This is a genomic window from Pinirhizobacter sp. (genome assembly GCF_036499745.1).
Classification (GTDB): domain Bacteria; phylum Pseudomonadota; class Gammaproteobacteria; order Xanthomonadales; family Rhodanobacteraceae; genus Pinirhizobacter.
Window position 1 is genome coordinate 1 of record NZ_DASYDG010000018.1, and the last position, 57,671, is coordinate 57,671.

The window sequence follows — 57,671 nt, forward strand, 5'->3', positions numbered from 1 at the left end:
GGCTGATCGAGTGACACGCGACGCACTGGTCGCCGGCCTCGGCGCTGCCGTTGATGCTCGTCGGCGGGTTCGGGATCGCGAGCGCGCGGCCGTTCTCGTCGATGCGCTGCATGCGGCCCTGCGAGAGGTCCCAGTAGTAGATCGCGCCGACGACATCGGCGGTCACGATCTTCACGCTGACGGCGGTGCCGCCGGTCGGGCCGTTCGTCGCGTCCCAGTGGTCGACCTCGACAGAGATCGGCTCGCCCTGCGCGCTGGCGAGCAGCGTCTGCCAGTCGGCGTCGGACGGCTGCAGATCCGCGGTGAACGTCGCGGGATCGGCGACGGCGAGGATCGTGTCGAGCGTCGCGGCGCCGGCGGTCCAGCGCACGCGCACGAGGTCGGCCGCCGCCGACGGGCCTTCCCACATGACGTGCGGTGCCTTGACGGACGACGGCATCACCGCGCCGTCGAGCGGGTAGTCGATCGTCTGCTCGCCCGCGCCGCCCGTCGCGATCGGATCCGCGCCGAAGTTGCTGCCGGCGGCGGGGTCCACGCCGCTGCCGAACTGCGTCGTGTGCACGACGACCATCACGGACGTCGAGCCGACGATCGTGCCGACCGTGGCCTCGACGCCGCCCTTGCCGGCGGCCGTGCCGAGCGCGGTGAACGTGCCGTTGGTGATCGTGCCGAGCGTCTCGCCGTCCGCGTCGAGCGAGAACGCGACGTCCCCCGGGTCGATTACCCTCGTCGAGCCGTCGCTGAAGTGGCCGGTCGCGGTGTACGCGACTGTCGCGGGCGTGCCGGCGTACGTGAGCGTCTGGTTCGGCGGGTTCACGTCGATCGAGACGAGGCCCTCATTGACGTCATCGCCCGCACCAGGGCCATGGCTGGGACCGCAAGCAGCGGAGACAGCTGCGACGAAGATCAGGCCAACAAGGGCGGCTCGCATGGGAGCCGACCCTATCAGACGACCCGGGCGTCAGTTCAAGAAACGCTCGTCGGGCTTCTTCGGTTTCGGCTTCGTGGGGCCGGTCACGCCGCCCTGCATCACCGACAGCTTCGCCCGCGCCTTGGCGATCTTGCGGCGCTTCCACGCCAGCATCGGGCTCCACTTGGAGGTCATGAGCGCCGCTGTGGCCATCGCCGCCGCGCTCGCCGCGCCGGTCTCCCACGCCTGCTGCAGCACCGTCGACAGCACCAGGAAGCCGATGAACCCGTACATCAGCTGGCGGCCGGTCAGCGGCAGCACGCCGAAGAACTGCACCGGCTGGCGCGCGTACGTGATGCCAAACGCGACGAGCGAGGCGTCGATGAACGCGTTCAGGCCGGTGATCGGCACGTCCATGCCCGTCACGAAGTGGCCCATCAGCGTGCCGACGACCGTGCCGACGAGGGACGTGATCGCGACGAACCGGACGAACCGCGTGGTGCCCCAGAACCGCTCGAGCGTCGGCACGAACGACCACAGCACCACCATGTGCAGGATGATCCCGAGGAAGTTCGGCTCGAGGAACGGGCTGGTCGCGAGCGTCCACACGTGGCCGCGCTCGAACACCGTGCTCGGCGACGCGCTCACCCACTCGACCATCGTGGTGCGCGCCTCTTCCGGCGCGAGCAACCACACGAGCGACAAGCCGAGCTCGCCGAGCGCGAAGAACATCGCGGCCGGAGTGATCCGGAACTGGCTCGGCCCGAGGCCGAGACGACCGCGCACGCTCATGCGCTCACCTTAGCGCGGTTCTACTTACCTGCGATCGGGATCTCGATCTCGCCGAGGCCATCGACCTCGTTCGGGGCCAGGACCATCGAATCCGCCACCGCGAACGTGCCGACCGTCGTGCCGTTCGCCTCGGCGTTGATCGCGAGCGAGTAGTCGCCGGCCGGGACCACGTTGGTCGTGCCGCCGAACGTCGGGCAGTTGATCGGCTGCGTCGAGGTCGCGCTGCCGCTGCCGCTCTTCGGCGTGAGCACGATGCGGATGTCGCTGACGCCGGCCCCCGCGCAGTCGAGGATGCCGCCGGTCTGGCCGATGAGGTCCCAGCTGAGCGACAGGTAGCCGCCGTCGGTGTAGATGTCGAACGTCTCGCTGGTGTCGATCGCGCTCAGGTCGAGGATGTTCGATGGCGTCGAGCTCGCGTAGATCATGTCGCCGTCCGCGCTCTCGAGGCGCACCGAGATCAGGTACGACGCCGGGTCGAGCTGGATCGTGCCGCTCTTCGCGCTGCAGTCGAACAGCGTGACGAGCGGGGCGCCTTCGGGCGTGCCCTCGAGCGAATCGACCGGCTGCGCGATGACCTGCGCGACCGTGATGCCGTCCGGGCAGGTCTGCTCGGCGCCGGCGACGTTGCGCAGGCTCCACGTCACGGACACCACGGCGTCGCCGCTGTTGAGCCCGTTGCCTCCGTTCTGCACGACGCACGCAGTGAGGACCAGGGGCAGCAGAGCGAGGGACTTCACGGCTGCGTACGATGCCAAATCGCGGGCCCCATAGCTACGACTCGCTACTTCGACACATGCGAACACGCGGGCGAAACGCCCGAGTCACACGCGGACTTGTACAGCGCGGGCAGCGCCTCGGGGGGCACGGGCAGCTCGAGGCCCTTCATCATCAGGATGCCGCACATCGCGGGGCGGCCCATCGAGCACGCCTCGCGCGCCCATGTGATCGCGGTCGCATCGTCGTGGGTGACGCCGTGCCCCAGGCGGTAGTCGCGGGCGATCAGCTCGCACGAGGCGGCGTCGCCGCCCTGGCACCCGCGCTTCGCGAGCTCGGCCGCGCGCGCCTGGTCGACCTCCTTCGCGGCCATCGCGGCGCAGCCCTGCGCATAGCCGCGATCGCACGCCGCCTCGTACTCCTCGGCCCAGTAGCAGCCGGCCGGGCTGCCGAGCGAGCACGCCCGGTGGAGCAGCCCGGTGCCGCGCATCGCGTCCTGCGCGACGCCGCGCTCGCCGTCGCCGGCCTTCAGCGTGGCGCCGAGCTCCAGGCACGCGTCGGCGATGCCCTTGGTGCACTGCGCGTCGGACTGCGCGACGTACTCGGCCGCGGTCAGTTTGCCGGCCTCGAGCGCGGCGCGCGGCAGCACACCGCAACCTTCCGGATCGCCCGCGTCGCAGGCCTGCTTGTCGAGCGCGTAGACGCGCGCGCGGCTGTCGGCGGTCGGAGGACCGTCGGTCGACACCAGGTACGCGACGTTCACGCAGCGCCGCGGCTCGCCGCCGTCGCACTGCGCTTGCCACTTCGCGCGGGCCTTCGCGTGCAGCTCGTCGGCGATCTTGTTGTCGACGGTCACGCCGTGGCCGCCGCGGTACATGCTCTCGAGGTTGAAGCAACCGGTGCCATCGCCGAGAGCGCACGCCTTCTCGTACGCCGCGACGGCCGCCGGGTGATCCCACGGCGCGCCGCGCGCGTCCTGATAGTGCAACCCGAGCAGCGTGCAGCCGAACGCGCTGTTCGCGTCGCAGGCCTGCTTCGCGAGCGGGAACGACCTCGTCAGATCGGGGGCGTTGTAGGCGGCCTCGGCCTGCGCGGCGAGATCGGAGCCCGCCGCGGGTGCCGGCGCAGGATGGCCGCCGCCACACCCCGCCAGCACGACGCCGATCGCTAGTCCCCGCAGATGCACGCTTGCGCGCTCCCATCGCTGCCCGCGCTCCCGCACGACGCGATCCGCAGCAGCAGCTCCACCGCGCCCAGGCTGACCGTGTCGCCGACGTTGACCGCGCGCAGCTCCGGCGCCGGGGCCACGAACGTGCTCGGGTCCGCCGCGTGGCCCTCCTGGCAGACCGGCACCACGCTCAGCAGGGCCTGCCCGGGAGGCACGTTGAACAAGGTCACGCCGTTGCCGTCATCACAGGACCAGCTTGCAGATCCGACGTCGCCATCCACGTCCCAGGACAGCTCGATCCGATCGATCGGGTTGGTCCCCGGCTCGCCCGGTTCGCAGCACACGAACGGATCGCATGGATTGGTGACCGCCACGTCTCCCGGCTCCGGACGCAGCCGCCACGAGAGCTCCACCGCACCGCCGTCCACGGTGCTGCATGCCACGCTCTGACTAAGCGTCGCGACCGAGAGGCATGCCAGGGTGATTTGACCGGGTCGCATGGCGCGTGCTATCGCCGAGGCACTCATTATGCCAGGGGTTTTGTCGAAACATACGGCGTACGCCCTCGCCACGTCGCTGGATATTCCAGAGCTGTTCGACAGGTCCCACTGGATCGTCAAGTGCGTGATGATCCTGCTCGCCCTGATGTTCGTGGTGGGCCTGTACATCATCATCTACAAGGCGCTGTACATCCGCCGCGCGGCCGCCGAGTCGGCGAAATTTACCGACTCGTTCTGGCGCTCGCGCGACATCGAGCAGATCTACAAGCAGGCCCAGGCGCTGCGCAACAGCCCGATCTCGCAGATGTTCGTGGCCGGCTACACCGAGCTCGCGAAGCTCGCGTCCGACGACGCGCTCAAGGACGACCGCGAAGGCAACCTCGCCAACATCGAGCGCGCGCTGCGGCGAGCGCAGACCGTCGAGACCACGAAGCTCGAGTCGATGACGCCATTCCTCGCGACGACGGGCTCGGCCGGCCCGTTCATCGGCCTGTTCGGCACCGTCATGGGCATCCTGTTCGCGTTCCAGGACATGAAGGATCCCGGCAACGGCGGCGCCGCGTCGCTCCAGAAGATCGGCCCGCACATCGCCGAGGCGCTGTTCGCAACGGCGATCGGCCTGATCGCCGCGATCCCCGCCGTGATGGCCTACAACTTCTTCACGCGCCGCATCCGCGTCCTGCGGTCCGAGATGGACATGTTCGAGCAGGACTACCTCAACATCATCAAGCGGCACTTCTTGCGATGAAGCTCGGAGGCGGCGGCGACGAGCTCAACTCGGAGATCAACGTGACTCCGTTCGTGGACATCATGCTGGTGCTCCTGATCATCTTCATGATCACCGCGCCGATCCTTTCCCATAAGGTCAGGATCGATCTTCCGCAGCCGAGCAACAATCCTCCGCCGGATGTCACCCCGCCGGATCCGATCCACCTGCAGATCAAGCAGGATGGCTCGCTCTTCTGGAACGACACCCCCGTCGACGAGGCCGGTTTGAAGGCCCAGATCGCGGTGGTTGCCCAGCAGACGAACCAGCCGGAGCTGCAGATCGACGCCGACGACAACGCCCAGTACGAGGCGGTCGCCAAGGTTCTTTCCGACGCGAAGGGCCAGGGTCTGGTGAAGATCGGTTTCGTCAACACCGGTGGCGGTCAATAACACCGTTTCAATGCACTACCCTTTGGAAAACCCCCGCCTTGCGCGGGGGTTTTTTTATGCGTGAAGCCGTAGGCCTAATGCAGGATCTGCAGGTAGCGGCGCACCACGTTCGCCATGCCCGAATACAGTGACTCGGTGATCAACGCGTGCCCGATCGATACTTCGGCAAGACCGGGGATCGCAGCCTTGAAGGTGCCGACGTTGTCCAGGCTGAGGTCGTGCCCCGCATTCACCGCCAGCCCCGCCTGTTGCGCCTTGCGCGCGGTTTCGGCGCAAAGCTCCAGTGCTTGTTTCGCCTTGCCGGCGGCGAAAGCCTCGGCATAGGGGCCGGTGTAGATTTCCACACGCTGCACGCCGATGCGTGCCGCCTCGGCAAACCCTTCGCCGCCGGCATCGACGAACAGGCTAACCCGGCAGCCCAGTTCGCGGAACTGCGCCACCAGGGGCGCGAGCATGTCGCAATCCCGCGTGAGGTCGAAGCCATGGTCGGACGTGATCTGGCCATCGCCATCGGGCACCAGGGTCACCTGCGTCGGTCGCGTTTCACGTGCCAGTTCCAGCAAGCCGGGATATTCCCCACGCGCGGGAGCAAACGGGTTGCCCTCGATGTTGTATTCACCGCGGCCGCGCAGCAGGGCGGCCAGTAGATGCACATCGGTGGGACGTATGTGCCGCTGGTCCGGACGCGGATGCACGGTCAGGCCGTCGCATCCGGCGTCCAGACATGTATGCGCGGCAGTAGCCAGATCCGGTTCGTTGCCGCCGCGCGAATTGCGCAGCACGGCGATCTTGTTGAGGTTGACGCTAAGGAAGGTCATCGCAGGTCCATGAACAAGAAAGGCGCAGGCCGCGAGGCGTGCGCCAGTGACTGTTACGGAGCATAACGCGCCACGTCCGTGTGGCGCCCTTCCACGACTGGCAACAAAGCATCAGACCGGCATGCGCGCCAGAGGTTCCCCGCCACCGGGTAGCAGCACGCGCCGCGCACGCTGCGCATCGGACCACGCCACGTGCGCATGCAGGCCCGGTCCGATCGCCGGCTCCGCCAGGCTCCATCGCGATGCCGGTGCCAGTTCACCCTCGAAACCGCTGGCCGCCGGGCCGCCGCTCCAGGTAAAACCCACCCGGTGAAGCCCGTACGAAAGGCCCTGGCCATGGGCCTTCAAAACCGCTTCCTTGGCCGTCCACAGGCGCAGGAAGGCGGCTTGCCGATCCTCCGGTGGCTGCGCTGCCAGCCAGGCAGTTTCACCGACGGCGAAGTAGCGCCCGGCAATGTCCAGAAGGCGCGGCCGGGGGCGGTCGCGTTCGATGTCCACACCCAGCTCCGGCAGTTCCCAGGCCACGCCAAGCAGGGCTACCTCGCCGGTGTGCGACCAGCTGAAGGACAACCGGGAGTGCTCACCTTCAAGTGCCGGCTTGCCGAAAGGGCCGTGACCCAGGCGCAAGTCAGCCGGCGACACGCCCAGGTAGGCACCCAGCCAGGGCAGCACGGCATGTCCGGCGTTCTCGTTGCACGACGCCAGGCGCATCGGCCACAGGTGGATCTCGTCGTCGGCAAGATGGGGCAGGCGGGAAGGCACAATCATCCACCGATGGTAACGTCCGGTAACCGCCATGGCGAAGGGCGGGGCAACTTGTGCCTAGAATGGCTGCATGAATCCCGGGGGCACGATGTGATTGCAGGCGGTTACCTGCTGTTGCTGGCATTGGTGTACGTGGGCCTGCTGTTCGCCGTGGCCTACGCAGGCGATCGCCGGCCGCTGTACCCGCGGCAGCCCCGGCTGCGCCCGATCGTCTACAGCCTGGCGCTTGCCGTCTATTGCTCGTCGTGGACGTTCTATGGCGCCGTGGGCACCGCGGCGCGCGATGGCCTGGCCTACCTTCCGATTTACCTTGGCCCACTTTTGTTGCTGGTGATGGGCTTCGGACTGATGCAGCGCCTGGTGCTGGTATCGCGCGAGCGCAACATCACGTCGATCGCCGACTTCATCGCCGCACGCTTCGGCAAGTCGCACGGTCTGGCGGCGCTGGTGGCGATCATCGCGGTGGTGGCGATCATCCCGTACATCGCCCTGCAGTTCAAAGCCGTGGCGATGTCATTCCACGTGCTCACTGCAGGTCACCCGCGTGCGGCGATCCCATTGATGGGCGACAGCGCCATGTGGTGTGCGATCCTGCTGGCCACCTTCGCCATCCTGTTCGGCACGCGAAGCATCGATGCCTCCGAACATCACCACGGCATGATGCTGGCGGTGGCGGTGGAGTCGCTGGTGAAGCTGGTGGCATTCATCGCCATCGGCGTCTATGCATGGATGCATGGCCCCGGCCTGGCTGCTACCTTCGCGCCGGCCGCCAACGAGCTCAGGCAAGGCCTGCCCACGGGGTTCATTGCGCAAACCCTGCTGGCCTTCTGCGCGATGTTCTGCCTCCCCCGGCAGTTCCATATTGGCGTCGTGGAATGCGAAGACCCACAGGACCTGCGCCGCGCGCGTTGGACATTCCCGGCCTACATGGCGCTGATCAGCCTTGCCGTGTTGCCGATCGTCGCCGCAGGTACAAACCTGCCTGCGGTGCGCGGTGGATCGGCCGACGCATGGGTGCTTAACCTGCCACTGGCCCTGGGCAACGACAGCATGGCGTTGCTTGCCTTCGTCGGCGGGTTCTCCGCAGCCACCGGCATGGTGATCGTGGCAGCGGTGGCACTGTCGACGATGATCAGTAACGACCTGGTGATGCCCGCGCTGCTGCGCATCCATCGCCTGGGACTGGAGCATCGCAACGACCTGTCGTACATCGTGCTTCGCGTGCGACGCGTGGCCATCGTGCTGCTGGCCGCCGGCGCCTACGCCTACTACCGCCTGCTCGCCGGTGATGAAAACCTTGCCGCCACGGGACTGCTTGCCTTCGCTGCCGTAGCGCAGTTCGCCCCGGCGATCGTCTCGGGCCTGTACTGGCGCGGTGCAAGCCGGATAGGTGTCTACGTGGGCCTGCTTGCAGGCTTCGCCACCTGGGCTTACACCCTGCTGATGCCGGCGATGATCCGCTCGGGCTGGTTGCCGCAGGCATGGTTGCAGGAAGGGCCGTTGAAGCTGGAGTGGCTGCGGCCCACAGGCCTCTTCCACCTCACTGGCTGGGATCCGGTCACGCATGGCACGTTCTGGTCGTTGCTGATGAACGTGGGCGCGCTGGTGTTCATTTCCCTGCGCGTGCGCCCGGGCATCGAGGAACGCCTGCATGCCGCCTTGTTCGTCGATCCATTGGCCGGCGTGACCACCGGTGCCGGCGACTGGCGCGGTCGCGTGGCTGTGCGCGACCTGTTCGCCATTGCCGGCCGCATCGTGGGCGAACGCAGCACCGAACGCGCCTTCGCCGAGTACGGCATGCGCCGCGGTAAGGAATTGCAGCCCGGTCAATCGGCCGACCGCGCGCTGATCCAGTTCACCGAGCGTCTTCTGGCCGGCGCGGTAGGCGCAGCCAGCGCGCGGCGCATCCTTATCAGCGCGTTGTCGGGCACGGGCCTGGACATCGCCGAGGCGATGGCGCTGATGGATGAAGCGTCCCAGGAATTGCGCTTCAACCGGGAGCTCCTTTCCACCACGCTTGAAAACGTATCGCAGGGCATCAGCGTGGTGGACGTCCATATGCGCCTGGTGGCGTGGAACCGTCGCTACGTGGAGTTGTTCGATTACCCCGAGGGCATGGTGTATGTGGGCCTGCCCGTGAGCGACCTGATCCGATGGAACGCCGAACACGGCGAATGCGGCGCCGGCGAAGTGGAGCAACATGTCGCCAAGCGCATCGGCTACATGAGGGCGGGCTCGCCGCACCTGTTCCAGCGTATACGTCCCGACGGCACGGTGATCGAAATGCGTGGCCGCGCGCTGCCTGGCGGTGGTTATGTCACCACCTATACCGATGTCACCGCGTACAAACACGCCGAGCAGGCGCTGATCGAGGCCAACGAGACCCTCGAGCAACGCGTGGACCTGCGCACGGCCGAACTCTCCGAGGCACTGGCTGACACCGCCAAGGCGCGCCTTGATGCGGAAGCTGCCAATGCCTCGAAGACGCGCTTCCTGGCCGCGGCGAGCCACGATCTGCTGCAACCGCTGAATGCGGCGAGGCTGTTTACCTCCGCACTGCGCCAGTACCCGAAGCTCGACGAGGAGAGCGCGCAGCTGGCCGAACGCATCGATGCCTCGTTCCGCGCCGCGGAAGATCTGCTCGACGCCCTGCTCGATGTGTCGCGCCTTGACGCCGGCAGCTACCGGCCCGACGTCAGCGCGTTCTCGCTGACGGATCTGTTCAATTCCCTGAAACCGCAATTTGCCGTCGTGGCCGAGCAGCGCGGCATCGCCTTCGACGTGGTACCCACCACGTTATCGGTGCGCAGCGACCCGCAGCTCCTTCGCCGGATCGTGCAGAATTTCCTTTCCAATGCATTGCGATACACACGGCGTGGCCGCGTGCTCATGGGTGCGCGACGAAGCGGCGGCGAAGTGCGCATCGAGGTATGGGATACCGGGCCGGGCATCGCGCTGGACCAGCAGGCGCGTATCTTCGGTGAGTTCCAGCGACTGGACCGCCCCTCACCGTGGGGGGAGAAGGGCCTGGGGCTGGGGCTTTCCATCTGCGAGCGAATTTCGAACATCCTCGGGCACCGGCTGGACCTGCACTCCGAAGCCGGTACAGGCAGCTGCTTCAGCGTGACGGTGCCTCGCACCGCGCACGTGGCGCCCAAGCGGGAGCGTCCGATGACCCTGCCCGGCGGCGAACAATTGCCATTGCGTGTGCTTTGCCTGGACAACGACGCGGTCATCCTGGAAGGCATGCGCGCGTTGCTGGGACGCTGGGGGGTTACCTGCCTGACCGCGGAAAATGAAGTGGACGCCGAGGCCATCCTGCGTACTGAGGCGGTCGATCTGATCCTCGCGGACTTCCACCTCGATGACCATGCCGATGGGCTGGATGTACTTGAGCGCTTCGGCAAGGTCATGCCAAACCTTCCGCCGGCCGCGCTGATCACGGCGAACAATAGTCCACAGTTGTTGCAGCGAGCCCGTGCGCTCGGCTATCCGCTGTTGCACAAGCCCGCCAAGCCCGCGGCGCTTCGCGCACTGCTGGTGGCGTTGGCACGACGCAAGTCGACGGCCCGGGACGATGGCGATTGGCGGCAGAATATTGCGTAGAAAAATCAGTGGCGTGACCTCTACGGTTTCGAGCGTTGTCCTTACCTTGGCAGTGGTTAGTACTGCAGCTTCGGATACCAGCCGGTACCGCGTCCGTCCGGCGTGGCGTCCAGGATCGACCAGATCGGCATCGGATCGGGTGCGCCGCGCGGATCCTGTCCCGGGTCCGCGGTGGTCGGTCCCATCTCTTCGCTCCAGAAGTGGCGAACGGTGCCGTCGCGCCGCGTGAACACGTTGAAGCCCGGCATGTCGCTGCCGTCTTCAGCGATGGCGTGGTAGTCGCGGCTGAATGCCTGGTTGAGGTCGGAGTAGAGCTTGAGATCTCGCCAGCCGCGTTCGGCCTTGTAGGCGAGTAACTTCGCCAGCGGCGAGCGCGCCACCACTGCCAGCGCCACGCGCTGCCCGATGTCGTTGGCTTCGCCGTTCCAGGCGCTCAGTAGTGAAGTACACATCGGGCAGGGACGCTCGCGCTGCGGGCCGAACATGTAGCTGTAGATCACCAGGGTCTGCTTGTCGCCGAAGAGGCCGGCGAAATCCACGGGACCTTCTTCGCCTTCGAAACGGTAGTCGCCCTTTACTTCACCGCCGACAGGCAAGCTGCGGCGTTGCGCGGCGACACGCTCGATCTGCCGGCGCAACTCGATTTCCTTGGCCAGCAGGGCGGTGCGAGCCGCGCGGTAGTCGGCGCTTTCGTTGGGGAAGGTCACGCCGTTGCGCTGGGCAAGCTCTGAAGCGGGCGCGAGGGATGCAGCATCGTTCATGGCAGTTCTCCTAAAGGTCAGCTTCAGTCGCGATCAGGCGCACCGAGCGGGAAGAAATGGCGATAGGGACGCGCTTCGTCCACCGCCCGCGCGAATGACGGCCGCGCCAGCAGCCGCTTGCGGTAAGCGATCACATGGGCAAACTTCGTGTCGATGCGATGCGACCAGTCGGCATAGAACAGGAACGGCGCGGCGCCGCAATCGGCAAGGCTGAATGTATCGCCCGCCGCCCACTCGCGCGTGGCCATCGTTTTGTCCAGCCACGCATAGGCCGTTTCCAGCATTTCGCGCGCATCGGCCAGGCCGGCCGCATCCTTCTTGCCCTCGGGGCGGAGGCTGTCGTAGACGATCTTCTGCTGCGGCGTGGAAATATAATTGTCGAAGAAGCGATCCATCGAACGTACTTCGAGCGCGGCGGCGGGATCGCGCGGCAGCAGCGTTACCGGGCCAGGGTGATGGATGCCCAGGTATTCGATGATGGTGCTGGCTTCCGGCACGATGTGGCCATCCTCCACCAGCACGGGAAAGCGCTTCATCGGCCAGAAGCCGACGAATGTCTTGTAGATGTCGGGTTGCTCAGGGGCGAGAAGGCGCCACTGGAACGGGGTGTCGTTCTCGTAAAGGGCTGTCAGCACCTTCTGCGAGTACGACGAGAAGGGGTGGGCATAGAGCTCCAGGGCCATCGCTTGGGTTTCCTCGTTCGACAGGGGTTCTACCCATGATGTCGAACGGGCCGGTGGGAAATCGACATGCACGATGGCATGCATGTCGATGGTTTATTCCCTCCGGGGGAAACCCGGGTTTAGCGGACGCCGCCGCCGGCCAACAGCTGCTCGCCGGTAAGCCACGCAGACTCGTCCGAGGCCAGGAACACGGCGATTCCTGCGATATCTGCAGGCTGGCCCACGCGACCCAGCGGAGTCTTGGATACGGCGTCGAGCTGGAAATCCGAGCCGATAAAGCCGGCGGTGTGGGTGCCCTCGGTTTCCACCATGCCCGGGTTAAGCGCGTTCACACGGATCTGGCGGGGGCCAAGCTCGCGCGACAGCACACCGGTAATAGCGTCCACAGCGCCCTTGGTGCCGGTATAGGCAGAGCTGCCCGGCGGCGTGATACGGCTGACGACCGAGCCGATATTGATGATGCTGCCACCTTCGCCCAGGTGCTTGGCGGCCGCCTGTGTGACCAGCAGCAGACCCAGTACATTCACATTGAACTGCTTGTGGAAATGCTCCTCGGTGAAGTCCTCGAGGCTGGCAAATTCGTATACGCCAGAATTATTTACCAGCACATCCAGCTTGCCATAGGCCTTGATGGCGGCATCGACGATACCCTTGGCATCGGCAGCCTTGGACACATCGCCCTGCACGGCCACGGCCTTTCCGCCGGCGGCGACGATAGCGTCGACTACCTTGTCAGCCCCGGCCTTGCTGGAGGCGTAGTTCACCACGACGGACGCGCCGGCGGCGCCCAGCGCCTTGGCAATACCCGCGCCGATACCCTTGGATGCGCCGGTGACGATGGCGACTTTGCCTTCTAGCTTGCTCATGAGGGATGCCTTAGTTGTGAGGTTTAGAAACAAACGGTGAAGTTTCTTAGTTCACGACATTGGAACCAATAAACAAGACTTCAAGGGGTGGTAAAATGAAATCATGAGGCCGCTAGTCCACCCCGCCATCGAGGACATCACCGTCGAGGGCATCCTCCATGTCCTGTCCGACCCCGTCCGCGCCGCGATCTTTGCGAGCCTGGCGGCCTCGGACAGCGCGCGTACCTGCTCGAATTTCATCCAGATGCAGGACAAGGAGATCCCCAAGTCCACGCTTTCCCAGCATTTCCGGATGCTCAGGGAAGCCGGCCTGGTCCGAAGCGAGCGGCACGGGGTGGAAATGCGCAATACCTCGCGCTGCCAGGAAGTGGAGCAGCGGTTCCCGGGGTTACTCGGGGCGATCATGCAGGCACATGCCGCGCAGTGCGCCGAGCGGGCGGCGAAGGAAGCTGGCTAACGATCCCCGCGCCGGGGAATTCCATAGGAATCTTTCAGCGCCTCTCGAGTTTGGGCTGTTGATCGGACCCTAAGAACAAGCGACCATACCGCCATCCATGGACTCGGCCTTGCCGAGTGGCTCGTCCGGGCGCCTATCCCCCGGAAACCCCGCACACACAACTGCCCTGCCCACCAAGCGGCGCGCCATGGCGCGGCTGTGCCTGCGGATTCAATCGGCTTTCAAGCATGAGGAATATCCGTAACTTTCGCCACGATTGGCTCACCAACGTGCCTACCGAATTGCTGTCGGGCGCCCTGGTGGCGCTGGCGTTGATCCCCGAGGCCATTGGTTTTTCCATCGTCGCCGGCGTCGACCCGAAGATCGGGCTCTATGCCTCTTTTTCCATCGCCGCGGTGACGGCGATCCTGGGCGGCCGCCGGGCCATGATCTCGGCGGCGACGGCGTCCACCGCCGTGCTGATGGGGCCGCTGGTCCGCGAGCATGGCATCCAGTACCTATTCGCGGCCACGGTGCTGATGGGTGTGCTGCAGGTGATCGCCGGGGTGGCGAAGCTGGGGCTGGTGATGAAGTTCGTGTCCCGGTCGGTGATGACAGGCTTCGTCAATGCCCTGGCCATCCTGATCTTCATGGCCCAGCTGCCGCAGTTCGTGGGCGCCGGCTGGAACATGTATGCCATGGTGGCCGCGGGGCTGGCGGTGATCTATCTGTTCCCACTGCTGACCAAACGCGTGCCTTCCGCCCTGGTGAGCATCGTCCTGCTGACGGCGTTTACCCTCATGGCGGGAATAAGGTTGCGCACAGTCGGCGACATGGGCCACCTGCCTTCGAGCCTTCCCGTGTTCGCGCTGCCTCAGGTGCCCTTTACCTGGGAAACCTTGCAGATCATCTTCCCGTACTCGTTGGCCCTGGCAGCGGTCGGCCTGCTGGAGTCGCTGCTGACGGCGCAGATCGTGGACGACATGACCGATACGCCCAGCAACAAGAGCCGCGAATGCGTGGGCCAGGGAGCGGCGAACTTCATCACCGGGTTCCTGGGCGGCATGGGTGGCTGCGCGATGATCGGGCAGTCCGTGATCAACGTGACCGCCGGCGGGCGTACGCGGTTGTCGACGCTGTTCGCCGGATGCTTCCTGTTATTCCTGATCGTGGTAGCGGGCGACTGGGTAAGCCGGATCCCGATGGCTGCGCTCGTGGCCGTGATGATCATGGTGTCCATCAGCACGTTCCATTGGTCGTCGTTCAAGAACATCCGGTCGCATCCATGGCAGTCGAACCTGGTGATGCTGGCAACGGTGATCGTGGTGGTGGCTACGCGCGATCTGTCCAAGGGTGTCTTGATCGGCGTGTTGCTGAGTGGAATTTTCTTCGCGGGGAAGGTGGCGAAGATGTTTGGCGTTCGACTGGAGCGATCGGTTGAGGGTGAAGCGCTGACGTATTACGTGACGGGGCAGGTCTTCTTTGCTTCGTCAAATAGCCTTGTTGATGCCATCGATTACCAGGATGTGCCGGCCAATGTGCGGATTGACCTGAGCGGTGCGCACTTCTGGGATGTCACGGCGATTGGGGCGCTGGATACCATCGTGCACAAGTTGCGGCGGCATGGTGAGGTGGTGGAGGTGGTGGGATTGAATGAAGCCAGCGCGTCGATGGTAGAGCGGTTTGGGACGCATCATCCGGGGACGCGCGACGTGGCCCAGTGATCGGCATGCTGCATCGACGAAAGATCACACCCTCCGCACCGAAAACCCGTGACTGGGCGCCAAGGCTAAAATGCCCTCCGGTCCCACCATGTGATACAGGCCGACAACCACCATGGCTTTTGTCGAAGACGAAAGGATGGCTTTAAAGCGTGGCATCCACGCAAGGTTCCTGGCAAAGGTCAGTCGCTGGATCAAATCAGGATAGGCGCGCGATGCGCGCTGGACCTCGGCTGTTGCAGCGTGCATATCACCTCGAGCCCACGCGTCATAAATCCTGGCACCGGCCGCCGGCCCAGCGACTACTTCGTCAAGGGTGTATCGAAGAAACTGTACATCTTGCTCTCGGCTCATACCGCCGAACCAGGTGATGACGTCAGCCTTGGTTGGGAATTCACTGGAGCGTGCAAGCTTTTGCTTTTCTGCTTGCGCGGACAGTACGCGATCAGCCGAGAGGCCGATCTGCCCTGCGGCCGCGTAGTAGGCATCTTCCAACGTGGCTGCCACCACCCACGGCCGGTATTGCGCATAGGGCGTTAGATCAGTCTTGCAATAAGCCGCGGCCTCGCCGAGCCGCCGTCGATCAACCTCGTTCAAGGACGCGGTGTAAGGGTGCCCTGCAGTGATGCCCCAGTGGTCGATCAATGCAGGCATATCGGCCGGCATAATCTGATTCGTCTCCGTCCAGAGATGCGAGCACTGGCCAAGCAGCCCCTGGATTCGCCCGTCGTGCCAGTCAGCCTGGCGTGGCGGCGTTTCGGCAACGAGATACAGGGAACGCTGCCCATCGCTGACCGTCCAGACTGGCCACGATACGTTGGATGTTTGAGCCCCGGCCCTGAATGAACCCAGTGAGGCAGCCATGGCGGCGGCGCCGACTGTCATGGCAGAGCCAAGAAATCTCCGCCTTCCAAACTCAAGCTCCCTGGACATTCCGTATCCTTCATTACTGGCAGATGGAATGAAGGCTAGGTAGCCGTTGGTTCGCAGAGTAGTGCCAATGGACACCCTGCCTTTAGTCCTGCCTGTATGAAGTTCGCGGCGTGTCGCGCGGTTGAAGCGCCGAACAAAAAACCGGATGGCTTCCGTCCCCGAGGTACCGGGGACGGAAGCATCGGTCAGGCTATTCGACGATATTCGCAGTGACGTGATACACACGCCCGCCCCAGCCGTCGTTGGGGAAGTTATCGGACACCTTCAGGTAAACCGGCTTCGAACCATCGGTGGCGGTGCCAAGGTAAGGCGTGAGGTCGACGCTGCGGTCGGCCTTGTTCGAGCCATCGGTCACCGGTTGGTCCTCTTGCAGCACGGTCGTCCAGTGCTCGTTGTCCACGCTTACCTGCACCAGGAACTCGGCGTCGATGGTCAGGGTGACGTGCGCTGCAGTGGTATCGGCCGGGAAGGGGAACCGATAGGTGAAGTGTGCATTGCCGTCGGCGAAGCGGTTCTGCACGCCGTTGCTCTGCGAGCCGTCGGGATCGAACAGCCACGGGTTCTCGTTGACGGTGCCGGTGTCGAAGTCGATCTCGTGGGCGACCAATACATCGGCCTGGGTCGTGAAGCCAAGACCCAACCCCGCGAGCTTCGCCGTGACCATGTGGTGCCCATCCGTCGCCTGGCTCGGCACGCTGATCTTCAGCGGAACCGTGGTGCTGACCGGGTTCGCGTTGCCGTGCGGTTGCAGGCGCACCAGGCTGGCTCGCGGCGAGGCGTTCCAGCCGTCAGGGGCGTCGATGGTGGCAAGCGCCGCCAGTGGGAAGAACCCGGTGGCCGAGACGCCAAGATCGATGGCAATGGACGTGGCACCGGATGCCGCCGGCATGATCACCGGTTGTGCCGGGGACATGGTCGCGGCCAGCGACTCCAGCGGAGGGAAGGTCGGGACTTCGCCGATCAGTGCACTGAGCGCGCTGGCCTGGGTGCGCCAGTCGAACACATTGGGGTGGTCGTCGCTTGTGGCCCCGGACCATCGCGTGCCGAGTCGGCCGGCGGCATCGCGGTCGTCACTCCAGATGCTTGTCGCTTGTTGGTCGAGGAACGCCGCGTACTTGCGATCGTGGGTTGTGTCGACGAGATCCGTCCAGTAGCGCATGAAGATACCCTTGAACTGCTTTCCATTGTCGTCGCAGGTCTGGTCCAGGGCGTCACAGTTTTCGGTCAGGATACCGTTGGTAACCAATGCATTTGGACCAATCGCGGCGTCCGCCAGGCGGCGCACGGTCGCCAGGATGGCTGGATCCTTGGTAGCGCGCCACAGTTCCAGGCCACCGCCGATCGCCACGCCCTGGTTGTAGCTCCACACCGTCTGGCCGTTGTTGGTGCAGGCATCGGTGAGGCCGTCGTTGACCAGACCGTCGGCATTGATCATGCCGCTGCCCGTGAACCACGACCAGGCCGTGCGGGACCGGGCCAGCCACACTTTGTCGCCATGGATCCGGTTGTGCAATTCGGCGGTGAGCCGGATCCACAATCCGTTGGTGACGGCGTTCTTGTAGGTACGCTCGGCATTCCACCAGACGCCACCGCCGCAGGTGCTGGTGTCCCAGTAGCCGTTCACGTAATTGGCGATGGTCACCGCCATGTCCAGATACTTCGGATCGCGGGTGAGGTCATAGGCCTGCACCCAGGTCAGGCCCCACCATTCGGAGTCGTCGATGGCACGGCTGGTGAAATTCCCCAGCAGGGGATCACCCGACAACACGCCGCCTGGGAACACGCCTTTGTCTTTCTCGAAGGTGTTGTCCAGTTGACCGAGATAACGGCGGTCTCCGGTACGTTGCATATAGTCGCCGATGGTCTGCAGGGCGACCGCCGAGTTCCACCAGCTGGATGGAAACCAGGCCTTGTCGGGGTCGTAGGAACTCATCAGGACGTCCGCTGCCACCCGGGCGCGGGCAACCGCTGTCGGGCCGTCGACGTGCGGACTGGACGACTGGGCGGGTACCGCTGCCGTCGAAGGAAAGACGACAGCCAGGGCCATCAGGCTGGCCGCGGCCAGCACCGTCTGAACGCGTATGCGTATGACGCCGACTCGGCCGGCAAGGATTGTCGGGAAACGACTCAACCGATGCGCGATCAGCTTGGACTTGATCATCAGGCTCATGATCACAAGCGCTCCTCTTTGATACCCACGAAGGGGATGGAGGCTACGTCTGCCCCACCGGTCCATGGCCGGACCGTGGGCGGTGATCCGGCTTGGAAACGTGCACGCATGGCGCCGTCTTCAGGGGTGGGGATGGGGGCAACGGCTCGTGCGGGTCCACGAAGTGTTGCAGAGCTATTCCTTCGATATTGAGAACCAGGTCAACCCGGCGACGTGCCTTCGGAGTTTTCTTCTGTCGCATGGGCGATGACCAACGGCACATTCTTTAGTCAATGCCAGTCGCGCTAGCCTCCAGGGCGCGGGCAATGAACAGGAAGGGGAATAATGATGGAGAGGCGCGGCGCTTCGTACCCAGTCCTGGCCATGGCCCTGGCCATGTTGACAGCACTGTTCATGCCGTTCTCTTCGGCCCTGGCGCAGACGCAGCCAACGGGGTTCCAGTTCCTGGAGAAGCCCGGACCTTATGCTGTCGGATTGAAAGTCGTAAATCAGTACGACCGATCCAGGAAATTCCCCCTGCGCCTCACGGACAACCTCAAGGCCGCCGTCGCCGGTCCGCGTCCGGTTCAAACCTTGGTCTGGTATCCCGCGTCCGGCAATAGCGGCAAGGCGATGACCGTCGGCGACTACGCACAACTTGCCAGAACGGAAATCCACTTCGATCAACCTGACGAAAATAACAAGTGGGTATCGAAGGTAGCCGCGACAGCGAACGCGCAGCTTTGGGCAAGGCGTGATGCGCCCATGGCCGACGGACGCTTTCCACTCGTCGTTTACGCACCGGGCCAATCGTCCGTCGCGTGGGACAATGCGGATCTCTGCGAGTACCTCGCCAGTCATGGCTATGTCGTTATCGCCAGTCCGTCCCTTGGCAAATCGACGCGGGATGCAGACGACAACCTCGACGATATCGATGCGGAAGCCACTGACATATCGTTCCTGGTCAGCTACGCGAAGACGCTTCCCGATGTCGACATGGCCAGGGTCGCGGTCGCCGGGTGGAGCTGGGGCGGCATATCCAACCTCTATGCTGCCAGTCGCGACAGCCGGATCAAGGCGCTCGTCGCGCTGGATGGGAGCATGCGCTACTACCCCGGCCTGATAAAGAACTCCGGAATCATTCATCCTGAGCGAATGACCATCCCGCTGTTGTTCTTTACCCGGGGATACCTGTCGCTGGAGGATTGGAACCGCTATGCCACGGCAGATAACCAGGGTCCAAGCGTGCTCAATGCGTGGACACATGGAGATCTATGGACGATCCACATGCTGGGCATGTCCCACCCCGAGTTTGCCTCGATGTATCAGCGCGCCAATAGCGATGAGAAGTTCGCTGAGAATCAGATGGAAGACTATGACAGGGACGACGTCAATGTGAGTTATGCGTGGGTCGCGCGCTACACCCTGGGTTTTCTTAACGCTTATCTGAAAGCCGACGCCGCAGAGATGATCTTCCTCAAGGGCAGGCCAGCCGGGCATGGTGTGCCGAAGCATTTCATGACCGTTGATTTCCGCACGGCCGAAAGCTCACCGTGACCTCCTCGGTCCCGATCTAATCACGCTGGCCAGGTCCGCTTTCGCCCACAACCCAAACCAGACATCTTCAGCATAAGTAATCAGGGGAAGTCGATGGATGAAGTCATAACGGTCTCTGCAAGACGGACATTCCTACAAAGCTTCGTTGTCGTTTTACAGCTCTGGTTTGGTGCACCCACTGGGTACGTGGCCACGGTTGGCTTGGCAGCATTCATGGCATATCTTTTCTATGACGCGGGGTCACCATGGGTCACCGCCGTTGCAGGGCTGGCCTGGGTGGCTCTGATGATCCCGTTTGTGCTTGCCATGCAGGCATGGAAGATCACACGCTGGTATCACGCGCTTGGTCAACCAGTCTTTTTGTTTGATGCCGATAGTGCGACTTTGAAGAGTGGCGACATGGTGACGCGAATTCCTTGGTCAGGGATAAAGCGCGTCAAGCTCACGGGTAAGACGTGCTTTCTTTATATAACGCCCCGATTGGCTTGGTATTTCGCACGAAACGAAGTGAGCAAGCAAGACGAAGTTGGCATCTTGAATTTCGCTCAGATGGCAAACGTGAGGCTGGTTGTAAGGGAACCTATGTAAGGCCTGCATTCGAGCCGGTGCGGACATGATGCTGACATTTGCGCAAGGAGCCATCGCTCCCTTCTGGGTAGGTACGAGAATGTCAAAGCCAAAACCATTTGTAGCACCACGCGTGATTGTGCGAGAGCAGTTTCCCGACGGCAAAGACGTTGTAACCGTAGTCGCTGGTTCACTTCGGCCTTATAACCAAGCTCATGCTCCAGCAGCGCTATACGATCTGGAGACCGAACGAGTGAAGGCGTTTCCACTTCATAAGCTTGTGGGCGTTGATGCAGACGTTTGGACATTTCGCACTTACGAGCAGGGAATGCCGGTCGAGCAAATCATCGGCCAAAGCTATGTTTTTCGGCCGTGGTGGTCGCAAAGCGCGTGGGAACTTTCGCGGGATTCAAGTCGAGTTTGGACGAAGAAGGCTCTTCCTGACGACGGATCGCACGAACACTGCGAATTCACTTATGTCCACATTCCTAATGATGACAGCACGATGTCCTATGAGAGTGATGGGATATGGATAACCTCCGAGGCATACGAGCGATTCATCATTGGCGACGAATATCATTGTCGCGAGTAGGCTTGATGGACGCGCAACAGGCGACAGACCGACGCCCTCGCGCATTCAACCCGGCGGCGTCCCCGCAGGCTCCACCGCCAAATGACTCGCCGCCAACGCCACCTGCGTCCGGTTCGACACCCCAAGCTTCCGCATGATCGCCGTCATATGCGCTTTCACCGTGGCCTCTGACACCCCAAGGTCATAAGCGATCTGCTTATTCAACAACCCCTCGGCGATCATGTTCAGCACGCGGAATTGCTGCGGCGTAAGCGAGGCCACACGCGCGGCGATATCTTCCTCGCTGGGATCCAGCGCGCTGCCGTTGCCGATCATCTGCGGCGGCAACCAGGCGTCGCCGTCGAGCACCGCGTGAATCGCCCGAACGATCTGATCCACGGGTGCGGACTTGGGAATGTAACCCGAGGCGCCATGGGCGATGGCGCGATGGGCCACCTGCGATTCCTCGTGTCCGGAAACCACGATGATAGGCAAACTCGGATACTGGCCACGGATATGCGCCAGTGCCGAATAGCCGCGGGCCCCAGGCATATGCAAGTCCAGCAGCAGCAGGTCGGCGTCGGCGTGGCCTTCCACCAGCACTAAAAGCGCATCCACGCTATCGGCTGTATACACCTGCGCGCCAGGCAAAGCCGCCAGCACCGCGCGCTGAAGAGCGTCGCGGAACAGCGGATGGTCATCGGCGATAAGGACGTCGGCCATGGTCAGCCTTACTTCACCAGCCGCTCATTGACGAGATTGGCCACCACGCTCGGGTCGGCGAGCGTGGAAATGTCGCCCAGCTGGTCGGGCTGGTTCTCGGCGATCTTGCGCAGGATGCGGCGCATGATCTTTCCCGAGCGTGTCTTGGGCAGGCTCGGCGCCCACTGCAGGTAATCGGGCATCGCAATCGCACCGATCTGCGTGCGCACACCGGCCATCAACTCCTTGCGCAACGCATCGCTTCCGGTTTCCCCGGCATTCAAGGTGACAAAGGCGTAGATGCCCTGGCCCTTGATCTCGTGCGGGCAGCCGACCACGGCCGCCTCGGCCACTTTCGGATGCGCCACCAGCGCGCTTTCCACTTCCGCGGTGCCGATGCGATGACCCGAGACATTGATCACGTCGTCCACGCGGCCGGTGATCCAGTAGTAGCCGTCTTCATCGCGGCGTACCCCGTCGCCGGTGAAGTAGCGGCCGGGATAGGTTTTGAAATAGGTGTCGATGAAGCGCTGGTGGTCGCCATACACCGTGCGCATCTGGCCCGGCCATGAGCGCGTGATCACCAGGTTCCCCGAGGCCGCGCCGTCCAGTTCCTTGCCGTCGGTGTCTACCACCGCCGGCACGATGCCGAAGAAGGGAAGCGTTGCCGAGCCCGGCTTGGTTTCGATGGCGCCGGGTAGCGGGGTGATCATGATGCCGCCGGTTTCGGTCTGCCACCAGGTATCTACGATCGGGCAACGGCCGTCGCCCACCACGCGCGAGTACCACTCCCAGGCTTCCGGGTTGATCGGCTCGCCCACGGTGCCCAGGATGCGCAGCGATTTGCGCGAGGTTTTCTTCACCGGCGCATCGCCTTCGCGCATCAACGCGCGGATGGCGGTAGGGGCGGTATAGAACAAGGTGATCTTGTGCTTGTCGACCACGTTCCAGAAGCGGGAGAAATCAGGATAGTTCGGCACGCCGTCGAACATCACCACGGTGGCACCGTTGGCCAGCGGCCCGTACACCACGTAGCTGTGGCCGGTGATCCAGCCCACGTCCGCGGTGCACCAGTAGATGTCGTCCTCGCGCAGGTCGAACACATGCTCGTGGGTGAGGCTGGCATAAACCAGGTAGCCGCCGCTGGTGTGCAGCACGCCCTTGGGCTGGCCGGTGGAGCCTGAGGTGTAGAGCGTGAACAGCGGATCTTCCGCGTTCATCGGTTCGGCGGGGCAATCGGCGCTCTGCCCTTCCATCAACGTGTGGTACCAGCGGTCGCGCGGCGACTGCATGGCGATCGCGCCACCGGTGCGGCGCACCACGATCACCGTTTCCACGCTATCGGTGCCACGTTTGGCAAGCGCTGCATCCACATTGGCCTTGAGCGGGATCTTCTTGCCGCCGCGCGTACCCTCGTCGGCCGTGATCACCAGGCGCGAGCCCGAATCGGAGATACGGCCGGCCAGTGATTCGGGCGAGAAGCCGCCGAATACCACCGAATGGATGGCGCCGATGCGCGCGCAGGCAAGCATCGCCACGGCCGCTTCCGGGATCATCGGCAGGTAGATGGCCACGCGGTCGCCCTTGCCCACGCCAAGGTTCTTCAGCGTGTTGGCGAACTTGCAGACCTCCCCGTGCAACTCCTTATAAGTAAGCTTGCGGGTTTCATCCGGGTCGTCGCCCTCGAAGATGATCGCCGTCTTGTCGCCGCGCTTGTCCAGGTGCCGGTCAAGGCAGTTGGCCGAGACGTTCAGCTGACCGTCTTCGTACCACTTGATATGAAGATCCTTCGCGTCCCAGGAGACATCGGAGATCTTCGTGGGTGCACGCGTCCAGTCGAGCCTGCCGGCCATGTCCTTCCAGAAGGCGTCGGGATCGTCCACCGATCGGGCATACATGGACTGGTACTGGTCGGCAGAGAGGCTGTGGGACGGCTTGGACATGCATGGACTCCAGCGCGCCGCCGGGCGGGCGGCATAGGGGGATAAGACACCATTGGCGGGAGGCCGAGTGTAGCTGTTGCGATGCGACACCGATGTACGGCGGACCTTACGACTTTGGTCGAGTTTCGACCTTTGGCGAATAGCACCCTTGCCGCCCCCATGGCCATGCTCGGCACGCCAATGGTTGGGGAGCCCGCGATGAACACGATCCATGTCGGCAGCCGAAAGGTGCTTGCCCTGGGAATTGCCTGTGCCCTGTTGCTTCCGTTCACCGCGGTGCAGGCGCAATCGTCCACGAAGAAAGCTACCGTCCGCGAGCAGAAGCTCGAGGCACGGGTCAATCAGCTCGAGCAGGAACTGGCCGAGCTGAAACAGATGATCCAGGAACAGAAGGCCGACACCGCGCAGGCCACCGCCACGGCGCAGGCCGCGCAGACCCAGGCCCAGGCCACCGAGACCAGGGTCGCCACGGTGGCAGCCACGCCGCCGCCGAAGCCTGTGTTCTCCAGCGCACCGGGCGTATCGGTGGCATTGCATGGCTTCATCAACGCCAGCGCCTTCAGCCAGAACAAGGGTTTCACCTACGGCAACGGCCAGAATGCCGAATTCCCGATTCCGGGATCAGCCGGGCACGTGAATGATTCGCTCACGGGCGTGGATGTGCGCAATACGCGCTTCTGGCTCGACTTCACCGGCGCCAAGTTCGGTGGCGACTGGACCGGCGGCGGCCGCATCGAGATGGACTTCTTCGGCGGCTTCAACGGTACGGGCGCCTATTCCCAGTCGCAGCCCACGCCGCGCCTGCGCCAGGCCTATATCGATATCGCCAACCCGACGACGGGCTCGACGTTCCGCATCGGCCAGCAGTGGGACCTGTTGTTCCCGCTGGACATGACCCCGGTATCGCTGTCCCACATCGCTTTCCCACTGGGCTACGGCACCGGCTTCACCGGCTGGCGTTTCAGCGGTATTTCCTGGATGAAGGAACTCAACCACGGCAGCGAAGGCCCGATCTGGCGCCTTGACCTTGGTGCCTACGGCGGCACATGGAGCAGCCCGGGGTCGACCAACAACTACACCACCGCCGGCAATGTGGGCTTTAACCCACAATACGAAGCCCGCCTGCACGTGCAGGACAAGACATGGCTGGCCTTCGTGGCCGCCCATTACAGCAAGGTGGACCTGCGCGGCGTCGACGGCACCACGCCCACCCCGGTCAAGACCGACGTGAAGAGCACCGGCATTCAAGCCGGTGCGCAGTGGATGCCCGGTAGCTGGGTGTTCAAGGCGCTGGCCTATGCCGGCAACGGCCTGGGCGAAGTGTTTGGCGATCTTTCCCAGTTCGGCGACATCGCCGACAAGGGTGGCTACGCGCAGGTCGGCTACAAATTCACGCCCAACTGGTCGGTGTACGGCTTCTACTCGCAGAGCAAGCCCGACTCCGATGACGTGATCAAGTGGTTGTCCCATGGTTCCACCGGGCTACTGAAGAACCGTCAGTCGGCATTGAGCCTGCAGTACACCACGGGGCCGTACGACCTTAGCCTTGAGTGGATCCACGCGAAGCTTGATTCCACGACCAACGGCACCACGCGGCAGACCACGCAGGGCAACCAGGTCACCCTCAACGGCAACTACAAGTTCTAGAACGAAGATGGCGGCCTGCAAGGGTCGCCATTTTTCGCACAAGCGCACTTCGTAAATAACTGCGAACCCACCAGGGGTGCACCATGGCAACAAGCCCATCCGGCGTCCGCGCCGACGGAACGCTCGCTACCGGCCATAAACGCGTCATCTTCGCGTCGAGCCTGGGTACTGTTTTCGAGTGGTACGACTTCTACCTGTATGGCTCACTGGCCGCCATCATCGGCAAGCAGTTCTTCGGTGGGCTGAACGAGACCAGCCAGTTCATCTTCGCCCTGCTGGCCTTCGCCGCGGGCTTCGCCGTGCGTCCCTTCGGCGCCATCGTGTTCGGGCGGGTGGGCGACTTGATCGGCCGCAAATACACCTTCCTGATCACCATCGTGATCATGGGTACGTCCACTTTCCTGGTGGGCGCGTTGCCCAGTTACGCCTCCATCGGATGGGCGGCGCCGATCATATTGATCATCCTGCGGCTGTTGCAGGGACTGGCGCTGGGCGGTGAGTACGGCGGGGCGGCAACGTATGTTGCCGAGCATGCGCCGATGGGCAAGCGCGGGCTGTACACCAGCTTCATCCAGATCACGGCCACCTTCGGCCTGTTCCTGTCATTGCTGGTGATCCTGGGCATGCGCTTCAGCATGGGCACCGAAGCCTTCGAGACCTGGGGCTGGCGCATCCCGTTCCTGCTGTCGGCGATCCTGGTGGGTGTGTCGGTCTATATTCGCCTGCAGTTGCAGGAGTCGCCGGTTTTCAAGGAGATGAAGGAGCAGGGTAAGGGCTCGAAGGCTCCGCTTACTGAAGCCTTCGGCAGGTGGTCCAACCTCAAGCTGGTGATCCTGGCGCTGCTCGGTGCCACCGCTGGCCAGGCCGTGGTCTGGTACACCGGCCAGTTCTACGCGCTGTATTTCCTTACCCAGAGCCTGAAGGTCGACTCCACCGCGGCCAACTTGCTGATCGCCGCGGCGCTGCTGATTGCCACGCCGTTCTTCGTGGTGTTCGGTGCACTGTCGGACAAGATCGGACGCAAGCCCGTGGTGCTGGCCGGTTGCCTGTTGGCCGCACTCACGTACTTTCCGATCTTCAAGGCCATTACCCACTATGGCAACCCGGCTATTGAAGCCGCCGCCGCGGCTTCCCCGGTGACGGTGGTGGCCGACCCAAAGGGCTGCAGCTTCCAGTTCGATCCGGTGGGCAAGAAGACCTTTACCAGCTCGTGCGACGTGGCCAAGAGCGTGCTGGCGAAGCGGGGCATTCCCTACACCAACATGGATGCACCCTCTGGCTCCGTGGCGCAGGTGAAAATTGGAAGCACCACGGTGGACGCCTTTGAAGGTGCAGGCATGGCCAAGGCGGACTTCACCGCCAAGGCCAAGGCATTCACCGCCGCCGTGGGTACGGACCTGAAGGCCGCCGGTTACCCGGAGAAAGCCGACCCGACCCAGTCGAACTACCCGATGCTGGTGCTGCTGCTGACCATCCTGGTGCTGTACGTAACCATGGTGTACGGGCCGATCGCCGCATGGCTGGTGGAGATGTTCCCCACGCGCATCCGCTATACCTCGATGAGCCTGCCGTACCACATCGGCAACGGCTGGTTCGGCGGTTTCGTGCCCACCATCGGTTTCATGCTGGTGGCCTGGAAGGGAGATATCTACTACGGGCTGTGGTATCCGATCGGCGTGGCGCTGATGACGTTCGTCATCGGGCTGCTGTTCGTGCGGGAGACGAAGGATGTGAGCATCCGCGACTGAAAAGATCCTCGTGCCAGGTGGGAAGCCGGTTGGTGAACCAATCATCGGCGGCTTACTTGGAACGAGATATTGAGCAAGTTGCGATGGAAAGCGTTGGTGAACTTTGAGACGCTTACTATCGACTGCCAGCGTCGCGGACGGCACCATGGTCCGGTTACCTCGGTCGAGGTAACCGGGTCTCGAAAACCCGTTTGTAAAACGGCGGGCGCCGCGAGCAATTCGCGGCGCCCGTGCGTCGTCTATGGCGGCGTGCCGGTGTGGGCTTAGCCCGAGCCGTTTCGTTTTGCGCGGTTTTTCGAACCCGGCACGTCGCCACCCCTTCCCGGGGTGGCACCGCCCCCGGAGCATCGATGCAAGTCACGGACGAAAGCGAACTCTACGCCCTGGTCGGCGAGATCATGGTACTTACCGCGCGTGTGGAGTCCTGCCTGGATTCGTGCATGGCCGCCTGCCTGACCAGTGCAAGCCTTGAGCTTTCGCAACCTGTATTAAGGCGATTGAATTTAACCAGCCAGCTGGCGACCCTGCACGAAGTAGCACAGCTTCTTTACGATCGAAGGGACAAAACCCTGGTGGAGTTCCGCCGCTGGTTGCGTCGCCTGGGGCGGATCCGGCAGCGGAGGAACGACCTGGTTCATCACGAGCTGCGGGTGGCGTATTCGTCCGAGGCACTGGGTCGATGGAAGTCGGAGATAGCGTGCATGCGTGAGGCGTGCGCGCAGGCACCGGATTGGGTTGCCGTGCTTGAAGCACGAGTAGCGATCGTGCGCACGTAGGCGTCACCATTCTGTCCAATGCAGTTGACGGTGAGAGCGCGCATTTCGGTGTCTAGAACTAAAAAGTTGCGGTTTGATTCATTTGAACGTGAATACCGTCATTTTGCTTGGTGACCGCATCGTAAGTTCTTGCTATGTTCCTTGCGCCTTGGATGGTGCAGGCAGACGCAGGGGAATTAGATGTCGGACGTTCGTTGCGCAGGTATGCGCCGTTCTTTGTTACTACTCATTGTTCTAGCCGCACAGGGGCTTCTTCCCGCACAAAGCGAAGCATCGGATTTCTTAACTCCGGAACAGGAATACAAGAAGCTCGTCCACGTACGTGACGATATCGCACCCCTTGGGCAGAACCCGTTCGGGGAATCCATCAGCCTCTATAACGGTGAATTGAGTTTCCGGCAAACAGACATCTCGTTGCCGGGGCGGGGGCCCTTGATTGAAATCACGCGCACGTTCGCGGTAACAGGGATCGACGAGCGAGAAGGGCGTGCCGACAATGCCTTCGGCGACTGGGAACTGGACGTTCCGCGAATCTCCACGATCACGGCGGGCCTTCGGGTAGATAAGCCATGGGTGGTGCAAACGGCGAACAATTACCGTCGGTGCACATTGTTTGGTCGACCACCTACGGTTGCTGCTTCAAATGGTGGCGCGCCCTGGGAGCCAGATACTTGGTGGCACGGCTACCAACTTATCGTGCCTGGCTCGGGAAGCCAGGAGCTTCTACGCCGGACCTCGGCAAACACGCTTTCGCCGCAAATGGACGGCATGTCGTTTCCGATCGTGACCAAGCAAAACTGGATGCTTTCGTGCTTGCCTGCCACCGACAACGATCCAGGAGAAGCGTTTCTTGCTGTTGCCCCAGACGGCACCAAGTACACGTTCAACCATATTGCCTACGGGTGGGCAGCGGGCATGGAGCGGCCGATTGGTTCAGGTCCTCTGGCAGCTCGGCACGACTATGCATCGCCGGCAAGCGATGACGTTCTGGAAGACGGCGATGACGTGCAGGACGCTGTTGTCTCGCCGAATGCTAACAAGGACGACTTTGTACGTCGCGCCAAAGCCACCATGCTGGTTACGCGGGTGGAAGATAGATTTGGCAACTATGTTGCATACAACTACAACGGCAACGATCTCAGTTCCATTGTCGCGAGCGATGGGCGTCGGGTCGACCTGACCTACACCGCCGGCACGCATCGCGTGCAGTCCGCTGCCATCGTCACAGCGTCGGGTAGTCGCACCTGGACATACGCCTATGGCGAAGGCCCGTTTCCAGTGCTTCATGGCGTAACCCGACCAGACGGTGGAGCCTGGGGCTTCCAATTGGGCGAACTCGCCTCTGCACACCAATTCACTCTAGGAGGGACGTGCGATGTCCCGGCCAAACTCTGGGAGGGTCGTTTCACCGGCACCATAACTCACCCATCGGGGCTGTCGGGCACGTTCGTGGTCGAGCCTTTGACGCGCGGCCGATCGGCCGTTCCCAAAGAGTGCATAGGGATCCCAACCGTCGGTGGAGATGGCGCTTACGCTCTTATACCTCGTGTGTACTATCCCTATGTCACCACAAGCAAATCCTTCAACGGCGCTGGCATCAGTGCACGCGCGTGGACGTTCCACTATTCACCGCCGAACCAGAGCTGGATCAGCGAATGTACAAGCGGATGCAACACGACGTTATGGACGGACGTAATCGATCCGGAACAACGCACCACCCGCTATACGTTCAGCAATAAATTCGACGTAACCGAGGGCCAGCTCCTCAATGTCGTTGCCTATGCTGGCGCGGCGGGAACGACCGTGCTGAACCAGGAAAGCAGCGTCTACGCAGCAACGAGCGGAGGCTGGCCTACGGCGTATGGTGATGCCATACAAAGCCGGGTAAACCGGGCGACGTCGCAGCAGTGGTCACCGTTGATCCAGAAGTCCATCACCACCCGGGAAGGCGATGTCTATACCTGGGCTGCCGAAGCGTTCGACGCTTATGGCAATACCATCAAGACCAAACGCTTCTCTTCGGTCAACCCAACAGGTATCCACGAGCAGACATCGTATTTGAACGATACGGCGCACTGGCTGCTTGGACTCCCGCTTCAGCGCATCAATCTTACTGACGGTGGCCGTGTCGACGTACAAATGACTTACGACGCAGCCTCCAGTTTGCCGGCAACCCGGTCCGAGTTTGGTCAGTTGACCATGCGCTATGCGTTTGACGCCCTGGGGCAGCTTTCGAGCTTCACGGACGGGAATGGTCATCAGACCACGTTCGGGAATTATCGCTTCGGCATTCCTCAGCAGATAGATTTTCCGGACGGTGGTGTCCAGTCGTTCACGATCAACGATTTCGGACAGGTGGCGTCCTCGACGGACCCAAGCGGAAACACGATCGGCTATGGGTACGATGGTGGCGGCAGATTTCGCGCCATGACTTATCCAGAAGGCGATTCCCGTCCCTGGGCACCGAAGGTCTTCGATTACTTTTATGTGCCTGGGGAGCTGGGTATAGAGGGAAACCACTGGAAGCGAGTGATAAGCCAGGGCGATCGCGTCGACACGATGCACTTCGACGCCATGATGCAACCAGTGTTGGCCACTACCGCATCCGCCAGCTCGGGCGCGACCATCAGCACACAAACCAATTTTGACTGGCGAGGGAACAAGACGCTGGTCTCCTACCCGGGGTATGGCGCTCCTGGCATTGTTGCAGGGCCCAGGGGCATGAAGACGGTCTACGACGAAGGGGGTCGCGTCCGCCAGACCATTCAAGATGCCGAGCCAGGCGTGAATCAGGGTGCGCTTTTTACGACCACCCATTATTTGTCAGGCGCACGACTCTCCATTACGGACCCGCGCGGCGCGGTAACCACCAGCAGTTTCCAGGTGTTTGACGAACCGTCATTCGATCGCCCCATTCGGGTGCAGGCGCCCGAGGGAGTCCTTCAGGTTATCGATCGAGATGTGTACGGCAATCCCCGCCGAATGACGCAAAGCGGTGGTGGCCTATCCATCACCAAAACGACCGTCTACGACACCCAAAACCGAGTGTGCCGGACAACGGAGCCCGAAACGGGCAGCACGATCATGGACTATGACGAGGCCGGTAACCTTGCCTGGACGGCATCAGGCGTGGCGGTGAGTCTATCGGATCCGGGTAGTGATTGTGCAAGGGCACAGGCACCCCCCGCTTCGCGTACCACCATGGTCTACGACGCCATGAATCGAGTGACGGATATCGTCTACCCCGGTGGCACCGCCGCAACGAAACTTTGGTACACGCCCACGGGAAAGGTGCAGAAGTCCGAGTCGAACGGCGCGGTATGGATGTTCGGTTACAACAAGCTCGACTTACTGGCTGCTCAAACGCTCACTGTCGACAACTTTGCATGGCCGTTCCGGCTGGGTTACGACGCGAACGGTGTGTTGTCGGAGCTAACGTATCCTGATGACAAAACCATCTCCTTTTCGCCGGATGCCTTCGGTCGCCCCACACAGGCAGGTGTTTACGCGACGGGGGCGACGTATTTCGCCAATGGCACCCTCCAATATCTCGGTCTGGGCAACGGTGCTGAATACTACTCAGAGCTCAACGAACGGCAGTCGCTTAAGCATTTCGGCTACCAGAAGGCTGCCGCCATCGCGCTAAGCCAGGATTTCGCCTACGACGCCAACGCCAATATCGTTAGTCAGACCGACATGGCCTCCGGTCAGCGCACGAAGTCCATGGCCTATGACGGGCTCAATCGCCTGGTCTCGGCGACCAGCTCACTTTGGGACGTCGCCGAGACCTACACCTACGATGCGCTCAACAACATTCGAACGCTCACTACCGGCGGGCAACTGAGCACTTACAAATATGGTGCGGCGGACAACTTGCTGAGCTCGGTGTCTCGCCCGACAGATCTGCTCAGTTTCGGTTATGACGAGCGCGGTAACGTGATTAACAAGAACGGTGTGGTCTTCACGTTTGACCAGGCCAATCGCCTGACGCAGATTGGCGGCCACGACGACTTCGTCTATGACGCTGCCGGCCGCCGCGTTAAGAAGTCGCCGACCTCGGGGCGTCCCATTTACTATGCGTATGGTCAGGACGGCACGCTGCTCTGGCAGTACGATGCCGCGACGCTGGCTGGCACCGACTATATTCATCTCGGCGGAAAGCTGGTCGCCAGCACGCAAACCAATGTAAGCAAGGTGATTGGCGGCATCGATGGTGTTGTTATGAACGGCCAGGATGCCTCGCTTACGGGGTGGGCGTGCTCAACGGGATTGGCTACGCCGATCCAGGTTGCGCTGTACTTAAACGGCCCGGCTGGAACTGGAACTGTAGTGGGTCAGTACGCCTCGGGACAGCCTAGTGAGCCAAGTATCGCGTCGGCCTGCCAGGCGACGGGGAGCAGCTACCGCTTCGTCATACCGATCACCGAGGCAATCCGTGCCGGCCACGGCGATGAAACGCTATTTGTCCACGGCATCTCACCGTTTGGCCATGACAACCTGCTTCTGGCGCAATCAGGCACGTACCATGTCCCGGCGTCGGTGCTTGCGCCGGATACGCCGGCGGGCCTTACCGCAACGGCTGCCCAAGACTTGGCAAGTATTGGCGTGACGTGGACCACCGTCGTCAATACGGTCCGTTACGAGTTACAACAACGAGCCAATGGCAGCGACTGGGCAACAGTTCATAACGCAGCGGCGACTACGTTTACCCTGAGCTATCCCGCCGATGCTACCTATGACTATCGGGTGCGGGCGTGCAATGCCAATGGATGCAGCAATGTGTCCTCGATATCCACTGCGGTGATTGCCCATATCCCGCCTGCTCCTGCCGCCATCAGTGTGCCGGCATCCAGCACCGGCGCCATAGCGATTGGCTGGTCTGACTCCCCCTACGCGACGAGTTACTCGCTTGAGCAAAGCGTCAATGGTGGTGGTTTCGCGGCGATCTACAACGGGCCGAATATTTCCTTCAGCTATACGGCAGGCGGCTCGGGTTACTACACGTACCGGGTTAAAGCGTGCAACGGCAACGGCTGCGGCGAGTATGGGCCCAGCGGTTCAGCGGCCATCACGTTGCCGCCGGCAGCTCCACCGAACATTGCCGCGCCCGCATCGAGCAGCAATGGGTGCTACACCGTCAACTGGGGCGGCGTGGGCGACATGACCAGCTACGTGATGCAGGAACAGGTCAACGGGGGCGACTGGACGACCATTGCGAACAACGGTTCGGGCGCGTTGAATATCTGTGGCAAAACGAATGGTACGTATGGCTATCGGGTGCAGGGCTGCAACGCGGGTGGCTGCGGACCCTGGAGCACCACGGCATCCGTGGCCGTGGCCCTTGTGCCGGCAACGCCCACCGGTTTCAGGATCACGCTGCTTAGCCCCCTAAGCAAGGGCCGCTACACGCCGTCGTGGAATGCAATGAGCGAGGCAACCTCGTACGAGGTTGAGGAAACGAAGCCGGGAAGGCCGCCCTCCATGATCTACAGGGGGCCCGCCACTACTTACACAGGCATCGTCATTGGAGTGACTGGCACCGTGTTCTATCGGATTCGGGCATGTAATGCCACGGGGTGTTCGGCGTGGAGCCCCAGCTATGACGCGGAGTTCCACTCGGGTTGAGAGCGAGCGCAGAAGCGATGTGATGGGCTCGGCCGCAACTCAACTTAGGTGAGAAATGTCATGAAGAATCTTCGGAAGCGCGGGCTGTTCGGTGGGTGGCGCACACGCGAGCTCGCTGGTGTGATCAGGCAAGGCGGGGTGCTTCTTGCCTTGTTTTTAGGTTCGCTAGGGAACGCCTGGGCGGCCGAGAAAGTCACGTACTACTACACGAATGAGCAAGGTACGCCCCTGGTCACAGCCGACGAGAAGGGCGTTGTCCTGACCACAGTGGACTATCGGCCTTATGGGGAGCAGGTACTTGGAGCTTCCGAGCAAGGGCCCGGGTATACCGGGCATGTGAATGATGCCGATACCGGCCTTGTTTACATGCAGCAGCGTTACTACGACCCCGTCGTAGGCCGATTCTTATCGGCTGATCCTATAGCGCCCATTGCCGGTCAAGTCATGACCTTTGGACGATTCACCTACGGCAATAATAATCCGATCCGCAACATTGACCCTGACGGCAGGCAGGCAACAATGGGTATGCCGACGGAAGCGGTACACCTGACATATTCAGAGAGCCAAAAGTTCGTTGGCATTGTTGTTCCGGGATACACATGTGCAACGGAGGGTTGTGGGGTTGGCGGCTGGGCCATGGAGGTAGCGGGTGTACTTCCAGTAGGCCGCCTTGGGGCGCTTGGAAGATTGGCCATCAATTCCGCTGAGGGAGCCTCGGCAGCAGAGAGGGCCGCGTCAATTGCAGGAGCAATGGGTACGCGCACACAACGATCAGTAACCGTTGCAGTCACTGAAACGAAGGAGGGCATGAAAATCGTCTCATCCAGTGAGCAACGGCTGCGGCCAGCTGCGATTGCAATGTTGGGTGAGGGTGAGGTTGCTATTAAAGGAGCGGCTGGTACGCACGCCGAGGTGAACGGCATCAATGCTGCAAGAAATATGGGGTTGACGCCTACAGGGACAGCCGCGAGCCGTCCCATTTGTCCATCCTGCGCTAAAGTGCTGAACCAACAAGGCGTTGTGCCGTTGTCGCGCTTGAAAGAATGAGATAGAGGTATCTGATGCAGAAATCTTTCGATTTTCGAAATATCTTGACTGACCTAGAAGTTTTAGATGAAACCGGGCGACTCGCGTTCGGCGTATGCCTGTTCGAACGGGCATTATCGGGCTTCTTACAGTTCCAATCTGAGACGGGTTCGATCGGGGGTGGTGAGCTTCGCGCGGCGCTTGCTCAGTGCTGGTCAACTTTGGAAACCGGTGTTGTTCCGGTAAATCTCTTTGTCAGCGTAGCAGCGTGCGAGAAGGTAATGCCAGACTCAGAGGATCATTCCTCTGCCTATACATCGGCTGCAATTGACGCGGTCAACATCGCTTGCAATCTTCTGACTTATATTGAGCAACGAGATCTTGTGCTGGTAATCGAATCCGTACAATCGCGACGGGATACATTATATCTGTTCATCCAGAATGCGATGGACCTTGACCCACCCGACGAAGGCTTTGAGGAAAGGATGGCAAATCATCCTCTACTAAAGGAGGAACTTCGGCTCTTGCACGATGACATTGCGTTCTTGCAGGCTATGCAAACTCAAGGATTGGCGGCCTTTGTGCCCACATTGGATCGCGTAATGAGGCTGGACTATCGAAAACTCAGGCTGAAGCTATAGCTTGAAGGGCAAAATTGTAATGACCCTTCGGTACTAGCAAGGCACGCTGGTACAGGGCAGCAGGTAGGAAAGATCAATACGGGCTTGCCGGGCTCGAAGGAACGAATAGATTTCGGGCAGAACATCGGCACCTACGTTGATCCTGCAGGAAATGCAAAGCCAACCAATAATGGGATAATTCATTATGGAAGGGATGGTAGTCATATTGTTCCATCGAGACCAGACCAATGAATGACCACTTGAGATCGGATATCATCCTCAGCGTAAATCGGGCGTTAATTGGCGAGGTATTTTCACAACTCATTGCTGTGTCATGTTCGATAGCCATTGGAAAGCGGATCGAGCTTACATTCTTCGTAGATTCCGTCCTTCCTGATCCAATAATTGAAGACATATCGTGCATCGAGACAGAGGTAATCGCCGACTTCTCCGACGATTTTAATATTTCACATAGAATAGTAGTCGTGGATCGCGCAGACCTCTCGCCGGGCGGCTTTTGGATATTTCTCAGAAAGCTCGCATAGGTAGGTGAACCATGTCATGACGGAGCCGTTTGAGATCGCCTTGGGAATAAGATCAAGGAATGAGCCATGTCTTGTCGATTCGATCTTTACGTCAGCTACTCGCAACTAGCTGTATTTCAGCGCGGCCTAGATGAGCCGTTCAATATGTGGACGGATGAGCAGGTTAAAGAAGGGTATTCGTCGAAGCCTGGGAGTGTTTCCATCTGTAGCAAATGAAAATGGCGCGCTGAATTTCGGCGAGCTTATAAAACCGTCAAAGAACTCGACCTTTAGAATCGTGCCTTCCGTCTTATCGATGGGCGAGAAGATGCGTGCGGATATAGTAGCGCTAGGCGGCAAGTCAGAATATAACCAATACGTAGGCATAATTGCAGTTGAGATACCCGCCTCTACTCCGATCCAACCGTTCTTGGACTACATAGTAGAAGAGCAAATAAAGGGCGTCTTGGACTTTGAAGAGAGCGCGTTGCGGCATGAGATGGACCATTCCTGATCTTTCAGCTAATTCAATTATTTTCTTCATATGCGAGATTTGCACTTCCAGCGGAAACGCTACGTTATCCAGTTGCCCATCGAATCGGCTATCCAAAGGTGTGAAGGCTCGCCATCAAACGGTCAGGTCCTATGCCGTGATTGCGACCTTACGAAGAGAGACAATTGATGAGCATGGTAAAGGTGAATTTTCCTATCGAGCCACGGACGGTACTTGTGTGGCTTACGCCAGTGACCGCCGATGAAGTCTCGTACATTCGAACGAATGGCTGGCAGTCGTTTGAGTCACGACCGGATGCGGAGGGTACGGACGCATACGATGCGCTGGGTCGATAACGATTATGAGAGCGGCGCCGCGTCGGCCCTTTTTTTGACACGGGTTAAACATAGGCTGGATCGGTTCACCGGACGGGCTCCCCATTCCCGGCCCTAGGGTTTTTCCACCGGCGGCTTGGCGATCGAATCGCGCAGCTTCTTCATCTCGTAGGCGTTGAGCACCTCGGGCTTGGCGTTGCCCTCGATGCGCTCCTGGGCGAAGGCCAGTGCCGTGGCGATGATCCCGGCCAAACCCAGGAACAGGCAAAGGCCGAGCAACCCGGGTGATTTCGTGGTGAAGCACACGAGCACCATCAGGGCGGTGAAGGCAGCGAGGATCCAGCGCATGGGATGACCGGCGGGCAGGGCAGGTTGGCGCATCATAGCGCCGCCCGCGCCGCCCGCGCCGCCCGCGCCGCCTGCCATCGGCCACCGAGGGATATTCCGTACGGTCGCGAACGTCGCCTGCACGCTGATCGGCGTAACATGACAGGGCTTTATTCACGACGCGGGGCAATACCCATGCAGAAGTTGTTCGACGGCTACGCGCGGTTCCGGTCCACCCAATGGCCTGAGCGCCGCAAGACCTTCGAAGGCCTGGCCGACGAAGGCCAGAACCCGCAGACCATGGTCATTGCATGTTCGGACAGCCGGGTGGATCCGACGATGATCTTCGACGCCGAGCCCGGTGAGTTGTTCATCCTGCGCAACGTGGCGAACCTGGTTCCGCCCTACGAGCCCGATACCGCTTTCCATGCCACCAGCGCGGCGCTGGAATATGCCGTTCGCGTGCTGGAAGTGAAGGATCTGATCGTGATGGGCCACGCCATGTGCGGTGGCATCCGTGTGCTGCTCGATGGCCCGCCTGCGCAAGGCGGCGATTTCCTTGTGCCATGGATGCGCATTGCCGAATCGGCCAAGTTCCGCGTTTTGGCTCGTGCGCCTGAAGACGTCCATACCGAGTGCGAATACGAAACGGTGAAACTGTCGCTGGGCAACCTCATGACCTTCCCGTGGCTCGCCGAGCGTGTGGAATCCGGGGCGCTCAAGCTCACCGGCATGAGCTTCGACATCCGCTCCGGGCAGCTGCTGATGCTGCAGGGCGATGGCACCTTCGCCCCGGTGCAGACCCCATAGCCTGCTCGTGCCTATAATTGCCCCCTGGGCCAGGGGGCGGCATGGACGGGGCCAACGACGAACGCTATCGGCGGGCGAAAGAACTTGCGCATGCAGCGGCGGAACTACCGCCAGGCAAGCGCATGGCCTTCGTGCGCGAGCGTGCCGGTGACGATGCCGCGCTGATCGCCGAAGTGGGCTGGATGCTCGATGCGATCGAGGTGACCGCCGGCCTGCCGCACGCGCTGGAAAATCCCGTGGATCTTTCGGGCCTTAGCGCCCAGGCCGCCGCGCCGCGCCACTACCAGATCATCCGACGCCTGGGCGAGGGCGGCATGGGCGTGGTGTACCTTGCCTCGCGCAATGACGGCGGCTTCGTCCAGCAGGTGGCGCTGAAATTCCTCAATGCCGCCGCGGAGGATTCTCCCGCGCTGCTCGAGCGCTTCGCCCAGGAACGCCACCTGCTGGCGCGCCTGGAACATCCCGGGATCGCCCGCCTGCTCGATGGCGGCCTGCTGGCCGACGGCCGCCCGTTCCTGGCCCTGGAGTTCGTGCAGGGCGAGCGCATCGACGACTGGTGCGAGGAAAAATCGCTTACCTTGCGCCAGCGCATCACCCTGTTCCTGAAGGTGTGCGCGGCGGTGGAGTTCGCCCACCGCCACCTGATCATCCACCGCGACATCAAGCCGGCGAACATCCTGGTGACCCCGGACGGTGAACCGAAGCTGCTGGATTTCGGCATCGCGCGCATGCTCAACGACGCCCCGGACACCGAGCGTGGCGACGGCGACGCGCTCACCCTGGCCTATGCCAGCCCCGAGCAGGTGCAGAAGCGCCGCCTCACCACCGCGGCGGACGTCTATTCACTCGGCGTAGTGCTGTACCAGCTGGTGGCCGGCCGCCGGCCCTTCCAGGACCTGGTGACCCCGCACCATCTTTCCAGTGCCATCGTCAGCGGCGACTTCCCGCCACCGAGCCGAAGCCCGCGTGGCGATGCCGATTCGATGGCGGCGCGCGCGCCGGTGCCGGCAGACGTCGACACTATCGTGATGAAGGCCATGCGCCGGCAGGCGCGAGACCGCTACGCCGGCGTGCATGAGCTGGCCGAAGACCTTCGCCGTTTCCTCGAGCACCGGCCGGTGCATGCGCGCAAGGCCACGCCCACCTACCGTGCCAGCCGTTTCGTGCGCCGCAATCGCCTTGGCGTGGCCGCTGGCGCGTTGCTGGCGGTGTCCATCGTCACCGGTCTGGGCGTGTCACTGTACGAACTGGCCCAGGCGCGCACGCAGGAACGCCTGGCCACCCGCCGGCAGCATGAACTCGAACGCGCGGTGGCCTTCGAGCAATCGATGCTCGAAGGCGTGGATATCGATGCGATGGGCCATGGGCTGGCCGACGGCGAACGCCGGCAACTGGGGGATCGCGCCGCGGTGATTTCCGGTCTGGGTTTCAGCGATCTGGCGCGCGAATCGCTGGACGTGCACGTGGTGTCCCATGCGCTGGACGCCATTGACGGCCGCTTCGCCGACGAACCGCTGCTGGGCGCGAGCCTGCGCCAGTCGCTGGCGCGCGTGCTGGTGACCATCGGCAGCTACGGTCATGCAGTACGTGAGTTGCAAAAGGTGCTGGACGTGCGAACGCGCCTGCTTCCGGCAGGCGACCCGGCCGTGTTGTCGGCGCGGGTGGACCTGGCCCGTGCGCTGGATCTTTCGGGCCAGTTCGGCCAGTCACGCGCTGCCTTCGAGGCCGCCCTCGCCAATGCGCAGACGCTTGGGCCGGACGATGTTTTGCGTACCACCGCCGAGGCGGGCCGCGCCCGCGCCATGGCCGATGGCGGTGAACTGATACCCGCGCTCGCCGCGCAGGAGGCCCTCGATGGCCGCCTGTCGTCCCAACTTCCGGCATCTGATCCACGCCTGATGCAGCTTCGGCGCGAGCGCGTGGCCACCCTGATCCGGCTGGGCCGCCGTGACGAGGCTACCGCCATCATCGAGCCGCTGGCGGCGGTGTCCTCGCAGGCTCTTGGTCCCGACCACCCCGATACCCTCGATGCCGAGGCCACCCTGGCCTCGCTGCTGAACTATCGCAACGAGTACGAACGCTCACTGGCGCTGGCGCGCACGGTGGCCGCCGCGCACGAACGCCGCTTCGGCTTCGATCACCCGGCCACCTTGCGCGACGAAGACCTGGTCGCCGCCAATCTGGTGCGCCTTGAGCAGTTCGACGAAGCGCGGCCACTGCTGGAGCACATCATCCGGGTACGACGCCAGGCTCAGGGCGAAGACCAGCCGGACACGCTGGGATCGATGACCACCATGGTCCGGTTGCTCACCCGCACCGACGACTGGGCTGGCGCGACCACCCTGCAGCGGTCGATCCTGGAGGCGCGCCGGCGCGTGCTGGGGCCCGACCACCCCGATACCCTGTTCGCCCAGGCGAGCCTGGCCGGGTTCCTCTCGCACGAGGGAAAATATGCCCAGGCGCTGGACCTGGCCACCGCGGCGCTTGCTGCCCAACGGCGCACCCTGGGCATGGACCACCCGGTCACCTTCGGCACCCTCGACCTGATCGCCCGTATCCACACCCAGGCCGGCGAACTCGCCGCTGCCCGCGACGTCCACGCCCAGGCCCTGGCCAACCGGCAGCGCGTGCTGGGAACCATGGACGCGCACACGCTGGAAAGCGCCACGCGCCTTTTCGAGATACTTGAAAGGCTGCACCAGACGGCCCAGGCCCAGGCCATCCGCCAGCGCTACATGGATCCACTGGTTGCCATGGATCCAGCCACGCTCAATGCCAGCATGCGCGACATGCGCGAGGGCACGGTTGATCTGCTCACGCAGTACGCAAACGCTCCCTAGGCGGCGGACAGCTCCCGCCGCAGCCAGGCACGGGCGATACGCCATTCGCGCTGCACGGTACGCGGCGATATTTCCAGCACCGCGCCGATCTCCTCTTCGCGCAGGCCGACAAAGAAACGCATCTCCACGATCTTCGCCTGGCGTGGATCCAGCGCTTCCAGCTGGCGCAGGGCGTCATCCAGTTCGTCCGGCGAGGCCTGTTCGGCCAGGTTGTCGGCAAGCTGGGTGATGCCGGTGCGGTCCAGGGCGCAAGGCCGCTTCTGTGCGTGGCGACGGCGGGCCGAATCGATCAGCACCCGGCGCATGGCGCGGGCGGCCAATCCGATCAGATGCCCGCGATCGGCGACGTCCGGCAGCTTGCCACCGTGGAAAAGCCGCAGGTACGCCTCGTTGACGAGCTCGGTGGGGTTCATCGTGCAGTCGCCGCGCTCGTGGCGCAGCTGCGCCCGGGCCAGCCGGCGCAGGCTGCCGTACATCCGGCGCATCAGTTCATCCATGGCTGCCGGCTCGCCGATCTCGGCCAGCCGCAGCAACTGGGTCACCTCGCCCGGCTGCACGGCCGTCGGCGCGATGACGTTTTCGCCCATCCGCATGTCATTTTCCCCCTGCCGGGAAGAGGTTACTCCAAGCCCGTGGCTTCCGTGTCGTCTTTTCCGGAGCCTTTGCGCATCCCCTTATAGGACCTTGAGTGAGCGCTGGGGTCCCCATTGAGGGAGGAGGGCAGTCCGGAATATTTCGGATTGACGCCCGGTCACGCCCACCCCGACAATGTGTGACACAGTTCACATTTTCTTCAGGGGGAATCTTGTGAAGCAACTACTTATCTATGACCGTCCGCGGGAATTGAACCGCGTGGCGCACCGGCAGCTGCGCTTGTCCCCGGCCCCGGTGGGCTTCGGCTTCGCCCGCGGGGTGAACTCCGTGCCGCTGGTAGCGGCCGAGTTCCAGCGGGCGAGCCTGGACTATCCGATCGTTTTCGCCGGCGCCCCGGGCGCCGAGCAGCCAGCCGTCTTGTTGGGCCTGTCCCAGGGCGACAACCTGTTCGTTGCCGATGACGGCGGCTGGGCGGTCGATGCCTACATCCCGGCCTTCATCCGCCGCTACCCGTTCGTGCTGGCCGAGAAGGACGGCGGGGAAGACTTCACCGTGTGTATCGACGAGGCCTTCGCGGGCCTGGGTACCGAGGAAGGCGCGCACCTGTTCAATGCCGATGGCAGTGAATCCACGGTGCTGACCAATGCAGTGAAGTTCCTTACCGATTTCCAGGTCAGCCTGAAGCAGACGCGCGCTTTCACCGCGCGCCTGCACCAACTGGACCTGCTGCAAGCCCGCACGCTGCACGTGCAGGCCGCCTCGGGCCAATCAAGCACGCTGGACGGCTTCCAGGTGGTCGACGCCACCCGTCTGGCGGCCATGAAGGGCAAGCCGTTGCAGGCCCTGCACGCCAGCGGCGACCTCGCCGCCATCCATGCGCACCTGTCGTCGCTGCAGAACGTCCAGCGGCTTTCGGTGCGGATGGATCGCCGGCAGCCGGTCAGCAACACGATCAACTGAAGTTTCCGGTGCCCCGCGAGGGGCGCCTTCGATACATGTGCGGACGGGGCATTCCCCGTCAACCGGTGCCTGGGCAACCTCCCTCGGCGCCAACAGGGGATCTACCGATATGTCGAGTTCGTCATCGCACGTCGCCCGCAAGGGTGCTTCCTCGCAGCTGCGCGAAGTCCAGGCCACCGGCATCGGCTCGCACCCCTTGCGAAAGCTCTCCGTAGCCCTGGCAAGCGCCCTCAGCCTGGGCGCACCGGCAGCGTGGGCGGCATCGACGGTGACGGTCTCGGCGAACAGGTTGCCCGGCACCACCAACATCACCCAGACCAACGCGACCACCATCGACGTCAACACGGTGGCGAAGAACGGCAGCAAGACCGCCTTCAACACCTTCAAGGACTTCACTGTCGGCGGCGGCGACAAGGTGAACCTGCACCTGCCCACCGGCACCGAGAACCTGGTGAACCTGGTGGACAACCAGGCCGTGGTGAACGGCACGGTCAGCAGCGTCCTGGGCAGCACCGAGGGCGCGGGACGGGTGTTCTTCGCCGACGCCAACGGCTTCGTGCTGGGCACCACGGGTGTGATCAACGCCGGCGCGCTGGCCATCGCCACGCCCAGCCAGGCCACGATGAACAAGCTCTACACCGAGGGCGCCAACGGCGGCGGCACGGTGACCGACACCCTGCTCAACGGCACGATCGACCACGGCAATGCCGATGTCAGCCTGAAGGGCACGATCAACACCACCTCCGGCGTACGCGTGCAGGCGCGGGCGATCGATGCCTCGGGCACGGTGTTCGTCACCGGCGGTGCCGATGGCACGGGCCTGGCAGCTGTGAACGTGGGTGACGACGGCGCCATCACCGTGGTTGCCGACGACAAGGGCATCCACCTGGACGCCGCCACCATTGACGTTTCCGGCACGCTGAAGTCGGCCGACAGCGGCAACAACGCGGTATCGGACATCACCCTGACCGCCGATGCCGAAGACACCGTGCTCTCGGGCCAGTCCACCGCGACCACCGGCATCACGGTGTCGGGCACGATCACCGGCAAGAACGTCTCCTTGTCGGCCAATAGCCGTTCCACGGCGGATTACTCCGATCTCAACCAGGCCATCAATACCCTCGACGGCCTGCTGCCCGCAGGCGTGGTGAACATCGGGCTGCCATCGTTGCCCTTCGGCGTGGTTGCTTCCAACGCCATTGCCAAAGTGCAGGTGCAGTCCGGCGCGCACATCAACGCCACCGGCAACGTCACCGTGCAGGCGTTGTCGCAGTCGAAGTCCGCCACCTCGGCGCTGAACAGCGTCGGCTCCAGCCCCGTGCTGGCTGCGGCGATCTATGGCGAAGTGCGTGGCACCACCGAGGCTTCGGTCGCCAACGGCGCCAGCATCAACGCCTCGGGTAACGTCACCATCAAGGCCCTGCACGGCTCGGACCTGGATATTTCCTCCGAAGTGTCGGGCGACAAGGCGGTCGCTGCCTCCGCGGTGGTCGGCAATGTCATGGTGGACACCCAGGCCACCATCGCCTCGGGCGCGAGCATCACCGGCCAGGATGTGAGCGTGCTGGCGCGCAACAGCGCCAGCTACGAGATCGAATCGAAGGTGGAGGCCACCGGCAATAGTCCGGTGGGCGCCAACGCCGCGCTGCTGTTCGTCGACACCAACGCCCGCGCAGAAAGCGATGCGAACCTCGGCAGCGTCGCCAACCCGATCAAGTCGCTGACGGTGGTGAGCGGTTCGACCACCGAAAAGATGTCGGTGACCACGGAAACCAAGGTGGGTACGGAAGCTGAGGACACCGATCCGAAGGAGGTCGTATCCTCCGGCGGTGACGGCCTGATTGCCTGGCTCGAAGGCAAACTCGGCGACTACTTCCTTAAGGCCGATGCCGAAGTCGGCAAGCAGGAGGGCGAGACCCCCGTAAGCTCCACACCCGAAGGCGAAGACGCCGACAAGAACAAGAGTTATGTCCGCGGCGGCCTTGGCCTGTCGCTGATCGATGCCGACCAGGGTTCGCACGCGGCCATCGGTCCCAACGCGAAGGTCGTGGCTTCCGGCAACGTGGCCGTGCAGTCGCTGATCGAAAGCAAGGGCACCCAGACCAGCGCCAGCACCGAAACCGAATCCGGCGACGACAACAGCGCCAACGTGTCGGGAAGCCTGGCCATCGATGTCACCCTCGTGCACAACGACGGCTCGGCCACTATCGGCAGCAACGCCAGCGTCACCGCGCTGAATATTGGGCTGGGCAGCGAAGTGACGGTGCCTTGGGACCTGCCCAGCACCTCGGGCCTGGATGATTTCGCCAACATTCCCGAGTTCCTGAGCACCATCTACGACGACCTGAAAGCCAACGGTGCGCCGCTGGCAGCCAGTTATGTCAACGCCACCTCCAAGACCGACAAGGTGGGTATTGCCGGAGCGGTGAATTACTTCCAGCTCGGCAACGACAACACCGCCTGGGTGGGCAGCGGCGCTTCGCTGCATGCCACGGCCAGCACCGATGCCGCGTGGACGGCAACGGCCGCCTTCGGCAACGACGCCGAAGGCACCGCGATCGACGACGCATCTCTGGCTTGGTCGCACTCGCTGGGCGTGACCGCCGACACCACGGTGCAGACCATCGACATCGCCGGCAACTTCGACCTGCTCAAGGTGCAGGGCACCGGCGGTACCGGCACTGACGCCAGTTCCGTCGGCGGCGGCGTGAACCTGGTGAACTACAGCGACAACACCACCGCCGGTATCGGCGATGCGGCCACCATCCAGGCCGCCGCGGTGAACGTGGAGGCCAACGACACCCAGCAGATGGTGGTGGTAACGCCGTCGGCCGGCCGTGGTTCGGGCATCTCGGGCAATGTCATCTTCGCCATGGCGAACATCGACAACGCCACTCACGCTTCCATCGCCAATACCGCCAAGGTCACCGCCGGCGGCGTCGACGTCGACGCCCACCAGGGCGTGGGCGTGTGGTCGATCGCAGGCGCCATCGCCCAGGGCACCAGCGTGGGTGTCGGCGTGGGCATCGCCATCAACAACCTCACCACCGATACCCAGGCCTACATCGGCGACAACAGCGCCGACGGCACCGTAGCCGACCCCGGCGCGCCCGCCGCCACGGTGCGGCCGACGGCCGGCATCCACGCCGACAGCGTCGAGGTCAAGGCGGCCACCGATGGCCGCAGTGGCGCCATCGCCATTGCCGGCGCGCAGGCCAAGGGCGACAAGCCCGCCTCCGGTGGTACCGGCGGCACCGGTGGTACCGGTGGAACGGGCGGTACTGGCGGCACCAGCACCGACGATGACACCCCCGAGTCGCTCTCCAACGACCAGAGCCCGGATTTCCTCGCCACCACGCAGGGCAAGACCGACGACAGCACCGGCGGCTTCGGTATCGACACCCTGTTGGGCAAGATCCCCGTGCTTGGCGATCTGCTCAAGACCGGCCAGAAGCAGGAAGGCGCCACTGAAAGCGCAGGCAATAGCGAATCGAAGCCCAAGGTCGCGGTGGCTGTGGCCGGCAGCGCCACCGTCGGCCTCGGCAACCTCGATACCAAGGCGTTCATCACCGGTGTCACCATCGACAGGAACTCAGGTGACGCCTCGGACATCGACGTCACCGCGCTGAACCAGACGGACCTGATCAGCGCCAGCGGCTCGGCCGCGCTATCCACGGCCAAGACCGACGGCAAGGCCAGCGCCGGCATCGCCGGTGCCGTCGCGTACAGCTTCATGGATAACGACACGCAGGCGTGGCTCGATGGTGTCACCGCTGCCCACGCTGGTGACGTTACCGTCCAGGCGCTCTCGGGCGGATCGATCGTCGACCTGGGCCTGGGCCTGGCCTACAACGCGAACAGCGACCAGAAGAGCGGTTCGGTGGCGGGCTCGTTCTCCATCGGTACCGCCAGCAACAGCACCACCGCGGACATTCGCAACTCGACCTTGACCGCAGCGGATGACAGCGCGACGGTCAACGTCACCAGCTACGACCACACCGACATCGGCGCCGGCGGCGGCGCCTTCGCCATCGGCGGCAGCAAGGGCGTGGGCATCGGTGTTACCTACACGGATATCGGCAATACCAATACCGCCGGCATCCATGGCAGCACGCTGGACGGGTTCGGCGATACCTCGGTGGAAGCACTCAACGCCGCGCGCATCGCCTCGGCCTCCGTGGCTGGTGCGCTGTCCGCCGGCGACGAAAGCCTGGAGCTCACCGGCGCTTTCACCTTCAACACCATCCACAACGACAACGAAGCCACCATCACCGGTTCCACCATCAGTGACGGCCACGGCGACGTGACCGTTAGCGCGATCGGCGGCGCGCCGGTGGCCGCTTACGACACATTGCTCACGGGCAATGGCAAGTCCATCGCCGATGTGATCGACTTCAGCGGCGGCTCGCTGGCCGAGCAGGGGGATGTCGGTTCGGCGATCTTCGCCGTATCCGGGGCGTTGTCCGGCGGCAGCGATGCCGTGGGCCTGTCCTTCGCCTACAACAGCATTGCCAATACCTACGCAGCGTCATTGCTTGGCGGCAATACCAGCACCACGGGCGACATCGGCGTGAACGCCGTGGACAGCACGCGCATCTTCGCGCTGGCTGCCGGTATTGGCGCCTCCGACGGCGATTTCGCCGGCGCAGGTTCCGTTACCGCGAATTTCATCAACGACAACGTCTCGGCCACCATCGGCGATGCGGCGGCCGCCAGCACCACGACGACGCTCAACGGCGCCACGGTTTCCGCCAAGGCCGACAACGCTGCCACCATCGACACCCTGGCCGGTGCGATCTCCATCTCCACCAGCGGTGATTCGGCGGGCCTTGCAGTGGCCTTCGACGAGATCGGCAACCAGACCTCGGCCACCATCGCCAACGCGAATGTCACCACCACGGGCACGGCGACGGCTGCCGGCTGCGATGCCACCACGGCGTCTGTTTCCGCCAGTGCCTGTTCCACCGGCACCATCAACGCCGCCGCGGTAGGCGTGGCTGGTGCCGACGGCGTGGCGCTCACCGCCTCGCTCGCCATCAACGACATCGGCCTGCAGGACACCGGCGCCATCGGCAGCCTGTCCGATGCACTGCGCGATACCTACACCAAAGCCACCATCACCGGCAGCGACATCAGCACTGCCAGCCTTGGCGTGCATGCGAACGATTCCAACACCATCAATGCCCTGGCCGGTGGTATCGCCGTCTCCACGCAGGCAGCCGCCGGTGCGGGCTTCGCGCTGGAGAATATCGGCGCCAACACGTCGGCCACCTTCAGCGACAGCACGCTGAAGGCCACCGGTGCGGTGAACGTGGGCGCAGGTTCCACCGGCTCCATCAACGCCCTGGCCGTGGGCGGCGCGGTCTCCGGTGACATCGCCGTGGGCGTGTCCGTGAGTGCCAATGTCATCGGCAACCACACACAGGCAACCGTCGACGGCATCACCGGCTACAACAGCGCCGCGCGCGCCACCATGAGCGATCTCACGGTAAAGGCTACCGATAGCGCGGCGATCAACGCCTACGCCGGCACCTTGGCCATCGGCTTCGAAGGTGCCGGTGTGGGCGCGGCCTCCACCGTGAACACCATCACCAACATCACCCATGCCACGTTGAGCAACTCCACGCTGGACGCCTCCAGCAGCACGGACGTGGAAGCGATGTCCCAGGCGGTGATCCAGACCGTCGCCGCCGCCGCTTCCGGCGGCCAGGGGCTTGGCCTGGCCGGTGCGCTTACCGTCAACACCATCGACAACGACATCGATGCCAGTGCCACCGGCAACGACGTGGACAGCAGCGGCAACGTGACCACCATCAAGGCCACGGACGACGCGAAGATCCTCTCGATGGCAGGCTCCATCGGCGCTTCAGCCGGTGCCGGCGTGGGTGCTTCGATCGCCGTCAACGACATCGGCACCAGAACCATCGCCGAGCTCAGCGGCGGCACCTGGCACGCCAGGGACATCACCGTCTCGGCTACCAGCACCAACCCGAACGCCGACGGTAGCGACCCGGCGCACCAGCTCGACGCCAACATCCAGACCCTGGCCGCCGGCGTGGGCGGTGGACAGGTGGGCGGCGCGGCCTCGGCCGCGGTGAACATCTCCACGGCCACCATCCGGGCTGACATTACCGATGGCGCCCATGTCACCGCCGAGGACAACATCGGCGTGCTGGCGGTCAACCGCCAGGGCGTGGACGTGTTCGCCGGCAGCCTGGGGATCAGTGCCGACGCCGTGGGCCTGGGCATCGGCGCGGTGGTGAATTACCTCAACGACAGCACCTCGGCCTATATCGATGGTGGTTCCAGCGTCAATGCACTGGCCAAGAATGCTTCCGACACGCTCGCCGTCAACAGCGGCACCCTGGCCCATGCATCAGACCTGGACGTTTCCCAGATCCATGACGCATCCGACTATGTGAACCCGGATCTTTCGCAGACCCAGGCCATGGTGACGGGCCTGGCCGTGAATGCGGCTTCCTCGCAGGCAGTGACCACGCTTGGCGTCAGCGCCGCGGTGGCCTTCGATCCCTTTGGCTCGGCGGCCATCACCGCCATGGCCGACGCCAACGTGCTGGGCGGCGGCACCCACGCCTATATCACCGGCGCGAACATCAACCAGTCCAACACGGGTGCGGGCGGCCAGCAGAGTGTCGACGTGCGTGCCAGCAGCCACGCCTACGATGCCGCCTTCGTGGCCGGCGTGGCCGCCGGTGCGACCGACGTCGCCGCCACCGGCGCGGTGGGTGTGAACACCTTCAATCGCAGCACCAAGGCCGAGATCACCAACACCACGCTGACCAGCCGCGGCGCCACCAACGTTATCGCCGAAGCCAGCCAGCGCAGCGTGGATGCCGTGGTGGGCCTGGCCGCCGGACTTGTCGGCGGCGCGGGTACGGGCGTGGCCAATGTGTTCAACGCCGATACCGAAGCCAACGTTTACGGTGGCTCGCTCACCACCGGTTCGCTCGCCATCGGCGCGCACGACGAGACCGACGCCAACATGATCGGCGGCGCGGGTGCCTTCGGCGGCGTGGCCGTGGCCGGTACCTTCCTGCTTTCTTCCTCGACCAATACCACCCAGGCGAACCTGGGCAGCACCGCCGGCGATACCGTGGTGCATACCAGCGGCGCGGTGGGCGTCAACGCCACCTCCGATGTAAACCTCGGCAGCACCATGGTCAGTGGCGCAGGTGCGGGCGGTCCGGCGATCGCCGGCATGGCCTCGTTCACCATCGTGGGCAATACCACCAAGGCCACCACCGAGAAGCTTCGCCTGGACCAGGGCGGAACCGACGCCGGTGCGCAGGCGCTGAACGTGCATGCCACGGAGAACATCCATCTGGTGCCCAACGCCGCCAGCGCCGCACTTTCCACCGCCAGCGTCGGCGTGGGCGCGGCTGCCAACGTGGTGTTGCTGGAAAGCAATGTGGCCGCCTCCGTGCTGGACAGCACGATCAAGTCCGCGGGTACCGTGGATGTTGCCGCTGTCAGCAACAAGACCATCGACATGACGACCGTGTCGGGCGCCCTGGGCTCCGACGCCGGCATCAGCGGCGCGCTTGGCCTGGTGATCGTGGGTAACGGCTCGCTCACCGGCAACGATGCCGGCGACGATCCGATTTCTGAACTGGACAAGGGCGGCAACGGCAGCCTTACGTCGATGAACAGCTTCGGCGGTTCGTCCAACGTCAGCAGCCAGCAGATGGGCGGGCAGCTCAGCGACAGCGACGCGGCCACCATCAATGCCGCCAGCAAGGTGTCGCTGCTCGACGGCAACCACAAGCTCAAGCGCACGCAGGACGGCACGCAGGCGCTGGTGTCCAATTCCTCCATCACCACGGCTGGCCTGAATGTCACCGGCACCGGTACCACCTCGGTGACCAACGTGGTGGGCAACCTGGCCGGCGGCGGCTTCCTCGGCGCGGGCGGTGCGATCGGCTTCAGCGTGGTCAACCAGGCCATCGGTGCCCATGTCGATAGCAGTTCGACGATCAATGCCACGGGCACCGTGGACGTCGGCGCCAAGGCGAATAACGGCACAGCCACGGCGTATTCGCCGACCGGCGCGGAAGGTGGCAGCTACAGCGTGGCCACCAGCGCCTACCAGGGTGCGGCGGGTCTCGTGGGCCTGGGCGCGGCGGTGTCGATCTCGCAGCTCAACAACCAGGTGAACGCGAGCCTTGACGCCGATGTCACCGGGCACGGTTCGAACGCGGTGAATATCTCCGCCGAGGACGACAGCGCGGTAGCGGCGCGTGGCGGCGGCCTGGTCGCCGGCGGCGCGGCTGCCGGCGTGGTGGTATCGCAGGCGCAGAAGAACGGTGCGGTGAACGCAGGCATCGCGGCCAGCACGACCATCACCAACAGCGGCGCATTGAGCATCTCCGCCACCAGCCAGGGCGCAAGTTCCGCCAAGGCAACCGCCGTTACCGCGGGCCTCCTGTTGGCCGCCAACGGCGCCGACGCCAATGCGAGCGATGACGAAACCATTTCGGCGACGATCGGCAAGAGCGCCAACATCACTGCCACCTCCATCAGCCTGAAGGCGATGGACCAGCCGGATGTGGAAGCCGATGCCTTCGGCGTGGCCGTATCCGGTGGTGTTTCCATCGGTGCTTCGGTGGCCACGGCCGATGCCGGTACCCATGTCACGACCCTGGTGGACGACAGTGCGACGCTTTCCACGACCGGTGCCACGATCCTGGCGGCCACCAGTGGCGCCACCACGACCGGCGGCGTACGCGCCAAAGCCGTGGGCGGTGCCGGTGGCCTGTTGCTTGGTGCCAACGCCAGCGTGGCCAAGGCCACCTCGGCGGCACAGGTCAGCGCCACCACGGGCACGGGTGTGCATCTGCCCATGGGCATGATCGCCATCAGCGCCAACAACATCAGTTACCAGGACGCCTCGGCCACCGCCGGCGCAGCGGGCCTGGTGGGTATCGGCGCGGCCGCGGCGGACGCCGATGCTTCCGGCAGTACGGTCGCCGGCCTCGGTGCCTCGAACACCTCCGCGACCAATCGCAATAGCGATCTTGCGATTGCCGCCCTGGGCACCGATGACAACGAGAGCGACGCCACCGCTGGCAGCGGCGGCGTGATCTCAGGCAACGCGGCCGTGGCGCGCACGTCCAACAGCACAACCACCACAGCTTCGATCGGCGACAGCGCCAACGTGCATGCCGCAGCCATCGAGATGGGCGCGCTGCACAACGACAACTATGCCGTTGAAGTGAACGCGGTGGGCGCGGGCATCGCCAACATGAGTGGTGCCTTCGCCTCCAGCACGGCGACCAACAATGTCAATGCCACCGTGGGCAGCAACGCGAAACTCTATGCCACCGGCTACGTCGATATCGGCAGCAGCAATGTGTTCGCCAACGTCGGTACGCATCAGCAGGTACAGGGCGGTGGCGGTGGCGTACTTTCCGGCGCCGCGGCCGACAACAGCACCACGCTTTCGGGCACGTCCACGGCCAGCATCGGCAGTTCCACCACGATCGTCTCGGGCCTGGACAGCGGCATGGCCGACCAGCTGGCCACCAAGTACGACGGCCTGACCTACACCGGCGGCACCGACCTCTTTGCCAACCCGGGGCGCATTCGCCTGGGCGCCAGCAGCCAGGTGCTTGCCAACGATACGGTGTCGCTGGATTCCGGTGGCGCGGTGGCGGGCGCGGGTGCCAGCGACTCGCTCGACGTGAACCTGACCAACAACGCCACGGTGGGCGACAACGACAAGTTGCTGACCAACGGCGACATCGGCATCGGCACTTATACGCAGTCCACCACCACGCAGTCGGCGCTCACGCACACCTACGGTGGCGGTGCGCTGGGTGACTCCTCGGCGTCCACCACGATCACCAGCAACCAGTCGGTGGGTGTCGGCACCAACGCGATGCTACTTGGCTTCGGCCAGATCAACCTCACCGCCGGCATGGATCCGTCGGGCTTCATCCCCTCGCTGTTCTCGGCCGACACCATCGGGCAGTCGTATGTGATCGGCCTGATCGCCATCGCCACGGGCTCGGCCAACACCACCATCCACAGCAACGCCACCACCACCATCGGTGCCGGCGCGAATGTGCTCGGCGGTGCGGATATCAGCCTGGGAAGCTATCGCGGTACCAATAGCGTCAGCGCCGAAGGCACCGGTCACGGCTACGAACTCGGCTTCATCCCGGTCACCAGCGACGACAGCAACGCGCGCGCCGACGGCAGCGAGACGCTGGTCCTGGCGGGCAACGTTACCGCCGGCATCTATGCGGACAGCAGCATTGCCATCGACGCCAGCGGGAACCTCACGCACAGCACAGGTGCACCGGTCCAGGTCACGTACTCGGCGACCTTCAGTCCGTGGAACTACATCAACAATCACCTGGCGGGCCTCACCGACAACACCGACAGTAGCGGCAATAGCGGCGTACCCATCGTGACCGGCCAGGGCACGCCGACAGCGCCGACGGGCGTTGGCGTGCAGAACAGCAATGTCAACGACGGCACACAGGCGGGCACGACCGTCGGCTCGACCACGGGTACCGATCCGGGGTCGGTCACTGGCAACCCGGATGACCTGTCGGTAGGCGATATCCTGAAGGGCACCACCACCAGCGGCACCACGGCGGCCTATACGCTGGGTTCGCTGTACGCCGCGGGCGGCAACGTTACCGTGCACGCCGGCAGCATCACCGGCAGCGGCGCGCTCAATGCGCATGGCAGCCCGTCGATCAGTGTCACCAATGCCAGCGCCGACTACCTGGTGCTCAACGACATCACCATCCCGACCGGCGGCGGTGGCGCGGTGACCTTCACAGGCAGCGCCAACGAAAGCTCCGACGCGGCGATGCACGTGAACCGGGACACCAGCAACATTGCCCCGTCGATCACCCTCAATAACAGCTACACCGGCACCGTGAACAACACGCCCTCGAGCGTGACCCAGGGCCCGGCGATCTTCCTGGGTGGGACCATCACCAACCTCGATGGCCTGGTGGATATCAGCAATGCTTCCGGTTCGGTTGGCCAGTTCGCGCCGATCTCTGCCCAGCAGATCAAGGAGTTCGTGCCCAACGGCGCGGTAGCGGTATACCTACCCGACGGCACCTTCCACTCCGGTGCGGATCCGGTGGCGTCCTACCAGCCGTACCAGATCGACCTGGGTGACGCGAACAAGGCGATCATGTATGTGGCCAACGCCATCTACAATCCCAACGGCACCTATACCGACGCCGGCGCCTTTTCGTCCATGCTGTACAACCAGGCCGGCGGCGGCAACATCGGCGGCGTTTCGCTGATGTTCCTGGGCCAGTGCGCGCCGTACGCCAACAGCGCCTGCGGAAGCAATCCCAGCTCCGGGACGTTCAGCTTCCACAACCAGGACCTGCCACTGATCTATACCCTGGCCACCAGCACCAGCCAGGCCACCGATCCCACCCCGACGACCACGGCCGGGGCGTCGGCCCTGACCGCACAGACGGTGGCGGTGAACGCCAAGTGGATCGACATCGACAGCCAGATCACCGCGGGCCGGCCGACGACGTACAACATCACGCTCGATTCGCAGGTGCAGACATTCATCGATGGGCAGACGCCGAACCACGGCCTGGTGGACGTGCCCACGTCCGCCTGGTGCGTGTCCGGCGGCGCCACCTGCTCACCGGGCCTGGTGCAGTACGACACCGATACCGGTCACATCGTGATCAACAACGTCAACGCATCCGGTGGCGGGTTTGTCTCCCTGGACGGCGGCATCATCAGCACCAAGGCGATCGGCCAGATCACCATCAACGATGGCTACGGCCACGTCACCGTGAACAACAACCTCAATGTCCCCGTGCAGATGGCGGACATCAACACCGGCAACAACGCGGTGGGTGAGTTGAAGATCACCGACCACTTCAAGACGTACAACGTTGGCGGCAACACCATCTACCAGACCTTCTGGTACGTCGACACACAAGGCTCGGGCACCAAGGTCTATACCAACTCCAACGGTGCTACGGATGTGGGCAATGCCGTGCAGTACACCGGCTTCGCCACCGACGGCCAGGGTATCCAGTACGACCCCACCGCGGGCCTGCGCTACCAGTGGCAGCAGCAGGTGAACCTGTCGCGTCCGATACCGACGCTCGACACCATCACCAACTGGCAGTACGTCGATGCCTCGGGCACCGCCGTGAGCTCGCCGGACTATCTGCTGATCTCCAGCGGCGTTACCACCAGCTCCACCGACCACGATGCCTTCGACGAGCACGTCACGGCGTCGGCCAGCCTGGGAACGGTGAACAACGGACAGTACCTGTCGGCGCTGGATGTGTACTACCACGGTTGCGGCGACGACCTTGGCTCAGGCTGCCATTACGGCTTCAGGAAGACCGACCAGGCCGCCGGTGCCGGCGTCTGGGAATACCGGTATTTCGAGGACGCCCAGCTCAACATGACGAGCTCGGTCAAGGCCGACTACACCTTCCACATCAATTTCCAGGGCAACGCGACGGGCCAGGTCAACATCAATTCGGCCTCCAGCGTGCTACTCGGTGGCAACATCTACAACCCGACGGGCAGCACCAGCATCCTGGCCACGCAGGGCAGTGGTGGGTCGATTACCGGTAGCGTATCGGGTGGCATTACCAGCAAGGGCATTACGCTTGCGGCCACCGGTAGCATCGGTGATGCCAGCAATCCGCTGAACGTGGTGATGACCGGTGGCAAGTTGTCGGTGGACGCCGGTGCCGCGGGTACCAACATCGCCGCCACCACGGCGCTCGACCTCGACCACGTCACGGCAGGCAACGCCACCACGGGCTACGGCGATGTCACGCTTAGTTCCGGCGGCAGCATCACCGGCGGCAGTGGTACGTCCGTCACCGGCCGCGATATCACGCTCACGGCCGGCGGCGCCATCGGCGGGGCCATCAACGGCGGCAATCCGCTGGTGATCGCCGCCCACTCCACCACCAATGCCAACCATGGCGTTGACCATGGCGTGGTCAACCTCGATGCCCTCAACGACATCAACGTCCGCCAGACGGGCGGCGACCTGCTGGTCGGCCTGATCAAGTCCGACGGCGGTTCGGTGAACGTGGACGTGCCCGATGGCTCGATCGTCGATGCCGCCGGCATTACCTCCGGCCAGGCGCTGTCTTCAGACCAGCTGAAAACGGTCAGCCAGACCCTGCACCTCACCACGGCGGACGACGGCGGCGCCATCGCCGCTGCCACCAAGCAGCGTATCGAGCAGACCGCCGACGGCTACTACACGCAGTACCAGGGCCTGATGGACAATGGCCAGGTGGTGGACGGTGCGTTCGTGCTGAATGCCTCGAAACTCGATCTCTACCGGGCGCTGGCCTCCGCCGAGCTCGGCAAGGCTGCCGATGACGCCGATGTACAGGCTTATGCGGCCGCCCGCTACGTCACCTATGACGCCTACTTCAAGGGCCTGATCGGCACGGACTACGCCACCACCGCCAAGTTCACCACGCCAGTAGCCGCCTTCAACTACGTGGCCGATGCCGCGCAGGTCGACGCGCTCACCGACAACGCCTTCTGGAAGGAAGGCTGGCTGACCAGCGCGGTGAACAACGCCGCGCTGACCGATCCGGGCAACAAGCCGGTGGGCAGTGCGGCGCCGAACATCCAGGGTCGCAATGTCACCCTGACCGCCAAGAAGAACATCGGTGCGCTGGGCGACACCGCCAGCATCAGTGCCAGCGACCTGATCGACGGCACGGTGAGCGACGCCGACGCCGCGGCCCTGGCCGCCGCCAATGCGCCGGGTGACATCACCCTGGTCCGCGACGGCAATGGCGTGCTGGTGAGCGTGCAGGTGCGGCAGACCCAACCGCTGTTCCTCACCGCCGGCGGTACGGTGGCGGCATCGAATCAGGCAGGCTCCGGTGGTTCGATCTACCTGCAGGCCAATGGCGACCTCAACCTTGCCGGGATCACTTCCGACAAGGACGTAAGCCTGGTGGCTGTGGGCAACATCAACAACACGTTTACCGATCCGAACCAGGCGGTGATCAAGGCCAATGGCAACCTCACCATGCTGGTGGGTTCGGGCAGCAGCATCGGCAACGTGGCAAGCACCACTGGCGGCATGACTACCGCCGAGCGTACGGTGTCCTACGACATCGGCGGCATCCTGCTGGCAGCGGATGCCAGCCAGGACGTCGTGCTGCGCGCCCTGAACCACGATCTCGTCTTCGATCGCATCGGTGGCAACGGTCAGATGGTGCTGCGTACCGATGGCAATATCGAGCAGGCGCTCGACGGCCTGGCGCTCACCGGCCGCGGCATAACGCTCGATGCGGGCGGCAATGTCGGTTACCTCGGTGACAACAGCAAATACCTGCAGCTCTCCACCGGCACCGGCACCGTCGATGGTACCGTCGGCGGTTTTGTGCGCCTGGATGACACCGATGCGACCGCGCTGAACATCGGCACGCTTGATGTCGCCGGCAACGTGGATGTCGTGGCCAGCGGTGACCTCAACGTCACCTCGCTGGTGTCCACCGCGGGTTACCTCAACGCTTCCAGTGGTGCCGATGCCGCCTTTGGCACCGTGAAAGCCATGGGGCCGGTAGACCTTACCGCGGTGGGCGATCTCACCGTGGGTAGCGCCACCAGCTCAGCGACCACTGGCATCGGCGCAACGCTCCAGGCCGGCAAGGCGATCATCGCCACCGATGACGGCAGCCACCAGGCCAATGTCACGGTGGGCGGTGCAGCGGCCGTGCTGCTTCAGTCCGGCACCGGCATCGGCTCCCCATTGCGTGTACACGGCGGATACCTGACTGCCACGGCGGACACGGGCGACATCGATCTCGCCATGCTCACCGACCTCATCGACGGCAGCATCGATGCCACCACAGGCTCGGTGACACTTACCGGTACAGGCGCCATCAACGGCTCGTCGATCCATGCAGGCCAGTCGGTGGACGCGACCGCGGCGACCACGTTCAACGTGGGCACGGTACTTGCCGATGCCGGTTCGGCCAGCATCGATGCCGGCGGCGACCTCACGTTGACCACCCTGGGTGCGGGCACCGATGCAACGCTCATATCCGGCGGCGACATCAACGCCCAGGACATCACCGCGGGCGGTGCCATCACGGAAACGGCCACGGGAAGCATTACCGGGCATTCGCTGCAAAGCGGTGGCGATGCCCAGTTCTCCGGCACCGACGTCAACATGGACCTGGTCAATGTCGGCGGAAGCCTCAACGGGACCGCACTGGGTGACCTTGGCCTGGTGACCACCAACGTGACCGGCGACACCACGCTCGGTGTCGGCGGTACGGCCACGCTGGGCAGCTTGCACACGGGCAATGACCTGGCGATCACCGCCAATGCCATCGACGCGGGTGACCTGCACGCCGGCCGTGACATGACCTTGGCCGCCATCGGCCTGTTGCAGGCGGACTGGCTCGAGATCGGCCGCGATGCCGTGATCCATGCCGATACGCTTGACGTCACTACCCTCACCGCCGGGCGCGACGCCGACCTGCACGCCGGAACACTCGACATCACCACCCTGGGTGTGGGCCGTAACGCGTCACTCAACGTAACGGGCAACGCCAGCATCGACACCACCACGGTGGGCGGCGATGCCACGGCGACGATCGGCGGCGACGCCACGCTGGGTGACGTTACCGTTACCGGCGCAACCCTGCTCCAGTCCACAGGTTCCACCTCGATCCACCAGTTCACCGGGCACGGCACGCTCGGCGTAACCACCGGAAAGGCGCTGGGGATCGACCTTGCGAGCGTCGACGGCAACACCACGATCGATACGGGAACCACGCTGACGCTCGGTGACTTCACCGGCAACGCGGCGATGACCACCACGTCGGTGGGCGACACCACTATCGGTAGCCTGAAGGTGGCCAACACCTTCGACGCCATGTCTTCGGCCGGCTTCAACCTGACCACCGGTACGGTGGGTGGGGATGCGTCAGTGAAGGCTGCCGGTGCGATCGGCTCCGGTCATCTGGACGTGGGCGGCAATTTGGTGGCCCAGTC

At 63.5% G+C, this 57,671-nt stretch carries 36 protein-coding genes, 1 pseudogene and 1 other annotated feature (1 of these 38 running past the window's edge); of the genes and pseudogenes, 21 read left to right on the plus strand and 16 right to left on the minus strand.

Annotation, left to right across the window (positions count from 1 at the left end):
- From VGM61_RS06495 to VGM61_RS06515, 5 genes are all read right to left on the minus strand, one after another.
- A partial coding sequence (locus VGM61_RS06495) for a hypothetical protein (protein ID WP_331521933.1) occupies nucleotides 1–931 on the minus strand: 931 nt, incomplete at its 3' end.
- A 30-nt stretch (nucleotides 932–961) separates the two neighbouring features.
- Nucleotides 962–1,702, minus strand: coding sequence for a rhomboid family intramembrane serine protease (locus VGM61_RS06500; protein WP_331521934.1), 741 nt, complete (start codon nucleotides 1,700–1,702; stop codon nucleotides 962–964).
- Between the two features lie 20 nt (nucleotides 1,703–1,722).
- Nucleotides 1,723–2,439, minus strand: a complete 717-nt coding sequence (locus VGM61_RS06505; RefSeq protein ID WP_331521935.1) for a hypothetical protein — start codon at nucleotides 2,437–2,439, stop codon at nucleotides 1,723–1,725.
- A gap of 44 nt (nucleotides 2,440–2,483) precedes the next feature.
- On the minus strand, nucleotides 2,484–3,602 hold the full coding sequence (locus VGM61_RS06510; RefSeq protein WP_331521936.1) for a tetratricopeptide repeat protein: 1,119 nt from the start codon (nucleotides 3,600–3,602) through the stop codon (nucleotides 2,484–2,486).
- Nucleotides 3,584–3,958 (minus strand): hypothetical protein, encoded by a 375-nt coding sequence (locus VGM61_RS06515; protein ID WP_331521937.1) that lies wholly within the window; start codon nucleotides 3,956–3,958, stop codon nucleotides 3,584–3,586. The genes VGM61_RS06510 and VGM61_RS06515 overlap by 19 nt, the downstream gene beginning before the upstream one ends.
- 124 nt (nucleotides 3,959–4,082) lie before the next feature.
- Between VGM61_RS06515 and VGM61_RS06520 the strand changes: the two genes are divergently transcribed.
- Both VGM61_RS06520 and VGM61_RS06525 read left to right on the plus strand, forming a co-directional pair.
- Nucleotides 4,083–4,832, plus strand: a complete 750-nt coding sequence (locus tag VGM61_RS06520; RefSeq protein ID WP_331521938.1) for a MotA/TolQ/ExbB proton channel family protein — start codon at nucleotides 4,083–4,085, stop codon at nucleotides 4,830–4,832.
- Complete coding sequence (locus tag VGM61_RS06525; RefSeq protein ID WP_331521939.1) at nucleotides 4,829–5,242, plus strand: biopolymer transporter ExbD; 414 nt, start codon at nucleotides 4,829–4,831, stop codon at nucleotides 5,240–5,242. Before VGM61_RS06520 ends, VGM61_RS06525 begins: the two co-directional genes overlap by 4 nt.
- A 74-nt stretch (nucleotides 5,243–5,316) precedes the next feature.
- Here the strand turns inward: VGM61_RS06525 and VGM61_RS06530 are convergent, their stop codons facing one another.
- The gene (locus VGM61_RS06530; RefSeq protein WP_331521940.1) at nucleotides 5,317–6,060 is read right to left on the minus strand and encodes a pyridoxine 5'-phosphate synthase; all 744 of its coding nucleotides are present in this window, start codon (nucleotides 6,058–6,060) and stop codon (nucleotides 5,317–5,319) included.
- Nucleotides 6,061–6,171: 111 nt separating this feature from the next.
- Entirely contained in the window at nucleotides 6,172–6,828 is a 657-nt protein-coding gene (locus VGM61_RS06535) for a 4'-phosphopantetheinyl transferase family protein (RefSeq protein ID WP_331521941.1), read from the minus strand.
- An 87-nt stretch (nucleotides 6,829–6,915) separates the two neighbouring features.
- Between VGM61_RS06535 and VGM61_RS06540 the strand changes: the two genes are divergently transcribed.
- Complete coding sequence (locus VGM61_RS06540; RefSeq protein WP_331521942.1) at nucleotides 6,916–10,431, plus strand: PAS domain-containing hybrid sensor histidine kinase/response regulator; 3,516 nt, start codon at nucleotides 6,916–6,918, stop codon at nucleotides 10,429–10,431.
- A 56-nt stretch (nucleotides 10,432–10,487) separates the two neighbouring features.
- Here the strand turns inward: VGM61_RS06540 and VGM61_RS06545 are convergent, their stop codons facing one another.
- From VGM61_RS06545 to VGM61_RS06555, 3 genes are all read right to left on the minus strand, one after another.
- The gene (locus tag VGM61_RS06545) at nucleotides 10,488–11,192 is read right to left on the minus strand and encodes a DUF899 family protein (RefSeq protein ID WP_331521943.1); all 705 of its coding nucleotides are present in this window, start codon (nucleotides 11,190–11,192) and stop codon (nucleotides 10,488–10,490) included.
- Between the two features lie 23 nt (nucleotides 11,193–11,215).
- Nucleotides 11,216–11,875: a glutathione S-transferase family protein gene (locus VGM61_RS06550; protein ID WP_331521995.1), complete on the minus strand. Its 660-nt coding sequence runs from the start codon at nucleotides 11,873–11,875 to the stop codon at nucleotides 11,216–11,218.
- 119 nt (nucleotides 11,876–11,994) lie between these two features.
- Entirely contained in the window at nucleotides 11,995–12,741 is a 747-nt protein-coding gene (locus tag VGM61_RS06555; RefSeq protein ID WP_331521944.1) for a glucose 1-dehydrogenase, read from the minus strand.
- 103 nt (nucleotides 12,742–12,844) lie between these two features.
- Here VGM61_RS06555 and VGM61_RS06560 point away from each other — a divergent pair, with 103 nt between their 5' ends.
- Complete coding sequence (locus VGM61_RS06560; RefSeq protein ID WP_331521945.1) at nucleotides 12,845–13,198, plus strand: helix-turn-helix domain-containing protein; 354 nt, start codon at nucleotides 12,845–12,847, stop codon at nucleotides 13,196–13,198.
- Nucleotides 13,199–13,294: 96 nt separating this feature from the next.
- Nucleotides 13,295–13,348: a sequence feature (sul1 is cis-regulatory element that is thought to sense ions involved in sulfur or methionine metabolism; They are found in Alphaproteobacteria), on the plus strand.
- Between the two features lie 77 nt (nucleotides 13,349–13,425).
- Nucleotides 13,426–14,901, plus strand: coding sequence for a SulP family inorganic anion transporter (locus VGM61_RS06565; RefSeq protein ID WP_331521946.1), 1,476 nt, complete (start codon nucleotides 13,426–13,428; stop codon nucleotides 14,899–14,901).
- A 24-nt stretch (nucleotides 14,902–14,925) separates the two neighbouring features.
- On the opposite strand, the gene VGM61_RS06570 is transcribed toward VGM61_RS06565, so the two are convergent.
- Both VGM61_RS06570 and VGM61_RS06575 read right to left on the minus strand, forming a co-directional pair.
- Nucleotides 14,926–15,783 (minus strand): TraB/GumN family protein, encoded by an 858-nt coding sequence (locus VGM61_RS06570; protein WP_331521947.1) that lies wholly within the window; start codon nucleotides 15,781–15,783, stop codon nucleotides 14,926–14,928.
- 238 nt (nucleotides 15,784–16,021) lie between these two features.
- Complete coding sequence (locus VGM61_RS06575; RefSeq protein ID WP_331521948.1) at nucleotides 16,022–18,001, minus strand: glycoside hydrolase family 76 protein; 1,980 nt, start codon at nucleotides 17,999–18,001, stop codon at nucleotides 16,022–16,024.
- 363 nt (nucleotides 18,002–18,364) lie between these two features.
- On the opposite strand from VGM61_RS06575, the gene VGM61_RS06580 reads away from it, so the two are divergent.
- The 3 genes from VGM61_RS06580 (at nucleotide 18,365) to VGM61_RS06590 (ending at nucleotide 20,696) form a co-directional block, all read left to right on the plus strand.
- Complete coding sequence (locus VGM61_RS06580; RefSeq protein ID WP_331521949.1) at nucleotides 18,365–19,537, plus strand: alpha/beta hydrolase family protein; 1,173 nt, start codon at nucleotides 18,365–18,367, stop codon at nucleotides 19,535–19,537.
- A gap of 93 nt (nucleotides 19,538–19,630) precedes the next feature.
- Nucleotides 19,631–20,125, plus strand: coding sequence for a YcxB family protein (locus tag VGM61_RS06585; protein WP_331521950.1), 495 nt, complete (start codon nucleotides 19,631–19,633; stop codon nucleotides 20,123–20,125).
- 25 nt (nucleotides 20,126–20,150) lie between these two features.
- Nucleotides 20,151–20,696: a hypothetical protein gene (locus VGM61_RS06590; RefSeq protein ID WP_331521951.1), complete on the plus strand. Its 546-nt coding sequence runs from the start codon at nucleotides 20,151–20,153 to the stop codon at nucleotides 20,694–20,696.
- 45 nt (nucleotides 20,697–20,741) lie between these two features.
- On the opposite strand, the gene VGM61_RS06595 is transcribed toward VGM61_RS06590, so the two are convergent.
- Together VGM61_RS06595 and acs are read right to left on the minus strand one after the other, a co-directional pair.
- A complete protein-coding gene (locus tag VGM61_RS06595; RefSeq protein ID WP_331521952.1) occupies nucleotides 20,742–21,398 on the minus strand; it encodes a response regulator transcription factor in 657 nt (218 codons plus the stop codon).
- An 8-nt stretch (nucleotides 21,399–21,406) separates the two neighbouring features.
- Nucleotides 21,407–23,320, minus strand: coding sequence for an acetate--CoA ligase (gene acs / locus VGM61_RS06600; RefSeq protein WP_331521953.1), 1,914 nt, complete (start codon nucleotides 23,318–23,320; stop codon nucleotides 21,407–21,409).
- 198 nt (nucleotides 23,321–23,518) lie between these two features.
- Here acs and VGM61_RS06605 point away from each other — a divergent pair, with 198 nt between their 5' ends.
- The 9 genes and pseudogenes from VGM61_RS06605 (at nucleotide 23,519) to VGM61_RS06635 (ending at nucleotide 35,800) form a co-directional block, all read left to right on the plus strand.
- Nucleotides 23,519–24,967 (plus strand): hypothetical protein, encoded by a 1,449-nt coding sequence (locus VGM61_RS06605; RefSeq protein ID WP_331521954.1) that lies wholly within the window; start codon nucleotides 23,519–23,521, stop codon nucleotides 24,965–24,967.
- Nucleotides 24,968–25,050: 83 nt separating this feature from the next.
- Nucleotides 25,051–26,715 carry an MFS transporter gene (locus tag VGM61_RS06610; RefSeq protein ID WP_331521955.1) on the plus strand — a complete coding sequence of 555 codons (1,665 nt, stop codon included), beginning with the start codon at nucleotides 25,051–25,053 and terminating at the stop codon, nucleotides 26,713–26,715.
- A gap of 350 nt (nucleotides 26,716–27,065) precedes the next feature.
- Nucleotides 27,066–27,491, plus strand: coding sequence for a hypothetical protein (locus VGM61_RS06615; protein WP_331521956.1), 426 nt, complete (start codon nucleotides 27,066–27,068; stop codon nucleotides 27,489–27,491).
- Between the two features lie 180 nt (nucleotides 27,492–27,671).
- A complete protein-coding gene (locus tag VGM61_RS06620) occupies nucleotides 27,672–33,116 on the plus strand; it encodes a hypothetical protein (protein WP_331521957.1) in 5,445 nt (1,814 codons plus the stop codon).
- A 60-nt stretch (nucleotides 33,117–33,176) separates the two neighbouring features.
- Nucleotides 33,177–34,163: an RHS repeat-associated core domain-containing protein gene (locus VGM61_RS06625; protein WP_331521958.1), complete on the plus strand. Its 987-nt coding sequence runs from the start codon at nucleotides 33,177–33,179 to the stop codon at nucleotides 34,161–34,163.
- A 14-nt stretch (nucleotides 34,164–34,177) separates the two neighbouring features.
- Nucleotides 34,178–34,783 carry a DUF416 family protein gene (locus VGM61_RS06630; RefSeq protein ID WP_331521959.1) on the plus strand — a complete coding sequence of 202 codons (606 nt, stop codon included), beginning with the start codon at nucleotides 34,178–34,180 and terminating at the stop codon, nucleotides 34,781–34,783.
- 42 nt (nucleotides 34,784–34,825) lie between these two features.
- Nucleotides 34,826–35,014: pseudogene (locus tag VGM61_RS19515) on the plus strand (polymorphic toxin type 50 domain-containing protein); the annotation flags it as partial.
- A 359-nt stretch (nucleotides 35,015–35,373) separates the two neighbouring features.
- Nucleotides 35,374–35,523 carry a competence protein ComJ gene (gene comJ, locus VGM61_RS19520; RefSeq protein ID WP_414694810.1) on the plus strand — a complete coding sequence of 50 codons (150 nt, stop codon included), beginning with the start codon at nucleotides 35,374–35,376 and terminating at the stop codon, nucleotides 35,521–35,523.
- Nucleotides 35,462–35,800: a DUF4265 domain-containing protein gene (locus VGM61_RS06635; protein WP_414694811.1), complete on the plus strand. Its 339-nt coding sequence runs from the start codon at nucleotides 35,462–35,464 to the stop codon at nucleotides 35,798–35,800. Before comJ ends, VGM61_RS06635 begins: the two co-directional genes overlap by 62 nt.
- Before the next feature lie 428 nt (nucleotides 35,801–36,228).
- Here VGM61_RS06635 and VGM61_RS06640 read toward each other — a convergent pair whose 3' ends face one another.
- Nucleotides 36,229–36,498 (minus strand): hypothetical protein, encoded by a 270-nt coding sequence (locus VGM61_RS06640; protein WP_331521961.1) that lies wholly within the window; start codon nucleotides 36,496–36,498, stop codon nucleotides 36,229–36,231.
- 138 nt (nucleotides 36,499–36,636) lie between these two features.
- Here VGM61_RS06640 and VGM61_RS06645 point away from each other — a divergent pair, with 138 nt between their 5' ends.
- Both VGM61_RS06645 and VGM61_RS06650 read left to right on the plus strand, forming a co-directional pair.
- Nucleotides 36,637–37,251, plus strand: coding sequence for a carbonic anhydrase (locus tag VGM61_RS06645; protein WP_331521962.1), 615 nt, complete (start codon nucleotides 36,637–36,639; stop codon nucleotides 37,249–37,251).
- A gap of 41 nt (nucleotides 37,252–37,292) precedes the next feature.
- The gene (locus VGM61_RS06650; protein WP_331521963.1) at nucleotides 37,293–40,091 is read left to right on the plus strand and encodes a protein kinase domain-containing protein; all 2,799 of its coding nucleotides are present in this window, start codon (nucleotides 37,293–37,295) and stop codon (nucleotides 40,089–40,091) included.
- On the opposite strand, the gene VGM61_RS06655 is transcribed toward VGM61_RS06650, so the two are convergent.
- Entirely contained in the window at nucleotides 40,088–40,684 is a 597-nt protein-coding gene (locus VGM61_RS06655) for an ECF-type sigma factor (RefSeq protein ID WP_331521964.1), read from the minus strand. The two genes, VGM61_RS06650 and VGM61_RS06655, sit on opposite strands and share 4 nt — an antisense overlap.
- A gap of 214 nt (nucleotides 40,685–40,898) precedes the next feature.
- Between VGM61_RS06655 and VGM61_RS06660 the strand changes: the two genes are divergently transcribed.
- Nucleotides 40,899–41,645: a SapC family protein gene (locus tag VGM61_RS06660; RefSeq protein ID WP_331521965.1), complete on the plus strand. Its 747-nt coding sequence runs from the start codon at nucleotides 40,899–40,901 to the stop codon at nucleotides 41,643–41,645.
- Between the two features lie 109 nt (nucleotides 41,646–41,754).
- A protein-coding gene (locus tag VGM61_RS06665; RefSeq protein WP_331521966.1) for a leukotoxin LktA family filamentous adhesin crosses the window boundary here: on the plus strand, nucleotides 41,755–57,671 show its 5' portion. It continues 1,813 nt past the right edge of the window; 15,917 of the gene's 17,730 nt are visible here — the first part of the coding sequence; the start codon lies at nucleotides 41,755–41,757; its stop codon lies off the right edge, out of view.

Bases quoted from the DNA above. Each gene is read 5' to 3' on its own strand.
- VGM61_RS06625 (WP_331521958.1), top strand. From the start codon at position 33,177: ATGAAGAATCTTCGGAAGCGCGGGCTGTTCGGTGGGTGGCGCACACGC.
- VGM61_RS06595 (WP_331521952.1), bottom strand. From the start codon at position 21,398: ATGGCCGACGTCCTTATCGCCGATGACCATCCGCTGTTCCGCGACGCT.
- VGM61_RS06565 (WP_331521946.1), top strand. From the start codon at position 13,426: ATGAGGAATATCCGTAACTTTCGCCACGATTGGCTCACCAACGTGCCT.
- VGM61_RS06560 (WP_331521945.1), top strand. From the start codon at position 12,845: ATGAGGCCGCTAGTCCACCCCGCCATCGAGGACATCACCGTCGAGGGC.
- VGM61_RS06650 (WP_331521963.1), top strand. From the start codon at position 37,293: ATGGACGGGGCCAACGACGAACGCTATCGGCGGGCGAAAGAACTTGCG.
- VGM61_RS06520 (WP_331521938.1), top strand. From the start codon at position 4,083: ATGGCGCGTGCTATCGCCGAGGCACTCATTATGCCAGGGGTTTTGTCG.
- VGM61_RS06530 (WP_331521940.1), bottom strand. From the start codon at position 6,060: ATGACCTTCCTTAGCGTCAACCTCAACAAGATCGCCGTGCTGCGCAAT.
- VGM61_RS06645 (WP_331521962.1), top strand. From the start codon at position 36,637: ATGCAGAAGTTGTTCGACGGCTACGCGCGGTTCCGGTCCACCCAATGG.
- VGM61_RS06655 (WP_331521964.1), bottom strand. From the start codon at position 40,684: ATGCGGATGGGCGAAAACGTCATCGCGCCGACGGCCGTGCAGCCGGGC.
- VGM61_RS06610 (WP_331521955.1), top strand. From the start codon at position 25,051: ATGGCAACAAGCCCATCCGGCGTCCGCGCCGACGGAACGCTCGCTACC.
- VGM61_RS06525 (WP_331521939.1), top strand. From the start codon at position 4,829: ATGAAGCTCGGAGGCGGCGGCGACGAGCTCAACTCGGAGATCAACGTG.
- VGM61_RS06570 (WP_331521947.1), bottom strand. From the start codon at position 15,783: ATGACAGTCGGCGCCGCCGCCATGGCTGCCTCACTGGGTTCATTCAGG.
- comJ (WP_414694810.1), top strand. From the start codon at position 35,374: ATGTCTTGTCGATTCGATCTTTACGTCAGCTACTCGCAACTAGCTGTA.
- VGM61_RS06630 (WP_331521959.1), top strand. From the start codon at position 34,178: ATGCAGAAATCTTTCGATTTTCGAAATATCTTGACTGACCTAGAAGTT.
- VGM61_RS06500 (WP_331521934.1), bottom strand. From the start codon at position 1,702: ATGAGCGTGCGCGGTCGTCTCGGCCTCGGGCCGAGCCAGTTCCGGATC.
- VGM61_RS06640 (WP_331521961.1), bottom strand. From the start codon at position 36,498: ATGATGCGCCAACCTGCCCTGCCCGCCGGTCATCCCATGCGCTGGATC.
- VGM61_RS06605 (WP_331521954.1), top strand. From the start codon at position 23,519: ATGAACACGATCCATGTCGGCAGCCGAAAGGTGCTTGCCCTGGGAATT.
- acs (WP_331521953.1), bottom strand. From the start codon at position 23,320: ATGTCCAAGCCGTCCCACAGCCTCTCTGCCGACCAGTACCAGTCCATG.
- VGM61_RS06575 (WP_331521948.1), bottom strand. From the start codon at position 18,001: ATGAGCCTGATGATCAAGTCCAAGCTGATCGCGCATCGGTTGAGTCGT.
- VGM61_RS06635 (WP_414694811.1), top strand. From the start codon at position 35,462: ATGAGCAGGTTAAAGAAGGGTATTCGTCGAAGCCTGGGAGTGTTTCCA.
- VGM61_RS06580 (WP_331521949.1), top strand. From the start codon at position 18,365: ATGGCCCTGGCCATGTTGACAGCACTGTTCATGCCGTTCTCTTCGGCC.
- VGM61_RS06585 (WP_331521950.1), top strand. From the start codon at position 19,631: ATGGATGAAGTCATAACGGTCTCTGCAAGACGGACATTCCTACAAAGC.
- VGM61_RS06620 (WP_331521957.1), top strand. From the start codon at position 27,672: ATGTCGGACGTTCGTTGCGCAGGTATGCGCCGTTCTTTGTTACTACTC.
- VGM61_RS06550 (WP_331521995.1), bottom strand. From the start codon at position 11,875: ATGGCCCTGGAGCTCTATGCCCACCCCTTCTCGTCGTACTCGCAGAAG.
- VGM61_RS06535 (WP_331521941.1), bottom strand. From the start codon at position 6,828: ATGATTGTGCCTTCCCGCCTGCCCCATCTTGCCGACGACGAGATCCAC.
- VGM61_RS06555 (WP_331521944.1), bottom strand. From the start codon at position 12,741: ATGAGCAAGCTAGAAGGCAAAGTCGCCATCGTCACCGGCGCATCCAAG.
- VGM61_RS06545 (WP_331521943.1), bottom strand. From the start codon at position 11,192: ATGAACGATGCTGCATCCCTCGCGCCCGCTTCAGAGCTTGCCCAGCGC.
- VGM61_RS06615 (WP_331521956.1), top strand. From the start codon at position 27,066: ATGCAAGTCACGGACGAAAGCGAACTCTACGCCCTGGTCGGCGAGATC.
- VGM61_RS06590 (WP_331521951.1), top strand. From the start codon at position 20,151: ATGATGCTGACATTTGCGCAAGGAGCCATCGCTCCCTTCTGGGTAGGT.